Annotated in this window: 52 protein-coding genes and 1 riboswitch (2 of these 53 cut by a window edge); of the genes, 29 read left to right on the top strand and 23 right to left on the bottom strand. The window is 70.7% G+C overall.

The genetic code is table 11. The features are described 5' to 3' along the window. A protein-coding gene (locus tag Q9R33_RS13420; RefSeq protein ID WP_056372012.1) for a D-alanyl-D-alanine carboxypeptidase family protein crosses the window boundary here: on the bottom strand, positions 1-1,381 show its 5' portion. 269 nt of this gene lie to the left of the window's left edge; the window shows 1,381 of its 1,650 coding nt (coding positions 1-1,381); it begins with the start codon at positions 1,379-1,381; the stop codon falls past the left edge of the window. A 37-nt stretch (positions 1,382-1,418) separates the two neighbouring features. After that, positions 1,419-1,528: riboswitch (TPP riboswitch) on the top strand. Between Q9R33_RS13420 and Q9R33_RS13415 the strand changes: the two genes are divergently transcribed. The 3 genes from Q9R33_RS13415 to Q9R33_RS13405 all read left to right on the top strand — a co-directional run bounded on the left by Q9R33_RS13415 (position 1,521) and on the right by Q9R33_RS13405 (position 4,439). Then, positions 1,521-2,165, top strand: coding sequence for an ECF transporter S component (locus Q9R33_RS13415; protein ID WP_310249368.1), 645 nt, complete (start codon positions 1,521-1,523; stop codon positions 2,163-2,165). It overlaps the preceding riboswitch by 8 nt. A gap of 1 nt (position 2,166) precedes the next feature. After that, positions 2,167-3,642 carry an ABC transporter ATP-binding protein gene (locus Q9R33_RS13410; RefSeq protein WP_311294091.1) on the top strand — a complete coding sequence of 492 codons (1,476 nt, stop codon included), beginning with the start codon at positions 2,167-2,169 and terminating at the stop codon, positions 3,640-3,642. Then, positions 3,639-4,439, top strand: a complete 801-nt coding sequence (locus tag Q9R33_RS13405) for an energy-coupling factor transporter transmembrane component T (protein ID WP_311294090.1) — start codon at positions 3,639-3,641, stop codon at positions 4,437-4,439. Before Q9R33_RS13410 ends, Q9R33_RS13405 begins: the two co-directional genes overlap by 4 nt. A gap of 79 nt (positions 4,440-4,518) precedes the next feature. On the opposite strand, the gene Q9R33_RS13400 is transcribed toward Q9R33_RS13405, so the two are convergent. The 3 genes from Q9R33_RS13400 to Q9R33_RS13390 form a co-directional block, all read right to left on the bottom strand. Then, positions 4,519-5,025, bottom strand: a complete 507-nt coding sequence (locus tag Q9R33_RS13400; protein ID WP_311294089.1) for an SRPBCC domain-containing protein — start codon at positions 5,023-5,025, stop codon at positions 4,519-4,521. Continuing rightward, positions 5,022-5,747 carry an aminoglycoside 3'-phosphotransferase gene (locus tag Q9R33_RS13395; RefSeq protein ID WP_311294088.1) on the bottom strand — a complete coding sequence of 242 codons (726 nt, stop codon included), beginning with the start codon at positions 5,745-5,747 and terminating at the stop codon, positions 5,022-5,024. Before Q9R33_RS13395 ends, Q9R33_RS13400 begins: the two co-directional genes overlap by 4 nt. Before the next feature lie 196 nt (positions 5,748-5,943). Beyond that, a complete protein-coding gene (locus tag Q9R33_RS13390) occupies positions 5,944-6,333 on the bottom strand; it encodes a DUF488 family protein (protein WP_311294087.1) in 390 nt (129 codons plus the stop codon). Between the two features lie 14 nt (positions 6,334-6,347). On the opposite strand from Q9R33_RS13390, the gene Q9R33_RS13385 reads away from it, so the two are divergent. The 10 genes from Q9R33_RS13385 to Q9R33_RS13340 all read left to right on the top strand — a co-directional run bounded on the left by Q9R33_RS13385 (position 6,348) and on the right by Q9R33_RS13340 (position 17,517). Further along, the gene (locus Q9R33_RS13385; RefSeq protein WP_311294086.1) at positions 6,348-6,863 is read left to right on the top strand and encodes a hypothetical protein; all 516 of its coding nucleotides are present in this window, start codon (positions 6,348-6,350) and stop codon (positions 6,861-6,863) included. Between the two features lie 120 nt (positions 6,864-6,983). Further along, positions 6,984-7,745, top strand: coding sequence for an SDR family NAD(P)-dependent oxidoreductase (locus tag Q9R33_RS13380; protein ID WP_311294085.1), 762 nt, complete (start codon positions 6,984-6,986; stop codon positions 7,743-7,745). Positions 7,746-7,754: 9 nt separating this feature from the next. Further along, complete coding sequence (locus Q9R33_RS13375; protein ID WP_311294084.1) at positions 7,755-8,531, top strand: enoyl-CoA hydratase-related protein; 777 nt, start codon at positions 7,755-7,757, stop codon at positions 8,529-8,531. A gap of 24 nt (positions 8,532-8,555) precedes the next feature. Then, positions 8,556-9,395, top strand: coding sequence for an NAD(P)-dependent oxidoreductase (locus tag Q9R33_RS13370; RefSeq protein WP_056371996.1), 840 nt, complete (start codon positions 8,556-8,558; stop codon positions 9,393-9,395). A gap of 119 nt (positions 9,396-9,514) precedes the next feature. Further along, the gene (locus Q9R33_RS13365) at positions 9,515-9,901 is read left to right on the top strand and encodes a VOC family protein (RefSeq protein WP_310249346.1); all 387 of its coding nucleotides are present in this window, start codon (positions 9,515-9,517) and stop codon (positions 9,899-9,901) included. A 393-nt stretch (positions 9,902-10,294) separates the two neighbouring features. Continuing rightward, positions 10,295-11,596: an extracellular solute-binding protein gene (locus Q9R33_RS13360; RefSeq protein ID WP_310249343.1), complete on the top strand. Its 1,302-nt coding sequence runs from the start codon at positions 10,295-10,297 to the stop codon at positions 11,594-11,596. 87 nt (positions 11,597-11,683) lie between these two features. Further along, positions 11,684-12,655, top strand: a complete 972-nt coding sequence (locus tag Q9R33_RS13355; protein ID WP_235560288.1) for a carbohydrate ABC transporter permease — start codon at positions 11,684-11,686, stop codon at positions 12,653-12,655. Then, positions 12,648-13,457 (top strand): carbohydrate ABC transporter permease, encoded by an 810-nt coding sequence (locus Q9R33_RS13350; protein WP_235560287.1) that lies wholly within the window; start codon positions 12,648-12,650, stop codon positions 13,455-13,457. The genes Q9R33_RS13355 and Q9R33_RS13350 overlap by 8 nt, the downstream gene beginning before the upstream one ends. Continuing rightward, positions 13,454-16,513, top strand: a complete 3,060-nt coding sequence (locus Q9R33_RS13345) for a glycoside hydrolase family 2 TIM barrel-domain containing protein (protein ID WP_311294083.1) — start codon at positions 13,454-13,456, stop codon at positions 16,511-16,513. The genes Q9R33_RS13350 and Q9R33_RS13345 overlap by 4 nt, the downstream gene beginning before the upstream one ends. Before the next feature lie 2 nt (positions 16,514-16,515). Further along, the gene (locus Q9R33_RS13340; protein ID WP_311294082.1) at positions 16,516-17,517 is read left to right on the top strand and encodes a LacI family DNA-binding transcriptional regulator; all 1,002 of its coding nucleotides are present in this window, start codon (positions 16,516-16,518) and stop codon (positions 17,515-17,517) included. A 12-nt stretch (positions 17,518-17,529) separates the two neighbouring features. On the opposite strand, the gene Q9R33_RS13335 is transcribed toward Q9R33_RS13340, so the two are convergent. Next, on the bottom strand, positions 17,530-18,405 hold the full coding sequence (locus Q9R33_RS13335; protein WP_311294081.1) for an HAD family hydrolase: 876 nt from the start codon (positions 18,403-18,405) through the stop codon (positions 17,530-17,532). Position 18,406: 1 nt separating this feature from the next. After that, the gene (locus Q9R33_RS13330) at positions 18,407-19,045 is read right to left on the bottom strand and encodes a LysE family translocator (protein ID WP_311294080.1); all 639 of its coding nucleotides are present in this window, start codon (positions 19,043-19,045) and stop codon (positions 18,407-18,409) included. Between the two features lie 65 nt (positions 19,046-19,110). Between Q9R33_RS13330 and rlmN the strand changes: the two genes are divergently transcribed. The 7 genes from rlmN (at position 19,111) to Q9R33_RS13295 (ending at position 28,580) form a co-directional block, all read left to right on the top strand. Further along, a complete protein-coding gene (rlmN, locus tag Q9R33_RS13325) occupies positions 19,111-20,352 on the top strand; it encodes a 23S rRNA (adenine(2503)-C(2))-methyltransferase RlmN (RefSeq protein WP_311294079.1) in 1,242 nt (413 codons plus the stop codon). Positions 20,353-20,843: 491 nt separating this feature from the next. Then, positions 20,844-22,460: a DUF4407 domain-containing protein gene (locus tag Q9R33_RS13320; RefSeq protein ID WP_311294078.1), complete on the top strand. Its 1,617-nt coding sequence runs from the start codon at positions 20,844-20,846 to the stop codon at positions 22,458-22,460. A 243-nt stretch (positions 22,461-22,703) separates the two neighbouring features. Next, on the top strand, positions 22,704-24,437 hold the full coding sequence (locus Q9R33_RS13315) for an ABC transporter ATP-binding protein (protein WP_056371981.1): 1,734 nt from the start codon (positions 22,704-22,706) through the stop codon (positions 24,435-24,437). Then, positions 24,434-26,557, top strand: a complete 2,124-nt coding sequence (locus Q9R33_RS13310) for an ABC transporter ATP-binding protein (RefSeq protein WP_311294077.1) — start codon at positions 24,434-24,436, stop codon at positions 26,555-26,557. The genes Q9R33_RS13315 and Q9R33_RS13310 overlap by 4 nt, the downstream gene beginning before the upstream one ends. Before the next feature lie 54 nt (positions 26,558-26,611). Continuing rightward, a complete protein-coding gene (locus Q9R33_RS13305; protein WP_311294076.1) occupies positions 26,612-27,625 on the top strand; it encodes an aldo/keto reductase family protein in 1,014 nt (337 codons plus the stop codon). A gap of 3 nt (positions 27,626-27,628) precedes the next feature. Then, complete coding sequence (locus Q9R33_RS13300) at positions 27,629-28,108, top strand: NUDIX domain-containing protein (protein ID WP_311294075.1); 480 nt, start codon at positions 27,629-27,631, stop codon at positions 28,106-28,108. A gap of 109 nt (positions 28,109-28,217) precedes the next feature. Then, complete coding sequence (locus Q9R33_RS13295) at positions 28,218-28,580, top strand: VOC family protein (RefSeq protein ID WP_311294074.1); 363 nt, start codon at positions 28,218-28,220, stop codon at positions 28,578-28,580. 246 nt (positions 28,581-28,826) lie between these two features. Here Q9R33_RS13295 and Q9R33_RS13290 read toward each other — a convergent pair whose 3' ends face one another. The 5 genes from Q9R33_RS13290 to Q9R33_RS13270 form a co-directional block, all read right to left on the bottom strand. Next, the gene (locus Q9R33_RS13290; RefSeq protein ID WP_056371972.1) at positions 28,827-29,357 is read right to left on the bottom strand and encodes a ribonuclease H; all 531 of its coding nucleotides are present in this window, start codon (positions 29,355-29,357) and stop codon (positions 28,827-28,829) included. Positions 29,358-29,367: 10 nt separating this feature from the next. Further along, a complete protein-coding gene (locus Q9R33_RS13285; protein ID WP_311294073.1) occupies positions 29,368-29,853 on the bottom strand; it encodes a helix-turn-helix domain-containing protein in 486 nt (161 codons plus the stop codon). Positions 29,854-29,862: 9 nt separating this feature from the next. Beyond that, complete coding sequence (locus Q9R33_RS13280; protein WP_311294072.1) at positions 29,863-31,482, bottom strand: polyketide antibiotic transporter; 1,620 nt, start codon at positions 31,480-31,482, stop codon at positions 29,863-29,865. Then, positions 31,479-32,402 (bottom strand): ABC transporter ATP-binding protein, encoded by a 924-nt coding sequence (locus Q9R33_RS13275; protein ID WP_311294070.1) that lies wholly within the window; start codon positions 32,400-32,402, stop codon positions 31,479-31,481. Before Q9R33_RS13275 ends, Q9R33_RS13280 begins: the two co-directional genes overlap by 4 nt. Positions 32,403-32,479: 77 nt before the next feature. Beyond that, the gene (locus Q9R33_RS13270; RefSeq protein WP_311294068.1) at positions 32,480-33,058 is read right to left on the bottom strand and encodes a hypothetical protein; all 579 of its coding nucleotides are present in this window, start codon (positions 33,056-33,058) and stop codon (positions 32,480-32,482) included. A 183-nt stretch (positions 33,059-33,241) separates the two neighbouring features. Here Q9R33_RS13270 and Q9R33_RS13265 point away from each other — a divergent pair, with 183 nt between their 5' ends. The 5 genes from Q9R33_RS13265 (at position 33,242) to Q9R33_RS13245 (ending at position 38,228) form a co-directional block, all read left to right on the top strand. Then, positions 33,242-33,952: a GntR family transcriptional regulator gene (locus Q9R33_RS13265; protein WP_056372071.1), complete on the top strand. Its 711-nt coding sequence runs from the start codon at positions 33,242-33,244 to the stop codon at positions 33,950-33,952. A 10-nt stretch (positions 33,953-33,962) separates the two neighbouring features. Beyond that, positions 33,963-35,489 (top strand): MmgE/PrpD family protein, encoded by a 1,527-nt coding sequence (locus Q9R33_RS13260; RefSeq protein ID WP_311294067.1) that lies wholly within the window; start codon positions 33,963-33,965, stop codon positions 35,487-35,489. Between the two features lie 97 nt (positions 35,490-35,586). Further along, positions 35,587-36,495 carry a methylisocitrate lyase gene (gene prpB, locus Q9R33_RS13255; protein WP_310249300.1) on the top strand — a complete coding sequence of 303 codons (909 nt, stop codon included), beginning with the start codon at positions 35,587-35,589 and terminating at the stop codon, positions 36,493-36,495. A gap of 82 nt (positions 36,496-36,577) precedes the next feature. Continuing rightward, positions 36,578-37,768 (top strand): bifunctional 2-methylcitrate synthase/citrate synthase, encoded by a 1,191-nt coding sequence (locus Q9R33_RS13250; protein WP_311294066.1) that lies wholly within the window; start codon positions 36,578-36,580, stop codon positions 37,766-37,768. Positions 37,769-37,772: 4 nt separating this feature from the next. Continuing rightward, entirely contained in the window at positions 37,773-38,228 is a 456-nt protein-coding gene (locus Q9R33_RS13245; RefSeq protein ID WP_082497210.1) for a hotdog fold thioesterase, read from the top strand. A gap of 44 nt (positions 38,229-38,272) precedes the next feature. Here Q9R33_RS13245 and Q9R33_RS13240 read toward each other — a convergent pair whose 3' ends face one another. Genes Q9R33_RS13240 through fadD5 form a run of 7 tightly spaced genes read right to left on the bottom strand, consistent with a single transcriptional unit; the run spans position 38,273 to position 46,194 of the window. Continuing rightward, entirely contained in the window at positions 38,273-39,343 is a 1,071-nt protein-coding gene (locus Q9R33_RS13240) for a branched-chain amino acid ABC transporter permease (RefSeq protein WP_311294065.1), read from the bottom strand. Continuing rightward, positions 39,340-40,218: a branched-chain amino acid ABC transporter permease gene (locus tag Q9R33_RS13235; RefSeq protein ID WP_311294064.1), complete on the bottom strand. Its 879-nt coding sequence runs from the start codon at positions 40,216-40,218 to the stop codon at positions 39,340-39,342. The genes Q9R33_RS13240 and Q9R33_RS13235 overlap by 4 nt, the downstream gene beginning before the upstream one ends. Positions 40,219-40,230: 12 nt before the next feature. Continuing rightward, entirely contained in the window at positions 40,231-40,938 is a 708-nt protein-coding gene (locus Q9R33_RS13230) for an ABC transporter ATP-binding protein (RefSeq protein ID WP_311294063.1), read from the bottom strand. Next, positions 40,935-41,705: an ABC transporter ATP-binding protein gene (locus Q9R33_RS13225; RefSeq protein WP_311294062.1), complete on the bottom strand. Its 771-nt coding sequence runs from the start codon at positions 41,703-41,705 to the stop codon at positions 40,935-40,937. The genes Q9R33_RS13230 and Q9R33_RS13225 overlap by 4 nt, the downstream gene beginning before the upstream one ends. Positions 41,706-41,709: 4 nt before the next feature. Further along, positions 41,710-42,990 carry an ABC transporter substrate-binding protein gene (locus tag Q9R33_RS13220; protein WP_311294061.1) on the bottom strand — a complete coding sequence of 427 codons (1,281 nt, stop codon included), beginning with the start codon at positions 42,988-42,990 and terminating at the stop codon, positions 41,710-41,712. Between the two features lie 18 nt (positions 42,991-43,008). Beyond that, complete coding sequence (locus Q9R33_RS13215) at positions 43,009-44,613, bottom strand: alcohol dehydrogenase catalytic domain-containing protein (protein WP_311294060.1); 1,605 nt, start codon at positions 44,611-44,613, stop codon at positions 43,009-43,011. 3 nt (positions 44,614-44,616) lie between these two features. Next, on the bottom strand, positions 44,617-46,194 hold the full coding sequence (fadD5, locus tag Q9R33_RS13210) for a fatty-acid--CoA ligase FadD5 (protein ID WP_311294059.1): 1,578 nt from the start codon (positions 46,192-46,194) through the stop codon (positions 44,617-44,619). A 196-nt stretch (positions 46,195-46,390) separates the two neighbouring features. On the opposite strand from fadD5, the gene Q9R33_RS13205 reads away from it, so the two are divergent. Further along, entirely contained in the window at positions 46,391-47,620 is a 1,230-nt protein-coding gene (locus Q9R33_RS13205; protein ID WP_310249286.1) for a TetR/AcrR family transcriptional regulator, read from the top strand. Positions 47,621-47,635: 15 nt separating this feature from the next. Here Q9R33_RS13205 and Q9R33_RS13200 read toward each other — a convergent pair whose 3' ends face one another. Beyond that, on the bottom strand, positions 47,636-49,126 hold the full coding sequence (locus tag Q9R33_RS13200; protein ID WP_311294058.1) for an aldehyde dehydrogenase family protein: 1,491 nt from the start codon (positions 49,124-49,126) through the stop codon (positions 47,636-47,638). A gap of 150 nt (positions 49,127-49,276) precedes the next feature. Between Q9R33_RS13200 and Q9R33_RS13195 the strand changes: the two genes are divergently transcribed. Further along, on the top strand, positions 49,277-49,888 hold the full coding sequence (locus Q9R33_RS13195) for a TetR/AcrR family transcriptional regulator (protein ID WP_045298384.1): 612 nt from the start codon (positions 49,277-49,279) through the stop codon (positions 49,886-49,888). A gap of 235 nt (positions 49,889-50,123) precedes the next feature. Here Q9R33_RS13195 and Q9R33_RS13190 read toward each other — a convergent pair whose 3' ends face one another. The 4 genes from Q9R33_RS13190 to Q9R33_RS13175 are packed head-to-tail and all read right to left on the bottom strand — an operon-like array spanning position 50,124 to position 55,701. Next, the gene (locus tag Q9R33_RS13190) at positions 50,124-51,119 is read right to left on the bottom strand and encodes a nitronate monooxygenase family protein (protein WP_311294057.1); all 996 of its coding nucleotides are present in this window, start codon (positions 51,117-51,119) and stop codon (positions 50,124-50,126) included. Next, complete coding sequence (locus tag Q9R33_RS13185) at positions 51,112-53,301, bottom strand: 3-hydroxyacyl-CoA dehydrogenase NAD-binding domain-containing protein (RefSeq protein ID WP_311294056.1); 2,190 nt, start codon at positions 53,299-53,301, stop codon at positions 51,112-51,114. Before Q9R33_RS13185 ends, Q9R33_RS13190 begins: the two co-directional genes overlap by 8 nt. Before the next feature lie 40 nt (positions 53,302-53,341). After that, entirely contained in the window at positions 53,342-54,544 is a 1,203-nt protein-coding gene (locus Q9R33_RS13180; protein ID WP_310249275.1) for an acetyl-CoA C-acetyltransferase, read from the bottom strand. A gap of 11 nt (positions 54,545-54,555) precedes the next feature. Next, positions 54,556-55,701: an acyl-CoA dehydrogenase family protein gene (locus Q9R33_RS13175; RefSeq protein WP_311294141.1), complete on the bottom strand. Its 1,146-nt coding sequence runs from the start codon at positions 55,699-55,701 to the stop codon at positions 54,556-54,558. 199 nt (positions 55,702-55,900) lie between these two features. Here Q9R33_RS13175 and Q9R33_RS13170 point away from each other — a divergent pair, with 199 nt between their 5' ends. Both Q9R33_RS13170 and Q9R33_RS13165 read left to right on the top strand, forming a co-directional pair. Then, positions 55,901-56,662: an SDR family oxidoreductase gene (locus Q9R33_RS13170; RefSeq protein ID WP_056371932.1), complete on the top strand. Its 762-nt coding sequence runs from the start codon at positions 55,901-55,903 to the stop codon at positions 56,660-56,662. Beyond that, positions 56,659-56,848: the beginning of an acyl-CoA dehydrogenase family protein gene (locus Q9R33_RS13165; RefSeq protein ID WP_311294055.1), read on the top strand. Its footprint extends 1,019 nt past the window's final position; only the first 190 of its 1,209 coding nucleotides appear in the window; its start codon is at positions 56,659-56,661; the stop codon falls past the right edge of the window. The genes Q9R33_RS13170 and Q9R33_RS13165 overlap by 4 nt, the downstream gene beginning before the upstream one ends.

Genomic DNA, 56,848 nt, shown 5'->3' with positions numbered 1-56,848 from the left:
CGGCCACGGTGCTCGCCGTCACCGAGGGCTTGGGCTGCAGCTCCGCCTCCATCTGCGCATACAGCGCGCGCGATGCGGCGAGGCGGGCCTCGTCGTTCGGCTGACCCAGCACCGACGCATAGAGGCGCACGGTCTTGTCGCCGATCGTGACGTCTTTCGCCGAGAGCAGGTTCCAGGCGTCCAGCGTGCCGGTTTTGAGGCCGACGACGCCCGGATCGGCGAGGAGGCCGTTGGTGTTCTCGACGTGCCCGGCGCCGGGGAGGTCGACGGACTGCTTCGCGACGATCTCGGCGATGACCGGGTTGGCGAGCGCCTTCTGCGCGAGCGTCACGAGTGCCTCGGGGCTCGCGGCGTTGCGCGAGTCCATGCCGGTGGGTTCGCGGACGGTGACCCCGGGAACGCCGTGGGCGGTGAGCCAGGCGTTGGCGGCGGACGCGAAGACGGCGTCGGAGGGCCAGATGCCCTGCGCGAGCCGGTCCGCGTAGTTGTTCGCCGAGCCGATGAGCATGCCCTCGAGCATCTGGTACTGGGTGAGCGAGCCGCCGACGGGGACGTCGAGCGCCGACTCGCCGCCGGCGCGGTACTGCCAGTAGCGCGAGCGGTCGGCGGACGTGAAGCGGTACTCCGGTCCCTGCTCGCCCACGGCGAGCGGCATCTCCTCGAGCACGACCAGCGCGGTCACGATCTTGGTGATGCTGGCGATCGCGTCGGGATCGGCCGTGGAGGCGAGCGTTCCCGGGACGCCGGCGACCGCTTCGGCCGCGCTGCCCTGAGCAGGCCACGCGGGCGCGGCGGCGGGCGCCGCGATCGGCTGCACCTCCATCGCGGTGACGGTGGGGGCGACAGCGTGCAGCGGCCACAGCAGAGTCGTCGCCGCGTAGGCGCCGACGACCGCCGCGATCGCGAGCGTGGGCACCACGACGGCGGCGCGGAACGGGGAGCGGCGCGGGGCATCGGAGAGGAGGTCGGCCTCGACTGCCACGTACGGGGTCGCGGCCGCGGTCAGGTCGGCGGGGGCTGCGCCGTGCTCGACGACGGACTCGTCGACCCAGGCGAGTGCGGTGTGCCCGCCCGTGACCGCGGTGACGGTCGGGGTGCCGAGGTCGGTCGGGAGCGCGAAGCCGGACGGCTCGACGGGCTCCGCGGGGTTCCACGTCGCGACCGACGGCACCTCGGCGACGGGCACCGTGGCGATCGTCGGAGCGGCCGCGGTCACGTCCACCGCAGCGGTGGTCGACGGCGGGTAGACAGTATCCGTCTCACCCGTCTGGATCGTGAGGATGCCGCCGTCGGGCGCGTCTTCGGAACCCGAAACCGGGACGGCACCGGTCTGCACGCGTCGCGCGCGACGCGTGGGTGCAGGGGTGTCGTCCGAAGTCACCCCCCCAAAATACCTGCTGAACCGGCGGTATACTCGTCGCCAACACCACGGGAGTCCGGTGAGCCGGGCTGAGAGGAAGCGATCCACGCTTCGACCGTCGAACCTGATCCGGATCATGCCGGCGCAGGGAGGAGCTCATATGCACGCGTCCACGTCCGCATCCACCCCCGTTGCGGCTCACTCGAAGGCCCCGCGGAGCCTGCGCTGGCGGGTCGTCGACATCGTCGTCGCCGCGGTGCTCGGCGTCGCGATCGGCCTGGTCTTCTGGGCCTGGAACACCATCGGCGGTACCTGGTTCGTCGCCATGGATGGCCTCACCCCCGGTCTCGGCGGCATCGCCGTCGGCATCTGGCTCATCGGCGGCGTCATCGGCGGCCTGGTCATCCGCAAGCCCGGTGCCGCACTCCTCGTCGAGGTGATCGCCGCGCTCGTGTCGATGCTCATCGGCAACGTGTGGGGAGTCTCGACGCTCTTCTCGGGCATCGTGCAGGGCCTCGGCGCCGAGCTCGTGTTCGCGATCTTCCTCTACCGCCGCTTCACGCTGCCCGTCGCAATGCTCGCCGGCGTCGGCGCCGCGGTCGGCGCCTGGGTGTTCGAGCTGTTCTACGGCAGCTCGCCCAACATCCTGAAGACCCTCGAGTTCAACGTGATCTACCTGGTGTCGCTGGCGGTCTCGGGCGCGCTGCTCGCGGGCCTCGTCGGATGGTTCGCCGTGCGCGGGCTCGCCGCGACCGGTGCCCTCAACCGCTTCGCCGTCGGACGCGAAGCGCGCCGCGAGGTCTGACGTGACGGCGACCCGCCCCGCCCGCATCACGGCGGCGGGCTGGGGGTGGCGCTACGGCGGACGCCGGGCCGCTGCCGTCCACGACGTCTCGTTCACGATCGAGCCCGGGGAGCGCGTGCTCCTGCTCGGCGCATCCGGCGCGGGCAAATCGACGCTCCTCGCCGGCATGGCAGGTCTCCTCGGCGGCGCCGACGAGGGTGACGAGACCGGCACGCTCCTCATCGACGGTGGACGCGCCGAGGCTCACCGCGGTCGCGTCGGGCTCGTGCTGCAGGACCCCGACGCCGGGGTCGTGCTGTCGAAGGTGGGCGACGACGTGGCCTTCGGGTGCGAGAACCTCGGTGTTCCGGCCGCACAGATCCCGGCTCGGGTCGCAGAGGCGCTCGACGCCGTCGGGCTCGACGTGCCGCTGACCCGGCCCACTAAGGCGCTCTCCGGGGGACAGAAGCAGCGCCTCGCCCTCGCCGGGGTGCTGGCGATGCGGCCCGGGGTGCTCCTGCTCGACGAGCCCACCGCCAACCTCGACCCGGACGGAGTCCGCGAGGTGCGCGACGCCGTCGAGCGTGCGGTGCGCGAGACGGGCGCGACGCTCGTCGTGATCGAGCACCGCACCGCGGTGTGGGCCGATCTCATGGACCGCGTCATCGTGGTCGGGGCCGACGGCGGACTCCTCGCCGACGGGACGCCCGCCGAGGTGTTCGCGCGTCACGGCGCCACGCTCGCCGCGGCCGGCGTGTGGGTGCCGGGCCACCCGGTCGACCTGCCCGTCCTCGCTTCCGCCCGGCCCGACGCGCCGACGGCTGTGGCGGCATCCGCTCTCTCGATCTCCCGTGACGGCCGCACGATCGTGCGCGCGGGGCTCGACCTCGCCGTGCCGCGCGCGGCCGCGACCGTGATCACGGGGCCGAACGGCGCCGGCAAGTCCACGCTCGCACTGACGCTCGCGGGCCTGCTGCCCGAGGCGGCGGGTCGCGTCGAGTCCGCGCCGGAACTCGCGGGCCGCTCCGGCCGGCGCCCGTCGAAGTGGACGTCGCGCGAGCTGCTCACGCGCATCGGCACGGTGTTCCAGGAGCCCGAGCACCAGTTCCTCGCCGCGACCGTGCGCGACGAGCTCGCCATCGGGCCGGGTTCGCGCGGCGTCGACCCGGCCGCCGTCGACCAGATCGTCGACGAACTGCTCGAACGGCTGCACCTGGCACCGCTCGCCGCCGCGAACCCCTTCACCCTGTCGGGCGGGCAGAAGCGCCGGCTCTCGGTCGCGACCGTGCTCGCCGACGCGCCCCCGGTGATCGTGCTCGACGAGCCGACCTTCGGTCAGGACCGCCGCGGCTGGATCGAGCTCGTGCAGCTGCTGCAGTCCGAGATCGACGCCGGCACGACGGTCGTCGCCGTCACCCACGACGAGGACGTGCTGCGCCATCTCGGCGGCCACCGCATCGAGCTCGGCCTCCCCGTGCACGCGGGGGTGGGATCGTGACCGCCGTCGACGCGCGCACCGCCGAGGCCGAGGCGGCGCCCCGCGCCTGGCTCGACGGGGTGAACCCGGTCACGAAGATCGCGCTCGCGCTGCTGCTGTCGGTGCCCCTCTTCGCGTCCATCGACGCCACGAGCGCCCTCGTGGCGATCGTGCTCCAGATCGCCTGCATCCCGCTGACCGGCCTCGCCGCCCTGACGGTGCTGAAACGGATGCTGCCCATCCTCGTCTTCGCGCCGGTCGCGGGCCTCAGCATGCTGCTGTACGCGGAGCCGGGCGGCACCGTCTACTGGTCGTTCTGGTACGCGACGATCAGCGACGACTCGATCGCCCTCGCGATCGCGGTGTGCCTGCGCGTGCTCGCCCTCGCCCTGCCGACCATCCTGCTGTTCGGCCGCACCGACCCGACCGAGCTCGCCGACGCGCTCGCCCAGGTCGCGAAGCTGCCGTCGCGCTTCGTGCTCGGCGTGCTCGCCGGCACCCGCACGCTCGGGCTCTTCCTCGACGACTGGCGCAGCATGGGCCTCGCACGCCGGGCGCGGGGCGTCGGCGACAGCGGCGCCGTCCGCCGCTTCTTCTCGATGGCCTTCGTGCTGCTCGTCTTCGCGGTGCGCCGCGGCACGAAGCTCGCGATGGCGATGGAGGCGCGCGGCTTCGGTTCGGGCATCCGCCGCACGTGGGCGCGTCCGTCGCGCCTGCACCCCCGTGACGCCGTGGCGCTGCTGGGCGGCACCGTGATCATGGCGCTCGCGATCGGCGTGGCGGTCGCGGCGGGCACGTTCCGGTTCGTCTGGTCCTGAGCTCGTCGTCGGTTCGACGACGTTTCGTCTGCGGGCGCCAGAGCGCCCTTCGCTCAACGGCCGGTGCTTCGGCCCCGGTTCAGCCGCCGGCGACCAGCCGCTCGTAGCCGGGCTGCAGCGCGGGGAAGTAGTCGTCCCAGTTCACGGTGTCGACGGCGACGCCTGCCTGCGCCGCGACCAGGCGGTCGAGGTAGTACTCCCAACCCGGGCCGATCGAGCCCACCTCGTCCTCGGGGCCCAGACGTTGACCGAATGTGAGCACGGTGTCGCCGTGCTCGTCCGGGGCGAGTTCGAACCACAGGTGCCACGCACCCGAGGCGGCCGAGGTGTCGCCGGCGAAGCGCCGCGGGCGGTCGCACTCGAGGATCGTGTACTCCTCACCCGAGGCATCCGGATCCTCCGCCGTCATGAAGAACGTGACGTGCCCGGTCGCGGGATCGCCCTCCCAGCGGCCGATCCACCGCTCGAGCCGCGCGGACTCGGTGAGCTCGCGCCACACCTCGTCGGCGGTCGCCCGGAAGCGCCGGAGGATCACGAGGTTCGGCTTGCCGTCGATGTCACACACGTTCCCGGTGATCTCGGTCATGTCGCGTTCCACAGCTCCCGGTAGTACGACAGGCGCTCGCGATCGGGCTCGATCCCGTACGCCTCGATGAGGGCGTCCTCCCATCCCTCGCCATAGTTCCACGCCGTCGACATCGACGCCACGGCGATGTCGGCCCAGCGGTCCGCGACGCCCAGCGCGCCCAGGTCGACGTGCCCGCTCCACCGGCCGTCGTCGCCGATCAGCGTGTTCGGGCAGCACGCGTCGCCGTGGCACACGACGAGCCGGTCGATCGGCGGGGCGTCCCGCCACTCATCGGGAACACGGATGCCGCGCCCCTGGGCGTTCGCGATGCGCCCGGGCACGCCCCAGCCGAACGGGCAGTCGTCGACCGGCAGCGACTCGTGGAGCGCGCGCAGACCCTCGCCGACCGCGCGGACGGCGGTGCCGGCATCCCGGATCCATCGCGGATCCACCGCCGACACGCCGGGGAGGGCCGCCGTCACCAGCCATTCGTGGGTGTCGTCGCCTCCGGACTCGAGCACCCGCGGGACGGGGGTGTACCGCGCCGCCCACCGCAGCCGCTCCGCCTCGCCTGCGAACGACGTCTCGGCGTTGCGCGGGCCGTACTTGAGGTACCTGCCGTCGTCGGTGCGGAACGTCGTGCCGCCCAGCTCGTTGAGCCAGACGGGGGTGAGTCCGGCGCCGCGCGCGAGCACCCTGACCCGCTCGGGGACGGCGACGTCTGCGACGGGGATCGACACGAGTTCCATCCTCCCGCGCGCGGGGCCCCCTGCGAAGTCCGGACTTCGCGGGTTCTGGACTCCGGAGTGATGCGTTTCCTGGACGGTCTCCTCCGGATCAGGGGCGCGCCGACGCTCGAAGTCCGGACTTCGCAGGTCCTGGACACCGAATCGATGCTTTTCCCGGACGGCACCGCGGGAGGAGGACCGGCACGGCTCAGGCCTCGAGCGCCTCGCGGAGGATCACGGCGTGGTGGTGGGTGTCGTCGTGCACCGCATGAAGGAGCGTCACGGCGAGGTGGGGCGCGTGCTTTGCGCGCAGCGCACCCACCGCGCCCGCCGTGGGTCCGGCGAGCTCGGCCCGGTATGCCGCCTCGAAGTCCGACCACGACAGGTCGTCGTGGGGGAAGGCCTTGCGCAGCTCGGTCGAGGGCGCGACCTCCTCCGCCCACAGGTCGAGCGCCGCGCGCTCCTTCGAGGGGCCACGCGGCCAGAGAGGTCGACCAGCACGCGGAAGCCGTCGCCCGGGGTCGGGTCGTCGCAGACGCGCTTCAGCCGGATCTCCATGCGCATCCAACTCGCCTGCCTGGCGGTGCGCCACCGGCATGGTGGGATGGAGGCATGCCCGCCACGCGCGCGACCCGCCGCCGAGGACCCCTCACGGCGCTCGAGGGCGCGGAGCCCGCGGTCGCGATCGGCGACACGACCGCGCGGCACGTGCGGCTGTCGCCGGACGGGCTCTCGCGCCACATCGGCGATCCGCGGTCGCAGTTCGTGCTGTGGTCCCAGGTGCACACGGTCACGGTGGATCCGCCGGCGACCTGGTGGCCGTACCCCGCGATGTCCGACATGGCGGCGGCGCTGCTCGGCGGCGTGGCCGGCGGGCTCGAGGCCGGCGAGGCGGCCGAGACCCCCACCTTCCTCGTCGTGATCACCACGCTCGACGGGGAGCGGCTCGAATGGCGCGCCACTCAGCACTACCTCTCGGGCTACCGCCGCGGGGACGCGCAGGCGACGACGCGGCTCGTGGAGTACCTGACCGCGCGTGGCGAGGCGCGGATGCTGCTGGCACGGCCCGCCGAGCTGATCGATCGCATCTCGGCCCTCACGCGCATCGGCCCGCAGATCGGGCCGTGACGGTCTCCGCGACCGCCCGTTAGCCTGGTCCCGTCGCGTCGCCGGCTGGTGAGCGATGGGACTGAGTCCCGCGTATGCTGATACGCGGTTCCGCAGAATCCGGACTTCGAAGGAGAATCCATGGACCTCACGGGCACCGCCGCACTCGTCACCGGTGGCGCGAGCGGACTCGGCCTCGCCACGGCCCGGCGTCTCACCGCCGCGGGCGCGACCGTCACGATCGTCGACCTGCCGACCTCGGCGGGCGCCGACCTCGCCGTGGAGCTCGGAGGATCGTTCGCGCCGGCCGACGTCACGAGCCCGGATCAGGTGGCAGCCGCCGTCGCCACGGCCGCAGCATCCGGCCCCCTCCGCGTCGTCGTGAACTGCGCCGGGATCGCGCCGCCCGCCAAGGTGCTCGATCGCGAGGGCAACCCGTCGCCGCTGGAGGGCTTCGAGCGGATCATCCGCGTGAACCTCATCGGCACGTACAACGTCATCTCGCAGGCCTCCGCCGCCATGGCGAAGACCGAGCCCACGGCCGACGGCGACCGCGGCGTGGTTGTGAACACGGCCAGCGTCGCCGCGTTCGACGGCCAGATCGGCCAGCCCGCGTACTCGGCGTCGAAGGGCGGCGTGCACGCCATGACCCTGCCGATCGCCCGCGAGCTCGCGCGCTACGGCATCCGCGTCGTGACGATCGCGCCCGGCATCATGGAGACCCCCATGCTGATGGGCCTGCCGCAGGCGGCGCAGGACTCCCTCGGCGAGCAGGTGCCGTACCCGCAGCGCCTCGGCAAGCCCGACGAATACGCGCGCCTGGTGATGTCGATCGTCGACAACGGCTACCTCAACGGCGAGACCATCCGCTTGGACGGCGCCATTCGCATGGCCCCGAAGTAAGGAGACCGCATGGGCGACTCGATCCTCGTCACGCGCGACGGCGCCCTCGCGCGCGTGACCCTCAACCGGCCGGCGTTCCTCAACGCCATGGGCTTCGAGATGGGTGCCCGCTGGCGCGACGTCGCGCACGAGCTCACCTCCGACGCGTCGGTGGGGGCCATCATCCTGGATGCTGCGGGCCCGGCCTTCTGCGCCGGCGGCGACGTCATCGAGATGGCGACGTCGGGGGCCTCCGGCGCTGACGTGACCGGCGCGGCCCACACGATCCACGACGGCATCCGCACGTTCGTCGAATCCGACACGCCCGTCGTCGCCGCCGTGCAGGGCGCCGTCGCGGGCGGGGGACTGGGCCTGATGCTCACCGCCGACTACATCGTCGCGTCGGAGCACTCGAAGTTCGTCAGCAAGTACGCGAACATCGGGCTCACCCCCGACCTCGGCGTCTCGACGCTGCTGCCCGCCGCGGTCGGGCAGCGGCGAGCGCTGCAGCTCCTGCTGCAGGACCTCACCATCGACGCCCCGACCGCCCTCGACTGGGGCCTCGTCACCGAGGTCGTCCCGGCCGACGACGTCGCTTCGCGCGCCGAAGCGGTGGCGCGGTTCTGGCTCGCAGGCGCCACCGGTGCCTTCGGGCAGGCCAAGCGCCTCGTCCGCACCGGAGCCGGGCGCTCGTTCGGCGAGAACCTCGACGACGAAGCCCGATCCATCGGCGCCCGCTTCGACACCGCCGAGGCCAAGGCGCGCGTCGCGGCCTTCGCTGCAGCATCCGCCAAATCCCGTTCCTGACTTCCTGACCGAGGAGATCCTGAGATGAGCGACAAGCCCCTCGCCGGCAAGACGATCCTGATGTCGGGCGGCAGCCGCGGCATCGGCCTCGCGATCGCGCTGCGCGCGGCGCGCGACGGTGCCAACATCGCCCTGCTGGCCAAGACCGACACGCCCCACCCCAAGCTCGAGGGCACCGTGCACTCGGCAGCGGAAGAGATCCGCGCGGCCGGCGGCAACGCACTGCCGATCGTCGGCGACGTGCGCAACGACGACGACGTGACCGAGGCCGTGCTCAAGACGCAGGGCGAGTTCGGCGGCATCGACATCGTCGTGAACAACGCCTCGGTCATCGACCTGTCGCGCTCGCTCGACCTCGACGCCAAGAAGTACGACCTCATGCAGGACGTCAACGTGCGCGGCACGTTCATGCTCTCGCGGGCAGCGGTGCCGATTCTGAAGGATGCCGCGAACCCGCACATCCTCTCGCTCTCGCCGCCGCTCAACCTGTCGCCGAAGTGGCTCGGCGGGCACACCGGATACACGCTGGCGAAGTACGGCATGACGATGGTCACGCTGGGGATGGCCGCGGAGTTCGCCGAGGCGGGGATCGCCGCGAACACGCTGTGGCCGCGCACGACGATCGCGACCGCCGCGGTGCAGTTCGCCCTGGGCGGCGACCGCATGATGAAGGTCAGCCGCACGCCCGAGATCTACGCCGACGCGGCGTACGAGGTGTTCACCCGGCCCTCGCGCGAGTACACCGGGCAGACGCTCATCGTCGAGGACGTGCTCGAGGCCTCCGGCGTCACCGACTTCTCCGGGTACGCCGCGGTTCCCGGCACGCCCGACGAGGCGCTGTTCCCCGACATCTTCCTGGACTGATGTCGCCGGCGAATCCGAGGTCTCGCCGAGACCGAGGATTCGCCCGCGAGATCGGGGTCGTCGTCGGTCTCGGTGAGGATCCCCTGTCTCGCACGGGTGCGGCGGCGTAGCGTGGGGCCATGGCGGTGCGGAGCCTGTTCCCGATCCTGCTGGCACGCGAGCTGCCCGAGCTCGTGAGCTTCTACGAGCGCGCGCTCGGCGGGGTCGTCGACTACCGGTTCGCCGACGCGAACGGCGCCGACGCGTACGTGTCGCTGAAGATCGACGGGGTCCCGCTCGGGATCGGCCGCGACGAGGACGCTCTGCCGCCCGGCGGCGGCGAGCGGGTCGCACTGTGGTTCTACGTCGACGACGTCGATCGCGCATTCAGGGCGTGGGTGCGCGCGGGCGGTCACCCGATCCAGCCACCGGAGGACATGCCGTGGGGCGAGCGGGTCGCGCAGGTGCGCGACCCCGCCGGCAACCTCGTGAACCTCGGCGCAGAGGCCCCCACGGCCGAGGGCTGAGGTCCGCCGCGCGCGGCCGCGACGCCGGCGCGGCAGCATCCGTCCGCCCTCCGCGCCTTCCGCCTGCACGCCGAAGGCGCCGTCGGCGACCTTGCGCGACGGCGTTGGCGAGGATGATTCTCAAAAAAGGAAAATCCGCTCAAACACTGGCGTGGTGACGTTACCAGTGTTAGCTTTCCATCGGAATCAGAGGACGGCGTGCTCACCGGAGAGCGCAACGATGCGACGCCGCATCGCCGCGGTACTTCCGGATGTGTCTCTGTTCGTTCCGACGCGCGTTCGACGCGCCGAAGACTGATCCGCCCCACGCTCTGCACGGCACCACGTGCAGCGCGTCTCGCCGCCGGGGCACCGCTTCGGCGTCACGGAATCCATGGAAGGATCTGCAATCCCATGAAGCGCTTCACCAAGCTGACCGCGGGAGCCCTCGTGCTCGCCGTTCCCCTCGCGCTGACCCTGACCTCCTGCAGCGGGTCGGGCGGCGGCTCCGGCGAGGGAGACGGGGACGAGACGCTCACCGTCTGGACCTGGGACCCCGCCTTCAACATCTACGCGATGGAGGAGGCCGAGAAGGTGTACCAGAAGGATCACCCCGACTTCGAACTCGACATCGTCGAGGTGCCGTGGGACGACCTCCAGACCAAGCTCACGACGATCGCGCAGTCGCAGGCGTTCGACGAGCTGCCCGACATCTTCCTGATGCAGAACAACGCGTTCCAGAAGAACGGGATCAACTACCCCGACCTGTTCTCGGACTTCAGCGACTCCGACATCGATTTCTCGGAGTTCCCGCAGTCGGTCGTCGACTACTCCACGATCGACGACGTCAACTACGGCGTGCCCTTCGACGCCGGCACCGCGATCACAGCGCTGCGCACCGACGTGCTCGAGGAGGCGGGCTACACCGTCGACGACTTCACCGACATCACGTGGGACGAGTACCTCACGATCGGCAAGGACGTGCTCGCCAAGACGGGGCAGCCGCTGCTGTCGGGCCAGGCCGGCTCCGCCGACATCCCGATGATGATGCTGCAGTCCGCCGGCGCCAGCCTGTTCGACGACGAGGGCAACCCCACCATCGTCGACAACGCCGCGCTCGAGGCGGCCATCGACACCTACACGCAGCTCGTCGAGGCGGGCGTGCTCGTCGAGGTCAACTCGTGGGACGAGTACATCGGCACGCTCGTGAACGGCACGGTCGGCGGCACGATCAACGGCGTGTGGATCGTCGGCTCGATCCAGACCGCGGAAGACCAGGACGGCAAGTGGGCCGTCACGAACCTCCCCAAGCTCGACACGGTCTCGGGCGCGACGAACTACTCCGCGAACGGCGGATCGTCCTGGGCGATCTCGTCGACGGCCGACGTCGACCTCGCGTCGGACTTCCTCGGCGCGACCTTCGCCGGCTCGACCGAGCTGTACGACACGATCCTGCCGAAGGCCGGCGCGGTCGCGAACTGGATCCCGGCCGGTGACAGCGACGTCTACAACGAGCCGATCGCGTTCTTCGGCGGTCAGCCGATCTTCGCCGACGTCGTGAAGTTCGGCCCGGAGGTCCCGTCGAACAACACGGGTGCGTACTACTACGAGGCACGTGACGCGGTGAGCACGGCCATGACGCAGATCATGGGCGGCACCGACATGACGACGGCGCTCGAAGAGGCGCAGGCCAACGTCGAGTTCGCGATGGAGTAACCACGCGAGACGGTCCGGCGGGGCGGCGAACCCGCCCCGCCGGACCGGAACCGTGGCCCTGACCGCCCAAGGAAAAGAGACGACGCCGTGGCCTCCGACGTGAAGACGCGCACCAAGACTGCGAGCAGGCGCAATCAGCCGCCGCCGCTGAACAACTACATCGGCGACCGCAAGCCGTGGCTCAGCAACACCCGCCGCCGCAGCCTCACCGGGTGGGGGTTCCTGCTCCCCGCCGCACTGCTCATCCTGTTCATGAGCTTCATCCCGATGGCGCAGGCCTTCGTCCTGTCGCTGCAGACCGGACGCGGCACGCGCCTCGAGTTCGCCGACCCGCTCTGGTACAACTACGAGCGCCTGCTGAACGACGACGTCTTCCGCCTCACGCTGACGAACACGTTCATCTACCTGATCATCCAGGTGCCCATCATGCTGGCGCTGGCACTGGTGCTGGCGAACCTGCTCAACAACCCGAAGCTCCGGTTCAAGGCGGTGTGGCGGACCGCGATCTTCCTGCCCTGCGCCGTGTCGCTGGTGTCGTACTCGCTGGTGTTCCGGACGCTCTTCGCCAATGACGGCTTCGTCAACGACATGCTCATGTCGATCGGTGCCATCGGCGGCCCGATCAACTGGCTCGGCCAGCCCGAGACCGCGCGCTTCGTGATCATCCTGGGCCTGCTCTGGCGCTGGACCGGCTACAACATGGTCTTCTACCTCGCAGCCCTGCAGAACATCGACCAGTCCAGCATCGAGGCGGCCCGCATGGACGGGGCGAATGCCTTCCAGACGTTCTGGTACGTCACCGTGCCGCAGCTGAAGCCCATGATCGTGCTCACCGCGATCCTGTCGATCAACGGCACCCTGCAGATGTTCGACGAGTCGTGGGCGCTGACCCAGGGCGGCCCCGCCCACCAGACCATGTCGATGGCGCACTACCTCTACGAGGTGTCGTTCCAGAAGAACCCCAACTTCGGCTATGCCGCGGCGATCTCGTACGTGATCCTCATGCTCGTCGCCATCCTCTCGTTCATCCAGATGAAGGTCGGTGACAAGCGTGATTAACAAGCTCCGCAGTCTTCCCGGGTACGCCCTGCTGGCGATCTGGGCCCTGTTCTCGGTCTTCCCGCTCTACTTCATGGCCGTCTCGGCCACGAACACCAGCAAGGACGTGCTGTCGTCACGGATGCTGCCGGGCACCGCCCTCTTCGAGAACATCGCGGCCCTCTTCTCGACGCAGGACGTCGTGGGCGCGATGACGAACTCGTTCCTCATCGCGGTGGGGACGACGATCCTCGCGCTGACGGTGTGCTCCATCGCCGGCTACGGCTTCGAGGTCTATCACTCCAAGGGCAAGGACGCCGTCATGGCGATCCTGCTGCTCGCGATGATGATCCCGTTCGCCGCCACGATGATCCCGCTGTTCCAGCTGTTCGCGCGCGTCGGGATGGTGAACTCGCTGTGGGCGGTGGTCATCCCCATGATCTCGACGCCGTTCCTCATCCTGCTGTTCCGGCAGGCGTCCCGGTCGTTCCCGCACGAGATCATCGAGGCGGCTCGCATCGACGGGCTGAGCGAGCTGTCGATCTTCGCGCGGATCTACGTCCCCACGATGAAGTCGACCTTCGCGGCCGCCGCCGTCATCACGTTCATGATGGCGTGGAACAACTTCCTGTGGCCGAAGGTGATCCTCGTCAACAACAGCGTGCTGACGATGCCGATGCTCACCGCGAACATCAGCGCCGGGTACGTCACCGACTACGGCGTGCTGATGCTCGCCGTGCTGCTGTCGTCGCTGCCGACGATGATCGTGTTCCTCCTCCTGCAGCGGCAGTTCGCGCAGGGCATCACGGGGGCGGTCAAGTGACCCTCGACACCATCGACATCGAGACCGAGAGCTTCGGAGAGGAGGGCGTGATGTTCGACGCCACGCGGATCGCGGATCCCCGGTTCGTCCAGGAGAACCGCCGGCCCGCCCACTCGGACCACCGCTGGTTCCGGACGGCGGCCGAGGCGGCGGAAGGCGACAGCGGCTGCGAGCAGTCGCTCAGCGGCCGTTGGAAGATCCACTACGCGAAGAACCCCGCGGCGGCCCCGGCCGGTTTCTTCCACCCGGAGTACGACTGCGAGAGCTGGGACGACATCCCGGTCCCCGCGCACATCCAGCTGCACGGCTACGACCGCCCGCAGTACGTCAACGTCCAGTACCCCTGGGACGGCGTCGAGCAGATCGACCCGGGCGAGGTGCCCGAGCGCTACAACCCCGTCGCCTCGTACGTGAAGAGCTTCGTCCTCGACCGGCCGGTCGAGGACGGCGAGTCGGTGAGCATCAGCTTCCTGGGCGCCGAGAGCGCGATCGCGGTCTGGCTCAACGGGCGCTACCTCGGGTACGCCACCGACAGCTTCACGCCGTCGGAGTTCGACGTGACCGACGCGCTGGTCGAGGGGGAGAACAAGCTCGCCGCGCAGGTGTTCAAGTTCTCCAGCGGCTCATGGCTCGAGGACCAGGACTTCTTCCGGTTCTCAGGGCTGTTCCGCGACGTCGTCCTGTACCGCCGTCCCCGTGCGCACGTCGAAGACCTCCGGGTCGACGTCGACCTCGCCCACGACGCCGGGTCCGCCGATATCGCCCTGCGCGTCGACCTGCGCGGCGAGGGGAGGGTCGCAGCCCGCCTCGCCGGGGTGGGACCGCTCGAGCCCCACGGCGACGGCGGCTTCGGCATCCGTCTCGAGAGTCCGCGGCTGTGGAGCCCCGAGGACCCGTGGCTGTACGAGGTCGAGATCGAGGTGCGAGACGCCGCGGGCGAGGTGACCGAAGTCATCGTGCAGCGCGTCGGCGTGCGGCGCTTCGCGATCGAGGACGGGCTGATGAAGCTCAACGGGCGGCGTGTGGTCTTCTTCGGGGTGAACCGGCACGAGTTCGGTCTCGCCGGGCGCGTGCAGACCGCGGCCGAGATCGAGGCCGACCTCCTCGCCCTGAAGGCCGTCGGCGTGAACGCCGTGCGCACCAGCCACTACCCGAACAGCACGGTGTTCTACGAGCTCACGGACCGGCACGGGCTCATGGTCATCGACGAGATGAACCTCGAGAGCCACGGCGTCTGGGATCGCATCCGCAAGCTCGGCGCGCCCATCGAGGACGCCGTCCCCGGCGATCGCCCCGAGTGGCGGCCGGCGCTGATGGACCGCGCGGCGAGCATGTTCGAGCGCGACAAGAACCACCCGAGCGTCGTGATGTGGTCGTGCGGGAACGAGTCGTTCGGCGGCACCAACCTGCGCGACGTCGCCGCGTGGTTCCGCGAGGTCGACAGCCGCCCGGTGCACTACGAGGGCGTGTTCTGGGACCCGCGCTACGAGGAGACGACCGACGTCGCGAGCCAGATGTACACCCCCGCCGCGGAGGTGGAGGAGTACCTGCGTCACCGCCGCGACAAGCCGTTCATCCTGTGCGAGTACGCCCACGCCATGGGCAACTCGTTCGGTGCCGTCGACGAGTACATCGAGCTGGCCTACCGCGAGCCGCTGTTCCAGGGCGGGTTCATCTGGGACTTCGCCGACCAGGCGATCGCCCTGACCGACCGGTACGGCAAGGAGTACTACGGCTACGGCGGCGACTTCGGCGACTCCCCGAACGATGCCGAGTTCTGCGGCAACGGCATCTTCTTCACCGACCACTCGCCGACGCCGAAGCTCCAGGAGGTCGCGTACCTCTACCAGGGCTTCAAGATCCGCATCGACGACGACGGCTTCACCGTGCACAACCGTCTGCTCTCGACGTCCAGCGCCGCGTACCGCTGCGTCGTCACGCTCTCGCGCGAGGGACGGATGCTGCGCAGCGAAGACGTCGAGACCGACATCGCCGCCGGCGACACCGGTCGCGTCGCCCTCCCCATCGCGGTCCCCGCCGCGCCCGGGGAGTACGCGATCGACGTGTCGTTCCGCCTGCGGGCGGCGACGGCGTGGGCCCCGGAAGGACACGAGGTCGCGTACGAGCAGCGGGTCGTCCAGGTCGGGGCGCCGCCCGCGCGGGTCGCGGCACCGGCGCCCGAGCTCATCCGCGGCGCGCACAACATCGGGGTGCGCGGTGCCGGCTTCAGCACCCTGTTCTCGACGCTGTACGGCGGGCTCACCTCCTATCGGTTCGGCATGACGTCGGACGGCGGGCGGGAGCTGCTCAAGGGGATGCCGCGGCCGCACTTCTGGCACGCGCCGACGTCGAACGAGCGCGGGTGGGAGGCGCCCTTCGAGGATGGCCAGTGGCTGCTCGCCGGCCGCTACGGGCGCGTGCGCGAGCCGCTGACCCGCACGCGGGTCGAACAGGACGCCACCGCGGTGACGGTGACGTACGAGTACGAGCTGCCGACGCGGCCGGCCACGACGTGCGACGTGGCTTACCGCGTCGACGGTTCTGGCCGCGTCGAGGTGACGCAGACGCTGCACCTGGTCGAGGGTCTGCCGAGCCTGCCCGAGTTCGGGATGCTGCTCACCACGCTGCCGGAGTTCCGCCGGCTGCGCTGGTACGGCGACGGACCCGAGGAGTGCTACGTCGACCGCCGCGGCGGGGCACGCCTGGGCGTGTACGATCGCGACGTGACGACGGAGCTCACCCCCTATCTGCGTCCGCAGGAGGCGGGAAGCCGCACCGGCGTGCGGTGGGCCGAGGTCACCGACGGCAGGGGAGCGGGTCTGCGCGTCGAGTCCGCCGGGGGCATGGAGTTCTCGGCGCTGCCGTGGACGCCGGACGAAGTGGAGAACGCCCTGCACCAGACCGAGCTGCCGCCGATCCACCGCACCGTGCTGCGGCCGGCGCTCATGCGGCGCGGCGTGGGCGGCGACGACGCGTGGGGTGCGCGCACGCTCGCGCAGTACCACCTGCCGACCAGCGGGGACCTCGTGTTCGACTTCGCCTTCCGAGGAGTCTGAGAGTGCAGGAGCGCCGCACCTCGCTGCGTGACGTGGCGCAGGCCGTCGGCGTATCGGTGCAGACGGTCTCCCGCGTCGCGAACGGCGAGCCGAACGTGGCGCCCGAGAAGCGCGAGCTCGTCCTCGCCAAGATGCGTGAGCTGGGCTACCGCCCCAATGCGGCGGCCCGCGCCATCCGGCGCGGGTCGTTCCGCACGGTCGGTGTCGTGTACCACAGCCTGCATTCCGTGGGCACCCACCGCTCGCTCGAGGAGATCTCCGAGCGGGCCGCCGAGAGCGGCTACGCGACGACGCTCATGCCGTTGGCCGCCTCCTCCGGGCAGGCGGCCAACGGGGCCTTCACGCGACTGGGGGAGATGGCGGTCGACGTGCTGATCGTCATCCTCCCCGCCCCGTTCGGCATCGACGAGGCGCTGCAGCTGCCCGAGGGGGTGCCGGCGGTGATCCTCGGCCCGCCGCTCGTCGACGGCGTCGCCACCGTCGACTTCGATCAGGACGTCGGTGCGCGCCAGGCGGTGGAGTACCTGCTCGACCTCGGCCACCAGACGGTGCACCACATCACCGGACCGCCCGGCTCGTTCTCCGCGGCGTCGCGGCTCGACGCCTGGCGCGCCGTGCTCGCCGAGCGCGGACGCGTGCTTCCCGCGGCTCGACCCGGGGACTGGAGCCCCGGCTCGGGCTACCGCGCGATGCGGCAGCTGCTCGCCGAGGAGCGCCCCACCGCCGTCTTCGCGGCCAACGACCAGATGGCGCTGGGCGCCTACCGTGCGATCATCGAGGCCGGCCTGCGGATTCCGCAGGACCTGTCGGTCCTCGGATTCGACGACATCGACGAGGCCGAGATGTTCGCCCCGCCACTCACGACCGTGCGTCAGGACTGGGGTCTGCTCGGCCGCGAGTCACTGCGCGTCGCGCTCGAGATGGAGCGCGGCGCCCCGCCTGAGCAGGTCCGGCTGGCGACGCAGCTGGTGCTCCGCGCATCGACCGCCGCACCCGCGGGCTGAGCGGCCCGGGGCTCAGATCAGGCCGAGGCGGCGGAACGCGTTCGCGATCCCGTCGTCGAGCACGTCGGTCGTGACGAAGTCGGCGAGCTCCTTGAGCTCGGGCTGGGCGTTGCCCATCGCCACCGAGACGCCGCACACCTGGAACATCTCGATGTCGTTCCAGCTGTCGCCCACCGCGACCGCGTCGGCGGCGTCCATGCCCAGGTGCGCCAGCAGCAGCTCGATCGCCGACCCCTTCGTCGTCTCGCGCTCGCTGATCTCGCCGTTCGAGCCGCCCGGCAGCGGCATGCTCCCCGGCACGATCAGGAACTCGTCGCCGAGGTCTTCCCGCAGCTCGTCGAGGCCTTCGGGGTGGTCGCTGACAAAGACGGCCTTGTCGATGCGGGTGAGGTCCGCTTCCTCGACGCCGGGGAACGTGCGCTGCGCGAGACCGACCAGCGAGTCCTCCGGCCGCACCTGCCGGCCCGCCGCCTCCCGCGCCTCGAGCGCCGCCGCGTAGTCGCGCATCAGCTCGGCCATGTCGTCGCTTGCGTAGACCGCATCGCGGGTCTGCAGGAAGTAGCGGATGCCTCGGCTCCGCAGCGCCGTGAGCATGCGGTCCGTCGCGGCGGGCGACAGCGGGCGGTCGACGACCACTTCTTCGCCCGACACGACCAGCGCGCCCGAGTTGGTGACCGCGCCGTCGAAGCCGATCTCGGCGACGTCCGGATGGATGTCGGAGGCCGACCGGCCGGTGCTCAGGTACACCAGGTGCCCGGCCTCGCGCACCGCGCGGATGGCCGGGCCGGTCGAGGGCGACACGTGCGAGCCGTGCTCGAGGAGTGTTCCGTCGACATCGAGGAAGATGATCCGCCGGCGGCCGGCAGGGGGCGGGGGGACCGTCGTCATGTCAGTGCTTGTTCCCGGTGAAGAGGAGGATGCCGCCGAGGCCGATCATGAGGCCGCCTCCGGTGGCCGACAGGGTGGAGATGCGCTTCGGTGAGCGCCCGAACCAGTCGCGAGCGCCGGCCGCGATGAGCGCCCAGATGCCGTCGGAGATGAGGGCGATGACGAAGAACACGAGTCCGAGCTCGATCATCTGGAGCGGAACCATGCCGGCGTTCAGATCGACGAACTGGGGGAGCACCGCGACGAAGAACGCGATCGTCTTGGGGTTCGTGATGCCGACGACGAACCCTTCGCCGAGCTGGCGCCACGCCGAGCGCGGCGCCGCGCCGCCGTTCGCCTCCGCGGCGGCGCGATGACGGTGGCGGATCGCCTGCACGCCGAGGTACATGAGGTACAGCGCGCCGCCGACCTTGACGATCGTGAAGAGCACGACCGACTGCGCGACGATGCCGCCGACGCCGATCGCGACGAGGCCGATGATCGGCAGCAGGCCGAGCGCGTTGCCGAGCACGCTGAGCAGCCCGCCGATGCGGCCGAGCGCGAGCGCGCGCCCGATCGTGAAGAGCACGCTCGGGCCCGGGATCACGATCAGGACGAGGGCGGCGAGCGTGAAGGCGAGAAGGTTCGGGGCGGGCACCACAGGCCGAGCCTAGTCCGGGCGCGGGGATCGGCCTCCGTCCAGGCGTGTCCGCGTACCCTGGACGCATGACCGATTCCCCTGTGCGCACGACGAAACCGAGGCAGGTGCGTCCGGCGACCGAGGGATGGACGCAGCAGAAGGATGCCGAGGGCCGGCCCCTCCTGCAGTTCGCGAGTCCGAAGCGCGGCAAGCCGCCCGTGCACATGGCGGACTTCACCCCCGAGCAGCGCGTCGAGAAGGTCAAGGAGCTCGGGCTCCCCGGCTTCCGGGCGAAGCAGCTGGAGAAGCACTACTTCCAGCACTGGACCCACAATCCCGCCGACATGACGGACCTCCCCGCCGAGGGCCGCGAGGAGTTCGTGCACGGCATGCTGCCGGCGCTCCTCACCGAGGTGCGCCGCCTGGAGACCGACCGCGGTGACACGATCAAGTTCCTGTGGAAGCTGCACGACGGCGCGCTCGTCGAGTCGGTGCTCATGCGCTACCCCGGCCGCATCACGCTGTGCGTCTCTTCGCAGGCCGGCTGCGGCATGAACTGCCCGTTCTGCGCGACCGGCCAGGCCGGCCTCACGCGCAACATGTCGGCGGCCGAGATCGTCGAGCAGGTCGTGCGCGCCAACCGGCTCATCGCCGACGGGGGCCTCGGCGGAAAGAAGAAGGACGACCACTCCGCCGACCGGGTGTCGAACATCGTCTTCATGGGCATGGGCGAGCCGCTCGCCAACTACGCCCGCGTGATGCAGGCCGTGCGCGTCATGACCGACAAGCAGCACGGCCTCGGCATGAGCGCTCGCGGCATCACCGTCTCGACGGTCGGCCTCGTGCCCGCGATCACGAAGCTCGCCGCCGAGGACATCCCCGTGACGTTCGCCCTCTCACTGCACGCGCCTGACGACAAGCTGCGCGACGAGCTCATCCCGGTGAACTCGCGCTGGAAGGTCGACGAGGCGCTCGACGCCGCGCGCGCCTATTTCGACAAGACGGGCCGCCGCGTCTCGATCGAGTACGCCCTCATCAAGGACATGAACGACCACGGCTGGCGCGCCGACCTGCTGGCGAAGAAGCTCAACGACCGTGGCCGCGGCTGGGTGCACGTGAACCCCATCCCGCTGAACCCGACTCCCGGCTCGATCTGGACCGCGTCCGAGGTCGACGTGCAGAACGAGTTCGTCCGCCGCCTCAACGACGCCGGCATCCCGACGACCCTCCGCGACACCCGCGGCAAGGAGATCGACGGCGCGTGCGGCCAGCTCGTCGCCACCGAAGAGGACGAGGCGGTCGCCGCGGCGACCCCGCTCGAGGACTGACGCGTCCGGAAAACGCACCCGCCCGGCCTTCGGAGCGTGCGAACTCCGGACTTCGCGCGCCGGGGCACGGTGCCCATCCGGGGGCGGTCCGGGAAACGCTCCCGCCCGGCCTTCGGAGCTTGCGAAGTCCGGACTTCGCGCGCCGGGGCACGGTGCCCATCCGGGGGCGGTCCGGGAAACGCACCCGACGGGCCTTCGGAGCTTGCGAAGTCCGGACTTCGCGCGCCGGGGCACGGTGCCCATCCGGGGGCGGTCCGGGAAACGCACCCGCCCGGTCTTCGGAGCTCGCGAAGTCCGGACTTCGCGCGCCGGGGCACGGTGCCCATCCGGGGCGGTCCGGGAAACGCTGCGTTCCGACCTCCAGATCGTGCGAAGTCCGGACTTCGCACGCGGCGAGGACGGGATGACGGATGCCGCGACCCGGGGGGATCCGGGATCTCACGCTTCTCTAATACACCTGCCGCACAGGTTGCCCGCTCTATGGTGTGCGGATGTCTTCTTACTCCGCACACCGGCCGGGCCGGTTCGGCTCCGACGGCCGGATCGAGTTCGAGACGGACGGCGAGCAGGCCGAGGATCTGTACCTCGACGACGTGCGCGCCCAGCAGGCGGCCGGTGAGCCCGGGGCCGACCATCGCCCCGGCGACGACGGCCCCGAAGACCCGTTCCCGGTGACGAAGGACCTCCTCGAGGACGCCCTCGCGATGAACCCGACGCAGCCGATCGCCGTGGCCGAGCCGGTCGTGGCGGAGCAGACGACGACCATCGGCGAGTGGGGCGCCGTCGACGAGCCGCGTGAGGATGAGCCCGTCGCCGAGCAAGCCTCGCGCGATGAGGAGCCGGAGGCGGCAGCATCCGTTCCTCCCGTCCGTGCGAAGCGTGCGAAGCGCCCGCGTCGAGAGCGGACGTCGGGCTGGCGCAAACTCGCGATCCTCGGCGGGGCCGACGGATCGGTGCTCGACGAAGTGCCGACCGAGACGCCGCGCTTCGTGCAGATGTTCTTCGTGATCGCGGGCACCGCCCTGATCTCAGCGATCTCGATGTACTTCGCGCTCACCACGGGAGTGCGGATCGTCGCGTGGGGCGCGCTGCCCCTCGCGATCGTGTGGGCGCTCATCATCTTCAACCTCGACCGCTTCCTCACCTCGACGATGCGCTCGTCGCAGAGCATCGGGCGGCTGATCGCGCTCGCGATCCCCCGCGTCATCATGGCCGCCGTCATCGGCATCGTCGTGGCCGAGCCGCTCGTGCTGCAGATCTTCCACAACGACATCGCGCGCGAGGTGAACGCGACGAACATCACCCAGGCGCAGTCGGATCAGGACGCCGTCACCGCCGGGCCCGAGAAGCAGGCGCTGGATGCCGCGAGCGAACGTGTCGCGGCGCTCGAGAGCCAGGCGGCCAGCGGTGTGGTGGCGGGCGCCGACACCACGTCGGCTTCCACGGCGTCGGCGCAGCAGACCGTGGACGACCTCACCGCGAAGCTCGCCGCACAGCAGCAGGTCATTGACCAGGCGCGCGCGATCTACCAGTGCGAGCTGACCGGACAGGGTGCCGGCGAGGTGCAGGGATGCAGCGGCGTCGCCGGCGAAGGCGCGAGCTCGGATGCCGCCGAGGCGCAGCTCGCCGCCGCCCAGGCGGCATACGACGACCTGAACTCCCAGCTGACGGCGGCCCAGGCGGATCTCGCCACCGCGCAGGCCGCGGGCACGGCGGACGCCGGCGCATCGGAGGCGACGAACAAGCAGCAGGCCAAGGACGAGCTGCCCGGCGCGCGCGAGCAGTACCAGGCCGCGCTCGCCGCGTACGACGCCCGTGCCGCCGAGATCGCGAGCGGCAACTCCGGCGCGGTGGGCCTGCTGAGCCAGATCGGCGGGCTGGAGCGACTGTCGGCCCGTGAGCCGATCCTCGCGTGGGCGCACTGGCTCATCGCCGGGCTGTTCTTCATGATCGAGCTGCTCCCGGTGCTCGTGAAGGTGCTCACGAGCTGGGGCGAGCCCTCGCTCTACGAGAAGGCCGACGCGCTGCGCCGCCAGGTGGCACTCGACCGCGTCACGGCGCGCAGCTGGCGCGAGCGCGCAGACATCGCGCAGGGCGCGGAGGCGTAGCCGCAGCATCCACCGTCCCTTCCCGGCACTGCGGGGCCGCGGGATGGGAGCGGTCTCGTGTGTCGCGATATATCGTGTTAGAGTGACCGGCGGGTCGCCGATGGGAGGCGGCCACGCCCCCCGTTCCGCCCTCAGTGAACGGGACTGCCGCGATGTCGGCGGCCCGTGCGAAGGTGGGTCGGCACCCTCAGATCCGCAGAGGCGGAGCCCTGCCATGGCTTCGCCGCGTCCGGGAGAACTCTCGTGCTGGCAAAGCTCCTCGTCCGATATCTCAAACCGTATGGCTGGCTGCTGCTCGGCGTGCTGCTGTTCCAGTCGGCCTCCGCCATCGCCTCGCTGTACCTGCCCAGCCTGAACGCCGACATCATCGACAACGGTGTCTCCAAGGGCGACACCGACTACATCTGGCGCACCGGCATCGTCATGCTGACCGTGTCTCTGGGCCAGATCGTCGCGTCGATCATCGCGACCTACTTCGCGGCGCGCGCCGCGATGAGGCTCGGTCGCGACATCCGCGACGACATCTTCGAGCGCGTCTCGGGCTTCTCCGAGCGCGAGGTCACCGGCTTCGGCGCCGGCTCGCTCATCACCCGCAACACGAACGACGTGCAGCAGGTGCAGATGCTCGCGATGATGGGCGCGACGTTCCTCGTCACGGCGCCGCTGCTCGCGATCGGCGGCATCGTGCTCGCGATCGAGCAGGCCGCCAGCCTCGCATGGATCATCGCGGTCGCGGTGCCGGTGCTCCTCGTCGTCGCGGGCATCGTGATCGCCCGCATGGTGCCGCTGTTCCGCAGCTACCAGGGCAAGCTCGACGGCGTGAACCGCGTGATGCGCGAGCAGCTCACCGGCATCCGCGTCATCCGCGCCTTCGTCCGCGAACCCATCGAAGAGGAGCGCTTCCGCGAGGCCAACACCGACATCATGGTCGTCGGCCGCAAGGTCGGGTCGCTCTTCGTTGTGCTCTTCCCGGCGGTCATGCTGATCCTGAACGTCACCGTCATCGGCGTGATCTGGTTCGGCGGCATGCAGGTCGACAGCGGCGAGATCCAGATCGGCACGCTCTTCGCCTTCATGCAGTACGCCATGATCATCCTCTCCGGCGTCATGATGGCGAGCTTCATGACCCTGATGATCCCGCGCGCCGCGGTGTCGGCCGAGCGCGTCGGCGAGGTGCTCGACACGCACTCGTCGCTCGAGCGCCCGTCCGACGCCGTCGGCCGGTTCCCGGCTCCCGGCACCGTCGAGTTCCGCGACGTCGCCTTCACGTACCCGGGCGCCGAGCACCCGATCCTGTCGGGCATCAGCTTCCGCGCCGACGCGGGCGAGACCGTCGCCATCGTCGGCTCGACGGGCGCAGGCAAGACCACCCTGATCTCGCTCATCCCACGGCTCTTCGACGCCACCGACGGCGTCGTCGAGGTCGGCGGGGTCGACGTGCGGCGGGCAGACCTCGACGCCCTGTGGAGCACGATCGGACTCGTTCCCCAGCGCCCGTTCCTGTTCTCGGGCACCATCGCGTCGAACCTGCGGTTCGGCCGCGAGGACGCGACCGACGCCGAGCTCTGGCGCGCGCTCGAGATCGCCCAGGCGAGCGATTTCGTGAGCCAGATGGAGGCCGGGCTCGACTCCCCGATCTCGCAGGGCGGCACGAACGTCTCGGGCGGGCAGCGGCAGCGGCTCGCGATCGCGCGGGCGATCGTCCACCAGCCGCGCGTCCTCGTGTTCGACGACTCGTTCTCGGCGCTCGACCTCACCACCGATGCGCGGCTGAGGCAGGCGCTGTGGCGCGAGCTTCCCGATGTCACCAAGATCGTCGTCGCCCAGCGCGTCTCGACGATCACCGACGCCGATCGCATCGTCGTGCTCGACGACGGCGGCATCGTGGGCATCGGCACGCACGAGCAGCTGCTCGAGACCAGCCAGACGTACCGCGAGATCGTGGAATCCCAGCTCGGAGCGGAGGTCGCGCGATGAGCGACGAGAACAACACCGAGAAGACCCGTCGGCGCGTGCGCCAGGCCGTGGCCGAGCTGAGCGCCGAGGAGAAGGCCGAGATCGAGCTCGGCGAGCAGGCGCGCATCGCGGCCGACGACTGGAGCGGCGCGGTCGCCCCGGGCAAGGCAGCGCACTTCTGGCCCGCCTTCCGCCGGCTGATCGGGCTGCTGCGCCCGAACGCCTGGTCGTTCGTGTTCGTGTCGATCCTCGGCTCGATCGGCGTCGTGCTCGCGGTGCTCTCGCCGAAGGTGCTCGGCGAGGCGACCAACATCCTCTTCGAAGGCGTCGTCTCGTCGATGGCGCCCGCAGGGATGACCAAGGAGCAGGTCGTCGCGGGGCTGGAGGCCTCGGGGCAGCAGGACCTCGCCAACATCGTCTCGGCCATGGAGCACTTCGTGCCCGGCGCCGGCGTCGACTTCATGGCGCTCAGCCGCGTGCTGCTCATCGTGCTGGGGCTGTACTTCGCGTCGTCGCTGCTGATGTGGCTGCAGGGCTACGTCATCAACGTGATCATGGTGCGCGTCATGTGGCGCCTGCGCGAAGAGGTCGAGGCGAAGATCAACCGCCTGCCGCTGCGCTACTTCGACCGTGTCCAGCGCGGCGAGCTGATCTCGCGCGTCACCAACGACATCGACAACATCACGCAGATGATGCAGCAGTCGCTGTCGCAGGCCCTCACGAGCGTGCTGACCGTGATCGGCGTGCTCATCATGATGCTGACGATCTCGTGGCAGCTGACCCTCGTGGTGCTGGTGAGCTTCCCGCTCATGGGCATCCTGTTCGGCGTCATCGGGCCGCGCTCGCAGAAGGCGTTCGGCATCCAGTGGCGCAAGGTCGGCCGACTCAACGCGCGTGTCGAGGAGTCGTTCTCGGGCCACGCCCTGGTCAAGGTGTTCGGCCGCGAGCAGGCGTCGCGCGAGGCGTTCCGCGAGGAGAACGAGGAGCTGTACCAGGCCTCGTTCAAGGCGCAGTTCCTGTCGAACATCATGATGCCGGCCATGATGTTCATCGGGAATCTCACCTACGTGGGCATCGCGGTCTTCGGCGCGCTCATGGTGGCCGGCGGCCAGCTGCGCCTCGGCGACGTGCAGGCGTTCATCCAGTACTCGCAGCAGTTCACGCAGCCGCTGGCGGAGCTCGGCGGCATGGCGGCGGTCGTGCAGTCGGGCACGGCCTCGGCCGAGCGCGTGTTCGAACTGCTCGACGAGCCCGAGCAGGAGCCCGACGCCGAGGACGCCCCGGCGCTCGTCGAGGGCGACGGCACGATCGAGTTCCAGGACGTCGCCTTCTCGTACTCGCCTGACCGGCCGCTCATCCACGACCTGTCGTTCCGGGTGGAGCCGGGCCAGACGGTCGCGATCGTGGGTCCGACCGGCGCAGGCAAGACGACGCTCGTGAACCTGCTGATGCGCTTCTACGAGCTCGACGGCGGTCGCATCCTCCTCAACGGGCAGAACATCGCCGACCTCACGCGCCGCGACATCCGCGCCGAGACCGGCATGGTGCTGCAGGACCCGTGGCTGTTCGCCGGCACGATCCGCGAGAACATCCGCTACGGCCGGGCCGACGCCACCGACGACGAGATCCTCGCCGCTGCGCGGGCGACCTACGTCGACCGGTTCGTGCACTCGCTGCCCGACGGGTACGACACGCTCCTCGACGAGGATGCGTCGAACATCTCGGCGGGCGAGAAGCAGCTCATCACGATCGCGCGAGCGTTCGTGGCGCGGCCCTCGGTGCTCATCCTCGACGAGGCGACGAGCTCCGTCGACACCCGCACCGAGCTGCTGCTGCAGCACGCGATGGCGGCGCTCCGTGAAGGACGCACGTCGTTCGTGATCGCGCACCGCCTGTCGACGATCCGCGACGCCGACCTCATCCTCGTGATGGAGAACGGCGGGATCGTCGAGAAGGGCACGCACGACGAGCTCATCGTGGCGAAGGGTGCGTACTTCCGCCTCTACAACTCGCAGTTCGAGCAGGCCGCGGCCGATCTCGACGAGGAGGCCCGCGCCCTGTCCATCGACGCGGAGTCCGGCGAGCGCACCGCGCCCGCTGAGGACGACGCCATCGAGGACGAGACCGCACCGGTCGTCTGATCCCAGCGAGGCTGCCCGTCCCGATGCACCCATCGGGACGGGTAGCGTTTTCTCATGGTCAATTACCGGTACCTCGGAAACAGCGGTCTCAAGGTCAGCGAGATCACCTACGGCAACTGGGTCACTCACGGCTCGCAGGTCGACGACTCGGCCGCCATCGCGACGGTCCACGCGGCGCTCGACGCCGGCATCACCACGTTCGACACGGCAGACGTCTACGCCAACACGGCCGCCGAGGAGGTCCTCGGCAAGGCGCTCTCGGGGCAGCGCCGCGAATCCCTCGAGATCTTCACGAAGGTCTATTTCCCGACCGGCCCGCAGGGCCCGAACGACACCGGCCTCAGCCGCAAGCACATCTTCGAGTCCATCAACGGGTCGCTGAAGCGCCTCGGCACCGACTACGTCGACCTCTACCAGGCGCACCGCTTCGACTACGAGACGCCGCTCGAAGAGACCTTCCAGGCCTTCGCCGACGTCGTCCGTCAGGGCAAGGCGCTCTACATCGGCGTCTCGGAGTGGACGGCCGAGCAGCTGCGTGAGGGCCATGCCCTCGCCAAGAGCTACGGTGTGCAGCTCATCTCGAACCAGCCGCAGTACTCGGCGCTGTGGCGCGTCATCGAGGGCAAGGTCGTGCCGGCCTCGCAAGAGCTCGGCATCTCGCAGATCGTGTGGTCGCCGATGGCCCAGGGTGTGCTCTCGGGCAAGTACCTGCCGGGTCAGCCGGTGCCCGAGGGCTCGCGCGCGACCGACGACAAGAGCGGCGCCCGCTTCATCCAGGGCTTCCTCCGCGACGAGGTGCTCGAAGCGGTCCAGCGCCTCAAGCCCGTCGCCGAGCAGGCGGGCCTGTCGATGCCGCAGCTCGCGATCGCGTGGGTGCTGCAGAACAAGAACGTCGCGTCCGCGCTGGTCGGGGCATCCCGTCCCGAGCAGCTCGCCGAGACCGTCAAGGCTTCGGGCATCGTGCTCGACGCCGACACGCTCGCGGCGATCGACACCGCCCTCGGCGACGTCGTGTTCAGCGACCCCGAAGACACCTACACGGTCTCGCCCAAGACCCGTATCGTCTGAGCCGTGATCACCAGCGCCGGCATCCTGCTCTACCGGATCGCGCCCGAACCCGAGGTGCTCATCGCGCACATGGGCGGGCCCTTCTGGGCCAGCAAGGATGCCGGGGCCTGGTCCGTCCCCAAGGGCGAGTTCGCCGAGGGGGAGGAGACCGCGCTGGATGCTGCGCGCCGTGAGTTCCGCGAAGAGCTCGGCATCGACCCGCCTGAGCCGCCCTACGCCGAGCTCGGAACGTTCGCGTACTCGTCGGGCAAGCGCGTGACGGTGTTCGTCGCCGACGGCACCGGGTTCTCGCTCGACGACCTCGAGTTCGGCGAGTTCGAGCTGGAGTGGCCGCCGCGCTCCGGCAAGAAGGCACGGTTCCCCGAGGTCGACCGCGTGGAGTGGACGCATCTGCCTGCCGCCCGCGACCGCCTGGTGAAGGGCCAGCGTCCGGCGATCGACGCGCTCGAGCGCCACCTCGCCGACGCCGCGTCCGCCGGCTGACGCGTCCCCCGCTTCCCGTCCCGAGGCCCCTGTCCTCTCGCGGTCTCTTGCGAGGCGGGGGAGTGCGGCGGAGACTGGCCGGGTTCGACCCGAACGAGAGAGGAACCTCATGGCTCACGGCGACATCACGCACATCGACATCCCGGTCAGCGACTTCGGCAAGGCGACCGCGTTCTACTCCGACCTCTTCGGGTGGCAGATCGCCGAGGTCCCCGGGTTCGAGGGGTACCCGATGTGGCAGGCGCCCAACAAGATCTCGGGCGGCGGCCTCGCCCCGCGCGAGGACGGCTTCACCCAGCCCCGCTCCTACGTCGAGGTGGACTCGATCGACGATGCCATCGCGAAGGCCAAGGCCGCCGGTGGCGAACTGCTGCGCGAGAAGAGCCAGATCACGCCGACCAGCTGGTGGGCCGTGATCAGCGACCCTGACGGCAATGTGGTCGGCCTGTTCGAAGGCTCGACGGAGGGCTGAGCCCGCCCCGATCGAGATCCTCATTCGAGGACGAGAGCCCAGATGAGGGGCCGCGAGCCGCAACCACTCCGCATCCCGGCCCGCGTCCTCAGTTGAGGACCGCGGCTGCGCGCGGCGACGGTCCCGGACTGCCGCCCGGCCCGCGTCCTCAGTTGAGGACCGTGGCTGCGCGCAGCGACCGTCCCGGACTGCCGCCCCGCCCGCGTCCTCAGTTGAGGACCGCGGCTGCGCGCAGCGACCGCCCGGTCAGCGCCCGTTCTTCGGGCGGGACGAGACGTCGATGCGGTCCTGTGCGCCGAGCGACGACCACGCGCTCGCCGTGCCCTTCGCCGCGTGCTCGGAGGCGCGCACCGCGCGCTCGTCGGCCCAGGCGTTGAGCACGTGACCGGAGTGGCCGCGCACGTGCTCGAGCTCGACATCGGGGAGGCCGGCCGCCCGGCGGGCGTCGCGCGCGGCGATCAGCTGCTCGAGGATGTCGACGTTCTTCGTGGGCGCCCCCGTCGAGGTCTTCCAGCCGCGGCGGCGGTGGCCGTCCATCCACTTCGTGTACGTGTCGATCGCGTATTTGGAGTCGGCCTGGATCACGAGGTTCGCGACGTCGCCGTGGTCCTCGATGGCCTTCAGCAGGCCCATCAGCTCGCCGACGTTGTTGGTGCCCGAGGGGATCGCGCCGGCTGCCCAGTGCCCGTCCTCGCCGACCCATGCCCACCCCGTCGGTCCGGGGTTGCCCTTGCAGGCTCCGTCGGTGGCAACGATGTAGCGGGTCGCGTCGGTCACTCGGGCAAGGCTACCCGGCCGCGGTCGCTTCCCCGGCCGCGTCGCGGCCTGCACGCCACTCGGCCGAGAGCTGCGGCATCCGTTCCGCGAGATACCGGAGGAAGTCCGCGATCTCGTGCGCCCGTGCGGCCGACGCGGGAGCCCCGGGGTTCTCGTCGGCGATGCGGTCGAGCGACGCCGCCAAGGTGCCGTACAGCGGTGCGTTCGCCGTGATCATGCCCGACCAGGAGTCCTCGGCGAGGTCGTACCGGTCGCGGCGGTCGCCGGGGCGCGAGAGCCGGTGGATGAGCCGCATCGAGACGAGGTAGCGCACTGCGCCCGACACAGCCGCCGCCGACACGCCGAGGCGGTCGGCGAGGTCGGCGGCGGTGTACCCCTCGTCGGGCGAGCCGGCGAGGGCCATCATGACCCGCGCCGGCATGCGCGGCATGCCCACCGCGGTGAGCATCGCCGCGGCCTGCTCCGCCGCCTCGGCGCCGGGGTGCTCGTTCGTCATCGCGCTCGCCTACCCGGCCGAGGCCAGCTCGCGCCGTCGCATGAGGGTGAGGGATGCTGCCGCCCCGACTCCGACGGCGAGCACGAGCCACCACATCCCACGCAGATCCACCTCGCTGCCGCTCGGCACCGGGGCGACCGAGAACGGCGACAGGTTCGTCACCCACTCCGGAAGGCCGAGGAGGGGTCCGAAGAGGCCGAACACGATCGCGGCGGTGACAAGGGTCCAGCCGAGCGGGATCGTCCAGCGCGGGGCGATCGTGAAGACGAGAGCGGTGAGGACGAGGAACACGGATGCGGCGATGACCTGCCCCCATGCGGCGACGAACGCGTCACCGGTCAGAGCGGCGCCGTTGTCGAGGCTCGCGGCGCCGGCCCACGCCCCGACGAACGCCGCCGCGCAGGTCAGCACGATGGCGATGAACCCCACGATGACGTAGTCGGCGAGCCACCGCACGCGCTGCACCGGGGTGGCGAGGACCGGCTCGGCGGTGCCGTGCGCCTCTTCCTGCCTGGCGCGAGCGACGGTCTGCACGCCCGCGCACGCGGCGAGCAGTCCCACCATGGTGAAGAACACGACGATGACCGCCTGCTCGAGGTCGGCCTCGGCCGAGAGCGCCTTGAGCATGTCGGCGACGGCAGGGTTGTCCGACCCCACCTCGTTCACGACCGCGCCGAGCGAGGTCGAGAGCGCCCCGGCGAAGAAGGCGCCCGCCATCCAGCCGATCGTCGATCCGGTGGCGAGGCGCGTGACCAGCGCCGTCGGCGTCGACAGGGTCGCGCTCGCGGCGGCGCGCCCCCGGCGTTCGGGCACGATGCTCGCGCCGAGGTCCCGCACGGTCTGGAGCGCCAGCGCAACCGCCGCCAGCACGACGAACGCGGCGAGGCAGAGGAACGCGGGCCACCACAGGTTCTCGTCGAACGCGCGGGTGTTCTCGGCCCATCCGAAGGGCGAGAGCCACGTCAGCCACGAGCTCCGCATGTGGGTCAGGTCGTCGCTCGGCGTGCCGAGGGCGTTCCCGATCCCGGCGATGAAGTAGGTCACGACGAGCACCCACACCGCGAGGGAGTTCGCTCCCCGCGAGGTCCGCATGAGCTGTGCCGCCAGGAGCGCGACGCCGAGATACGTCAGCCCGCCGCACGCCGCGGTGAACCCGGCGAGCCAGGACCCCTCGGCGGGCGAGCCGGCGGCGAGGAAGGCGGCGGCTACGAGGACGCCCAGAATGACGTTGGCGAGCACGCCGTGGACGATCGTCGCGACCGTCGGCACGGTCCTGCCCGCCGTCGTCGCCGCGACGGGTTCGAGACGCCCCGCCTCCTCGTCGCCGCGCGTGTGGCGCACCGCGAGGAAGGTGCTCATGAACGCGGGCATCATCACGAGGAAGGGCATCAGCAGGAAGACGATGAACGCCTGCTCGCCCGGTCCCGACGGCAGCCCGCGGAACAACAGGATCACCGGGTTGGCCATGACGGTGGCGAGCAGCGCCGTGCGCTCCTGCTCTGTGCCGTAGGTCTGAGCGGCGCCGGAGAGGCCGGCCAGCGCGAGCGCCACGGTGCCGGCGATCCACAGCGTCAGCTGCAGCCAGTCCCGCCGCAGCCGCTGCCCGAGCAGCGTCGACAGTCGGCTCATCGTCCGTTCCTCTCCAGCACGGCGAGGTCGTCGCCGTAGTGGCGCAGGAACAGCTCCTCGAGCGACGGCGGCGCCACGCGCAGTCCCGCCACCCCGAGGCGCGAGAGCTCGGGCAGCACGCCCGAGACCTGATCGCTGTCGACGGTGAAGCGCACGCGGCCGTCTTCGACCAGCGTGTCATGGGCCGCCGCGAGCGCGGCTACGGGCGCAGCATCCGTCCCCTCGAACGAGACCTCCGTGCGCGTGAGGTGACGCATGTCGGCGAGGGTGCCCGATTCGACCACGCGCCCGGCACGGATGATCGAGACGCGATCGCACAGCTGCTCGACCTCGGAGAGGATGTGGCTCGACAGCAGCACGGTCGCCCCCGCGGCGTGCACGCGCGAGACCTCGCGGCGGAACATCACGTCCATGAGCGGGTCCAGGCCGCTGGTCGGCTCGTCGAGGATGTACAGGTCGGCGGGCACGGCGAAGGCGGCGATGAGCGCCACCTTCTGCCGGTTGCCCTTCGAATAGGCGCGCCCTTTCTTTCGCGGGTCGAAATCGAAGGCGTCCATCAGCCGCGCCTTCTCGTCGGCGTACGCCTTGTCGTGGCGCGCGGCGCCGCGCAGGCGCGCGAGGAGGTCGATGGCCTCGCCGCCCGACAGGTTCGGCCACACGCTCACGTCGCCGGGGATGTAGGCGACGCGCCGGTGGATCTTGACGGCGTCACGCCACGGCTGGAGACCGAAGACGGATGCCTCGCCGCCGGTCTTGCGCGCGAGTCCCAGCAGGATCCGGATCGTGGTGGACTTGCCCGCCCCGTTGGGTCCGAGGAACCCGTGCACCTGTCCCTCGTCGACCGCGAGGTCGAGTCCGTCGAGGGCGTGGACGCGGCCGTAGTGCTTGGTGAGGCCGCTCGTGCGGATGACTGTGGTCATGGCGCTGACGGTACGCCGGATTCACAAATTCCTGAATATTCCTCACGCTTTCCTCACGGCGCCCGTGGGAGGAGGGTTCAGGGCGCCGGCGGCGTCGTGAACTCGATGAGGTCGTCGCAGAAGTCGCGGCCCTCGGTGTCGCTGCGTCCGCGGATGTGGTCATCGATGAACTCGACGAAGTCGCCGTTCTCGTCCAACTCCACGGTGGCGGTGTTCGCGCCCGCATCGTGGAAGGCGACCCGACCCAGGTCGTCCGTCCAGAAGACGTTGAAACGGTCGATGAAGGTGACGGTCAGTCCGCCGATGCCGTTCGGCACGAGCCTCTGGTCCTTGCTGTTGACGCGCTGGTCGTAGTGGTACGCGAGGCCGGTATCGACGTTCGTGTAGGAGCCGACGAGCGTCGCGTTGTATCCGCCGTACTCCTGTCCTTGACGCTCGGTGATCCGGAACGACCCGACCTCGTGCTCCTCCCACTCGACCGGGAAGTCGAGCAGGCCGTCGCAGAGGTCGGGATCGTGTGCGGTGAAGCTCTCGTGATGGAGCTCATCGAAATGGTCGACGTGACCGGGTGCCGCCGAGGCGGCGGCGGTCGCTCCGATGCCGAGAACGACTCCCGATACGGCGGCGAGGGTGGCGGCCGCCCGCATGTGCTTCATGGCAACTCCTTCGTTCAGCGCCCCGGTGATGCGGACGGTATACCCACGGCACGCGCACCGACATCGGGTGAAGTACCTACGGAACGATTTTGTATACGCATGCTGCGCAATTTCGTCCTGCAGTGCGCGATTGGGACGTTTTTGTATACACTGGCCGAGGTGTCGAACGAGGAGGTGATGCGGATGCGGGCCAGTGACCGCGCATACGCGACCCTCCTCGACGAGATCCAGTCCGGCATCCTGCGGCCCGGGGCCGTGCTCGGCGAGGTCGAGCAGGCCGCTCGTCTCGGCGTCAGCCGCACGCCGCTGCGCGAAGCGCTGGGCCGGCTCGCGGCCGACGGGCTCGTCGCGCAGCAGTCGCCGCGCGTCACCGTGGTCACCGCGATCGACGCCGACGACATCCGCGAGATCTTCGAGGTGCGCCGAGCCCTCGAGGAGTCCGCCGCGCGGCTCGCCGCAGAGCGCGGGGATGCCGCGGCCTTCGCGGAGCTCGCCCACGAGTTCGCCCGGGTCGATCTCGACGGCCACGACGCGGGCGCGGACGGACGCGACGCCTACTACTCCCTCATCGCAGACTTCGACCTGGCCCTCGACGCCGCCGTCGCGAACGACTACCTCACCGCTGCCCTGCGCACGGTGCGCACGCATCTCGTCCGGGTGCGACGGCTCGCACGCGACAATCCCGCCCGGCTCGCAGCATCCGTCGCCGAGCACCGCCTGATCGCCGCCGCGATCTCCGCGCGGGACGCGGATCTCGCCGCCCACGCGACGCACGTGCACCTGCACAACGCGCTGCACAGCATCCTCGAATCCCTCATCGCTTCGACAGGGTCAGCGACCGGAGCAGCAGCTGCTGCTCCCGCTGAGCCTGTCGAAGCGCGCCCCCGACTCTGAAAGGCCGGTCATGACCGTCATCCACCACCTCCGCGTCCACCGCAGCGACGAGCACCTCGCGCGCGAGGGGCAGCTCGCGTGGCACATCGCCGAAGTCGCCGCCGATCCCGTCGAGGTCGACCAGGACGTCGTCGACATGATCATCAACCGCGTCATCGACAACGCGGCGGTGGCCGCAGCATCCCTCACCCGTGCGCCGGTGAGCGCCGCCCGCCAGCAGGCTCTCGACCACGCGGTGTCGGTCGGCGGCTCGGGAGCCACGGTGTTCGGCTGCGCGCTCGACCGCAAGACGAGCCCGGAGTGGGCGGCGTGGGCGAACGGCGTCGCCGTGCGTGAGCTCGACTACCACGACACGTTCCTCGCGGCCGACTATTCGCACCCGGGCGACAACATCCCGCCGATCGTCGCGGTCGCGCAGCACGTCGGCGCCGACGGGGCGGCGCTGGTGCGCGGCCTCGCGACCGGATACGAGATCCAGATCGACCTCGTGCGCGCCATCAGCCTGCACAAGCACAAGATCGACCATGTCGCGCACCTCGGCCCGTCGGCCGCGGCCGGCATCGGCACGCTGCTCGGCCTCGATGTCGAGACGATCTACCAGGCCGTCGGCCAGGCGCTGCACACCACGACCGCCACGCGCCAGTCCCGCAAGGGCGAGATCTCGACGTGGAAGGCGCACGCCCCCGCGTTCGCGGGCAAGATGGCGGTCGAGGCCGTCGATCGTGCGATGCGCGGCGAGACCTCGCCGAGCCCGATCTACGAGGGCGAGGACGGCGTCATCGCGTGGCTGCTGGACGGACCGGATGCCTCGTACGAGGTGCCGCTGCCGGGTCAGGGGGAGCCGAAGCGCGCCATCCTCGACTCGTACACGAAGGAGCACTCGGCCGAGTACCAGGCGCAGGCGTGGATCGACCTGGCGCGCAAGCTCCACGGCGAGCACCCCGAGCTCCTGGACCCCGCGAACGTCGAGGCGATCGTGCTGCACACGTCGCACCACACGCACTACGTGATCGGCTCGGGCGCGAACGACCCGCAGAAGTACGACCCCACGGCATCCCGCGAGACGCTCGATCACTCGATCCCGTACATCTTCGCGGTCGCGCTGCAGGACGGCGGCTGGCACCACGTCGACTCGTACCTGCCGGCGCGGGCGGGCCGGGAGGACACGGTCGCGCTGTGGCACAAGATCACGACGGCCGAGGATGCGGAGTGGACCCGCCGGTACCACTCGGAGGACCCGGACGAGAAGGCGTTCGGCGGCCGCGTCGAGATCCGCCTGACGGGCGGCGAGACCATCGAGGACGAGATCGCCGTCGCCGACGCGCACCCGCTCGGCGCCCGGCCGTTCGTGCGCGAGGACTACGTGCGCAAGTTCCGGCTGCTCGCCGAGCCCGTGCTCTCGGCCGGCGAGATCGAGCGCTTCCTCGACCTCGCCCAGCGCCTGCCCGAGCTCACCGCCGAAGAGGTGCAGCAGCTCACGATCGTCGCCGAGTTCGGCGTGCTCGCGGCGGCCCCGGCCCCGAAGGGCCTCTTCTGATGCTGCGGCTCGTCACGCTCAGCGACCGGTCCCCCCGGTCGTTGAGCGAGCGAGGAACGAGCGAGACGAAACGCCCCGAGCCGACGAGGAGCCGCTGATGCTGTACTCCACCGTCCCCGCGCACGAGAAGCGGCGGCTGTTCCGCGAGCGGCTCGCATCGGGCGAGCTGCTGCGGTTCCCCGGGGCGTTCAATCCGCTGAGCGCTCGGCTCATCGAGCGCAAGGGGTTCGAGGGCGTCTACATCTCGGGCGCCGTCCTGAGCGCCGACCTGGGTCTTCCCGACATCGGCCTGACGACGCTCACCGAGGTGGCGGCACGCGGCCAGCAGATCGCGCGGATGACCGACCTGCCGGCGATCATCGACGCCGACACCGGCTTCGGCGAGCCGATGAACGTGGCCCGCACGATCCAGACCCTCGAGGACGCCGGCCTTGCCGGCACGCACATCGAGGACCAGATCAACCCGAAGCGGTGCGGTCACCTCGACGGCAAGGCTGTGGTCGACGAGGACACCGCGATCAAGCGCATCCGGGCGGCGGCCGATGCGCGCCGCGACCCGAACTTCCTGATCATGGCGCGCACCGACATCCGCGCCGTGGAGGGGATGGATGCCGCGACCCGGCGTGCGAAAGCGCTCGTGGACGCGGGGGCCGATGCGATCTTCCCCGAGGCGATGCGCACGCTCGACGAGTTCGCCGCGATCCGCGCCGCCGTGGACGTGCCGATCCTCGCCAACATGACCGAGTTCGGGAAGTCGGAGCTCTTCTCGGTCGACCAGCTGCAGAGCGTGGGCGTCAACATCGTGATCTGGCCGGTCTCACTCCTGCGGATCGCGATGGGCGCGGCATCCCGCGCTCTCGATACGCTCATCGACGACGGACATCTGACCTCCAAGCTCGGCGAGATGCAGCACCGTGCCGATCTCTACGACCTCATCGATTACGAGCACTACAACCACTTCGACCAGGACGTCTTCAACTTCCAGATCGACGCTCCCGGTCGTTGAGCGAGGAGCGCAGCGACGAGACGTAACGCGTTTCGACTCGCTACGCTCACTCAACGACCGGGCCAAGCAAAGGAGCAAGGCTATGACCGACCCCGACATCAAGAAGGGCCTCGCGGGCGTCGTCGTGGACTACACGGCGGTCTCGAAGGTCAACCCCGAGACGAACTCCCTGCTGTACCGGGGCTACCCGGTGCAGGAGCTCGCCGCGACGCAGCCGTTCGAGGCGGTCGCCTACCTGCTGTGGCACGGCGACCTTCCGACCGATGTGCAGCTCGCGCAGCTGCGCGCGACCGAGCGGGCGTACCGGCACCTGCCCGCCGACGTGCGTGCGGCGATCGACCTCGTGCCGATCGACGCGCACCCCATGGATGAGGTGCGCACGGCCGTGAGCCTCATCGGTGCGAAGGATCTCGCCGGCACCGGATCGGTGCTCGACGCGAGCGGGAGCGTCGAGGAGAACCTGGCGCGCAGCGTGCGTCTGTTCGCCGTGCTCCCCGCCATCGTCGCCTACGGTCAGCGCCGCCGCCGCGGCCTGCAGCCCGTCGCGCCGCGCGACGACCTCGACTACGCCGCCAACTTCCTCTGGATGACGTTCGACGAGACCGCCGACGACGTCGTGGTCGACGCGTTCAACCGGTCGATGATCCTCTACGCCGAGCACTCGTTCAACGCCTCGACGTTCACCGCTCGCGTCGTGACGTCGACGCTCAGCGACCTCTACTCCGCCGTCGTCGCGGCCATCGGGGCGTTGAAGGGCCCGCTGCACGGCGGCGCGAACGAGGCCGTGCTCCACATCTTCGACGAGATCGGTACCGCTGAGAACGTCGGCCCGTGGCTCGATGAGGCTCTCGCCTCCAAGCGCAAGATCATGGGCTTCGGTCACCGCGTGTACAAGAAGGGCGACTCGCGCGTGCCCACCATGAAGGCGGCGCTCGACACCCTGGTCGAGCACTACGACCGGCCCGACCTGGCCGCGCTCTACGACACCCTCGAGAGCGAGTTCGTGAGCCGCAAGGGGATCTACCCGAACCTCGACTACCCGTCGGGTCCGGCGTACAACCTGATGGGTTTCGACACCGAGACGTTCACACCGCTGTTCGTGGCGGCCCGCGTCACCGGCTGGACCGCCCACATCATGGAGCAGCTGGCTTCGAACGCGCTCATCCGCCCGCTGTCGGAGTACAACGGCCCTGACGAGCGCCACATCGAGGGCTATGTCGCGGATGCTGCGCACCTGGCCGCCGCCGACCGTGAAGAGGAAGCCGCGGGGTGAGGCCGTGAGCCTCTGGTTCGGCGACATCGCCGCGGTCGACCTGTCGGCGATGGCGCCGGGCACGCTCATCGAGAACCTCGGCATCGAGATCGTCGAGATCCGCGACGACGCGCTGGTCGGACGGATGCCGGTGGACCACCGCTCCGTGCAGCCCGCGGGTGTGCTCCACGGCGGGGCATCGGTCGCGCTCGCCGAGACGCTCGCGTCGTGGGCCGGCTACCTCGCCGTGGACCGTGAGCGGTTCCACGTCGTGGGCATGGAGATCAACGCCAACCACCTGCGCCCGATCTCGTCCGGCTGGGTCATCGGCACGGTCACGGCGATCAATGTGGGGCGTCGCGTGCACGTGTGGGAGATCCGCATCGCCGACGAAGCCGGTCGCCTCGTGTGCGTCTCGCGCTGCACACTCGCGGTCATCGAGCAGCGCAGCACCTACGCGACTCCCGACGCGCGCGCCTGAACCGGATGCCTCGACCCGGCGAATCGGCCGGATCGCAGCATCCGTCATCGTGTGCCGCTCGGGTGCGATCCCGGGATGCGGCGCACGACCGGTGCGAGCGCCGCGCGCAGGAGACCCACGAGTCCGTACGGCAGGAAGAAGGCGAACACGATGAGCACCGCACCGTAGACGGCGCCGGTCGCGGCGGGGCTGATGCTCGACGTGAACGTCGGCACGTACTGCACGAACAGTGCGCCGAGCACTGCGCCGGGCACCGTTGCGAGGCCGCCGACGACGATGAGCGTCACGAACGAGATCGACAGCGTGAGCCCGAAGTTCTCGGGGCCGATGAACTCGAGGAGCATCGCGTACAGACCGCCCGCCACGCCCGCGTAGACCGCCGACGCCGCGAACAGCCGGGTCTTGGTCTGCCAGACGTCGACGCCCAGCGTCTCGGCGACGAGCTCGGCGTCGCGCACGGCGACGAACGAGCGGCCGAGCCGGCCGCGCGCGAGCCGGCGCGTCACGAGATACGCGAGGGCGGCGGCGATGAGTGCGAGGTAGTAGACCCACTGATCGTGGGCCAGGGGCACCCACGCGGGGGGATCGCCCTCGATCGCGATGCCGCGGCTGCCGTGGGTCCACGGCTCGAGCGCGCGGATGACAGCGGGCGTGGCCATCGCCATCGCCAGCGTCACGAGGCCCAGCTGCAAGCCCTTCAGCCGCAGGGTGGGCAGGCCGATGAGGTAGCCGACGACGAAGGGGAGCACTCCAGCGGCGACGAGCGTGAACGGATGCGGGAGCCCGCTCTCGCCGGCGACCGCCACCGTGTATGCGCCGATCGCGAAGAACGCGGAGTGGCCGAGCGAGACCTGCCCGCCGAAGCCGATGAGGAGATTGAGGCCCAGGCCGACGATCGTCCAGATCATCACGAGCGTGACGGTGAGGTTGATGTAGCTCGGGTTGAGGAGCGGGACCGCGATGAGGGCGACCGCGGCGACGACGGACAGTACGATCGTGAGCCACCGCGGCGGCGCGAGAGGCGGGCGCGGGCGGCGCAGCCACTCGGCGACGGACGAGCCCGGCCGCCGAGAGGCGAGGAGGGTGCGGAGGGGGGAGCTGGTCGTGACGGTCATGCGCGCACCAGCTCCCGGCGTCCGAAGATCCCCTGCGGTCTGATCAGCAGCACCCCGACGATGATGAGCAGGGCCACGACCTGCTTGAGCTCGGAGCCGACGGCGGGGAGGTAGCTGCCGGCGAGGTTCTCGATGATCCCGACGGCGACGCCGCCGACGAGCGCACCGACGGGGGAATCGAGTCCGCCGAGGGTCGCCGCCGCGAAGGCGTAGATGAGGACGGGCCCCATCATGCCGGGGTGCAGGAACAGCTCGGGCGCAATCATCGTGCCGGCGAGCGCGCCCACGGCGCCGGCGAGCGCCCAGCCGATCGACATCGTACGACCCGTCGATATGCCCGACAGCTCCGCCGACTCGGGGGACGACACCGCGGCACGCATGCGCAGGCCCACGCGCGTGAAGCCGAAGAGGGCGGCGAGTCCGGCCGCGACGACGAGCACCGAGAAGACGATGCCGACGTCCTGTCGCGAAACCGAGACGCCCGCGATGACGAAGGAGCCCGCACCGAAGAGCGCCGGCACCTCCTTCGTCTGATACGTCCAGACCCACCCGATCGTGGCGTTCAGGGCAATCATGAGCCCGAGGCTCACGATGATGAGCGGGAGGTGCTGATGACGGCGCACGAGCGGCCGCACGAGCACCCGCTCGATGCCGGCCGACAGCAGCGCGAGGGCCGCCATCGACGCCACGAGTGCGCCCCAGATCGGCACGCCCCACGCCGTGAGCTGCCACGACACGTAGGCACCCAGCAGGGCCAGCTCGCCCTGCGCGAAGTTCAGCGTGCGCGACGCGCGGTAGACCAGCACGATCGCGAGCGCCAGTGCGCCGTAGACGGCGCCCGTGGCCACGCCGTCGACCACCTGCTGCAGGAACATCGATCCTCCTCGTCACACCCCGAGGTACGCGCGGCGCACCTCGTCCTGGTCACGGAGCTCCGCCGCCGAACCTCGCACGGTGATCGTGCCGCTCTCAATGACGACCGCCTCATCGGCGATGCCGAGCGCGAGCTCGGCGTTCTGCTCCACGAGGAGCACCGCGGTGCCGGTCTCGTGCCCGATCTCGTCGAGCGTCGCGAACAGCTCCTGCGTGATCTTGGGCGCGAGCCCCAGCGACGGCTCGTCGAGCAGCACCAGCTGGGGCGCGGCCATGTACGCGCGGGCGATCGCGAGCAGCTGCTGCTCGCCGCCGCTCAGCCCGGAGGCGGGGCGGCCGCTGCGCTCGGCGAGACGGGGGAAGCGGTCGAGCCAGTGCGCGGCGTCGCGCGCGGCCTCGCGTCCGGGCCGGCCGGATCCGCCGACCAGCAGGTTCTCGCGCACGGTGAGGTCGCCGAACGTGCCGCGGCCCTGTGGCACGTGCGCGATGCCGGCGGCGGCGACGCGGTGCGGCGGCATCCCGGTGATGTCCTTCCCCGCGAAGCGGATCGCACCCTCGACGCGGCACATGCCTGAGATCGTGCGCAGGGTCGTTGTCTTGCCGGCGCCGTTCGCGCCGAGCACGACGAGCCGCCCGCCTTCGGGGATCTCGAAGACCACGTCGCGCAGCACGGTCACGGCGCCGTAGCCGGCCGCGGCGATCTCGACGGACAGCAGTGTCATGCGGCGGCGCTCCCGAGGTAGGCGACGACCACCTGCGGGTCGCGGGCGACCTCCGCGGGGGTTCCGGTCGCGATGATGCGCCCGAAGTTCAGCACGACCACCCGGTCGCAGACCGAGCGCACCAGGCCCATGTGGTGCTCGACCAGCAGGATGGCGGTGCCGCGCTCCGCGGCGAGTCGGCGCAGCGTCGCCCCGAGCTCGAGCACCTCGCCGTGGATGAGTCCGTTGGCCGGCTCGTCGACGAGCAGCAGCCGTGGCTCAGCGATGAGCGCGCGTGCCAGTTCGATGCGCTTGAGCGTGCCGAAGGGCAGCGTCCCGACCACGCGGCCGGCCACCTCGCCGAGCCCGAGATCCGCGAGCAGCGTCAGCGCACGGCCGCGCATCGCCGTCTCGGTGCGGGCGACGGCGGGCACGGCGAGCGCGCTCGCCCAGTAGCCGCCTCGCGTGGCATGGTAGGCGCCGGCCAGCACGTTCTCGAGCACGGTCTGCGAGGGGAGCAGACCGAGGTTCTGGAACGTGCGGCCGACGCCGAGGGCCGCGATCCGGTGCCGGGGGAGGCGCGTGACCTCGCTCCCGGCGACCCGGATGCTGCCCTGCTGCGGGCGGTACAGACCGCTCACGCAATTGAACAGACTCGTCTTGCCGGCGCCGTTGGGGCCGATCAACCCGACGACCTCGCCGTCGGCGACGGCCAGGTTCGGCCCGTCGAGGGCCTGCAGTCCGCCGAACGACAGCCGGACGTCCGAGATCTCGAGCAGATCGGCCATGGCGTCAATCGCCGACGGTGTAGCTGCCGTCGGCGAGGTCCCAGTTCTCGCCGTTGAAGACCTGCACCTTGATCTCGCGGAACACGTAGGGGTAGTCCGGCGTGGTCGTGATCGTGACCGGCGCGAGGTCGAGCTCGAGCTCGTCGAACGAGGTCGCGGCTGTCAGCAGCGCCGTGCGCGTGCAGCCCTCCATCTCGCTGAGCGCGGCCTCGAGCAGCTGCGCGGTCTGGTACCCGGCGGCGGCGGGAGCCGACAGGGCGTTCACCTCGTCGGGGTGGGCGGCCGCGAACTCGGTCCACGCGTCGAAGCCCTCATCGCCCGCGAGCGACGGGTCGGTGATGTCCTTCGTATACGCGATCGAGACGACGCCGTCGGCGGCGCCCGGTCCGGCGGGCTTGAGGAAGAACGTCGCGTCGGCGGCTGGAGCGTTGATGACGGTGGTGGCGTCCCACCCGAGCTCGAGCTTCTTCTTGAGCGACTGCGTCGCGAAGGCGCCGACCGCCCAGTCGAGGAACACGTCCGCCCCCGAGGCCGCGAGCGTCGTCACCTGGCTGTCGACCGAGGCGGACGCGACCTCGTACGACTCGGCCGCGACGAGCTCGACATCCGTCCCCTCGAACGCCGCCTCGAAGCCGGCGCGGATGCTCTCGCCGAAGTCGTCGTTCTGGTACAGGATCGCCGCCTTGGCGCCAGGGTGGTTCTCGACCAGATACTCGCTGAGCGCCTGCACCTCGAAGCTGTACTGCGGCATGAACGCGGTGGTCCACGGCTCGGTCTCGTGCAGGGCGAGGATCGCGTCGCTGCCGGTGCCGGTGAAGAGGTTCGGCACGCCGGCCTCTTCGACGTACGGGGCGACGCTGATGGCCGCTCCCGTGCCAAGGACGCCGGCGAGCGCGAACACCTCGTCCTGTTCGACGAGCGTGCGCACGTTCGCCGCCGTCTTGGCCGGGTCGTAGCCGTCGTCGAGCACCGACACGGTGACGTCGCGCGTCACCCCGTCGGCGAACTCCAGCCCGCCGTCGGCGTTGATGTCGTCGAAGTACGCCTTGAGGGTCTGGCCGATCGCGCCGTAGGCGGCGGCGGGGCCTGACAGCGGGATGCTGTTGCCGATCTTCACCTCGGTGTCGGTGAAGCCGGGGTCGCACTGCGCTGCGCCGGGCGCGGTGGCCTCGGGTGCGGCGTCGCGGCCGGCGCAGCCGGCGAGGACCAGGGCAGTGGCGGTCGCGCCGGCCGCGACGAGCGGCAGCAGGCGGCGGGAGGGGCGGGTGGTGCGAAGGGTCGACATCATTCCTCCTCGAATGCGTCAGGTGCTGTGTGTTGTTGCAGGAGTGTTGTCGCGCAGGGCGACGGGGCGGTCCTCCACGTGCTCGAGGACGAAGTAGAAGGCGCGGCCGTGGTCGTCGGAGTCGCGACCGGTCATGACGCCGAACACCGTGTCGGGCCCCAGCCGCACGAAGTGGTCGATGATCGGCTGGCCGTCGTAGACCATCGACGCCGTCGCGATGCCGTCGTGCTGGATGGTGCGCAGCGTCGCGCCGCCGCGGGCGAGGCGCTCGTCGGCGACGAGCGCGCCGTCGCCGTTCTCGCACACGATCGGCGCGACGTCGTCGTCGCAGCGGAAGAGCTTTCCGTACCACCGGCTGCGCGCGAGCAGCAGCCCGGCGCGGTGGTCGCGGGTCGCGGCCCAGCCGTGCCACAGTCCGCGCAGTTCCTCCGTCCGGACCGGCGGGAGCGAGCGCCAGAGCGCCGCGAGGTCGTCGTCGGGCACGCCGTCACGGAGCCGGTCGACCAGGGAGCGGACGGATGCTGCGGCCGCAGCATCCGTCCCCATCCCCATCTCCATCTCGAGAACGGGCTTGACGACGCGTCCCGCGCGGGCGTCGGCGATCGCGGCCTGCGCGTCGGCGAACGCGTACGTGCCGATGAGACGCTCGACCGGGAGCCGGCCGGCGCGCCACAGCGCCGCCAGCAGCGGCACGTCGCGGGCGATGTCGGCGTCGCCTTCGATGACTCCGGCGAGGGTGCGGCCCCACAGCAGGCGCGACTGCGAGACGGTCACGGGATTGGCGCCCGGCTTGAGCGCGACGGTGGCGGCGATGCCGCGTGGCGCGACGACGGCGAGGGCGGCGTCGATCGACGACTGCGTGCCGGCGGTGTCGAGCACGTGGCTGAACGAGGGAGCGGGTCGTCGCGCCGCGAGGGCGTCGGGGGAGAGCGCCTCGGTCGCGCCCACCTCGAGAGCGAGGGCGCGACGCGCCTCCACGGGATCGCTCACGACGATGCGCGCGACGCCCCGGTGCGCCGCAGCCATGACGGCCGCGAGCCCGGTGGTGCCGGCGCCCAGCACGAGAAGCGCGTCGCCGGGGGCCGGGCGCAGCACGTTGAGCACGGTGCCGGCGCCGGTCAGGATGCCGCAGCCCAGCGTCGCGGCCACCGCCCAGGGCACGTCGTCGCCGATCGGCACCACGGTCGACTCGTGCACGACGACGCGGGTCGCCCAGGAGGACTGAGCCATCCACGCGGTGGTGACGCGCTCGCCGTCCTCGGTGGCCGCATCGGAGCGCGGGGCGTAGTTGAGCTCGGCGAAGCGGTCGCAGTACGCGGAGTGCCCGTCGCGGCACGAGTCGCACGCGCCGCACGAGCCGAAGCCGAGCACGACCCGATCGCCGGGTCGCACGCGCGTGACCTCCGCGCCGACGGCTTCGACGATGCCCGCGCCCTCGTGGCCGAAGACCGCGGGGAAGCGATTGCCGGCTCCGCCGTCGATGCCGAACAGGTCGGTCGGGCAGACGCCGGAGGCCATCACCCGGACGACGAGTTCTCGCGGGTCGGGGGAACGCAGGACGACGTCCGTGAGCGCGACGGATCCGCCGCGCTCACGGACGAGCGCGGCCACAGCAGCTGTCATGGCCTACGCGGGGGTGAGCTCGCGGTCGGCCGCGCGCAGCGCGACCTTGTTGACCTTGCCGCCGGCGTTGCGGGGGAGGGCCGGCACGACGACCAGCGCCTTGGGCTGCTTGAAGCGCGCGAGCTTGTCGCTCAGCCACGCCTGCAGCTCGTCGATCGTGAGCTCCTCGCCCGGTGCCGTCGCGACCGCCGCGACCGGGACCTCGCCCCAGCGCTCGTCGGCGCGGCCGTAGATCGCGACGTCGAGGATCTTCGGGTGGGCGAACAGCACGTTCTCGACCTCGGCGCAGTAGATGTTCTCGCCGCCCGAGATGATCATGTCCTTCTTGCGGTCGACGACCCACACGAAGCCCTCGTCGTCCTGGCGGACCAGGTCGCCAGAGTGGAACCAGCCGCCCTCGAAGGCCTCCGCGGTCTCGGCCGGCTTGCGCCAGTACCCCTTCATGAGGGTGGGTCCGCGGTACACGATCTCGCCGACCTCACCGGGCGCGACGTCGTTCATGTCGTCGTCGACGACGCGGTACTGGATGGTGGGGATCGGCCGGCCCACGGACCCGAGCTTGCGGAGGGAGTCCTCGCCACGCAGCACGCACGTGATCGGAGACAGCTCGGTCTGTCCGAACACGGCGACGTTCGTCGCGTGCGGGAACGTGTCGGCCATCGCGTGCAGCAGTGTGTCGGACGCGGGAGCGGCGCCCCAGCTGATGATGCGCAGGTGCAGGTCGCGCTCCGCGATGCTCGGGTCGGCGCAGATCACCTGCCACTGCTGCGGCACGTTGAAGACGATCGTGGCCTTCTCGCGCTCCCACGCGTCGAGCAGCTCGGTGGCATTGAACGCGCCGAGCGGGTGGATCACGGTCGGGATGCCGAGGATGAAGTTCGGCGCGATCGACCCGAGGCCTGCGATGTGGAAGAGCGGCGCCGTCAGGAACGAGATGTCGCTCTCGTCGACGACGTTGTTCGCGCGGATGCAGGTGATCGACTGCGCGTAGAGGTTGATGTGATCGAGCATCGCGCCCTTCGGGCGCCCGGTGGTGCCCGACGTGTACATGATCAGCGCCGTCGTGTCTTCGGGGACGTCGGGCGCCTCGAAGCCTGCGGGGTCTTCGGCGACGAGGTCCGCCCAAGACTGCTGGCCCTGGCCGGCGTCGCCGATCACGATGACCCTCTTGATGCGGTCGGTGATCTGGGCGACGGCGCCCACGAGCGGGGCGAGCGGTCCCTCGACGATGAGCACGTCCGCGTCGGCGTCGTCGACGATGTAGGCGATCTCCGGCGGCGTGAGCCGGATGTTGATCGGCACGGCGATCGCCCCGATCCGGTTGATGCCGAACACCGAGATCACGACCTCGGGGCGATTCAGCGTGAGCAGCAGCACGCGGTCGCCGGCGGCGACGCCGCGGCGCGCGAGGGCGGCCGCGAACGCGTCGGTGCGGTCCCGCGTCTCGCGCCATGTCGTGGTGGCGCCGAGGAAGCGGAATGCCGCGGCATCCGGCTTCATCTCGGCGTGCGTGGCGACCTGGTTCATCCAGTGGTTGCGCCGCGCGGATGCGGGGATCGCGGTGGGGGCGGAATCGTTCATCGGGTGGCCTCTCGTCACGTCATCGTCAACGGATGCCGCGACCCTGCGGCACCGGTGGCTCGTGTCGAGTATGCCAGGCGTGGCGCCGGATGTCACGACCTTTTGTTAATGGAAATTCACATCGGGCGACGCGCCGGAAGTGAACACGGCCTCGCATTCGGGGCAGCCCACCGAAGCCCGCGAGTAGGCTGTCCGCATGCCCGCTGTCGTGCCCCCCGCCTCACGCACGAGGCCGCGGGACCGCAAGCGCCGCATCGAGGAAGCCGCCGCCCTCGCCTTCGCGCAGAACGGCTATCACGCCGTCGCCATGCAGGACATCGCGGCGGCCGTCGGCATCTCGGCGCCCGCCCTGTACCGGCACTTCCCGAACAAGTACGCGCTGTTCGTGCAGACGGCGTTCACCATCGCGCACCGCCTCATCGAAGACACCGACGCGGCCGCCGCGCTTCCGCTCGACTCACCCGATGACGCCCACGCTGCCCTCGACGCGCTCGTCGACGCGGTCATCGCGACCACCGTCGAACTCCGCGCGACCGGCGGGATCTACCGGTGGGAGGGGCGCTACCTCGAGCACGACGACCGCGAGCTGCTCACCTCCGAGTTCCGTCTGCTCCGTCAGCGGTTCGAGGCGGCGCACGTCGTCTACCGCCCCGAGGTCGACGAGACCGATCGCAGGCTCCTCGTCCTCGGCGCATTGAGCGCAGTCGCGAGCATCACGGCGCATCGCACGGTGGTCGGTGCCAGGGCCTTGCGCAGCCTCCTGGCGGGGGCCGCGTGGCGCGCGCTCGACGGCTCGCTTCCGGCTCCCCACACGGTGGCGGCGACGGATGCTGCGCCCTCGCCTCCGCCCGACGATGAAACCGCTTCCGAGCAGGGGCGTCGGGCGCGCCTCATCGACGCCGCGATCCGGCAGTTCGCCGCGCGCGGCTACAACGAGGTCACCATCGAGGACGTCGCGGTCGAGGTCGACCTCACGCCGTCGGGCGTCTACCGCCACTTCGACGGCAAGTCCGCGCTGCTGCTGGCCGCGTGCGAGCGGGCCGCGGTGGAGCTCGAGCGCGCCGCACTGCACGCGCGGGAGTCGGCGTCCTCGCCCGAGGATGCGCTGCGCCGCCTCTGCCGTGCGTACGTCGACCACACGTTCTCGCACCTCGCGCTGACGCGCATCTACTTCTCCGAGATCGGCAACCTCGCGCCCGAGGAGCAGCGGCGCCTGCGCGCGATGCAGCGGGCGCACATCGCCGACTGGGCGGCGCTGCTGCAGGCCGTGCGTCCCGAACTCGGCGGGCGCGAGGCATCCGTCCTCGTCCATGCCGGGCTGGGCGTGGTCGCCGACCAGGCGCCGCTGCTCACGGTGCGCGACGACGCCGCTGCTGCGCGGCTGACGCGCCTGGTCGAGATCGTGCTGGGCATCGACGCCCGCTGACGCCCCGGGGCCGGGTCAGCGCGCCTTGCCGTGGAGCATCGGGATCATGCGCTCGACCATGTGCATGTCCTTCGGTGAGCGCTCGAGCGTCAGCAGGTTGAGCGCCGCCTTGCGGGTCTGGCGCGCGATCGACTTCGGCACGCTGAACTCGCGCAGGCCGTCGGCGCCGTGGATGCGGCCGAAGCCCGACCCCTTGACGCCGCCGAACGGGAGTGCGCCGATGGCCGCGAAGCCGAGCACGGAGTTGATCGTGACGACGCCGGCGCGCAGCTGCGCGGCGATGCGCTCGCCCTTCTTCGCGTCCTTCGTGAAGACGGCGGCTCCGAGTCCGTACTCGGTCGCGTTGGCGCGGGCGACGGCTTCGTCGAGGTCGGCGACGGTGTTGATGACCACGGTCGGTCCGAAGGTCTCGCGCTGCACGGCGTCGGAGTCCTCGGGGACGTCGACGGGCACGATCGGCGACACCGTCCGGTCGGCGACCGACTCGGGGCCACCGAAGACCGCCCGGCCACCGCGGGCGAGCGCGTCTTGGACGTGGGCGGAGACGACATCCGCCTGAGTGGCGAGGGTCATCGGCCCGTACGTCGGCGCGTCGCCGGTCACGACGATGCGCTTCGCACGCTCGACGACCTTGTCGACGAGGGCATCGCGCACGCGCTGCTCGACGTAGACGCGTTCGACGCCCACGCACGTCTGACCCGCGTTGCCGAGAGCGCCGAACGCGATGAAGTCGGCCGCGGCGTCGAGGTCGGCATCCGTCGCGACGATCAGCGCGTCCTTGCCGCCGCACTCGGCGACCAGCGGGGTGAGGGTCTCGGAGCACGCGGCCATGACCTTCTTCGCGCTGGCGGTCGAGCCGGTGAACGCGACCTTGTCGACGCCCGCACGCACCAGATCCGCCCCGGTCGCCCGGCCACCGGTCACGACCTGGAGCACCGGCCGGTCGCATACCTCGCGCCACCTGTCGGCGACCCACACGGCGGTGCCGGGTGTCAGCTCGCTCGGCTTGAAGACGACGGCGTTGCCGGCCGCGAGCGCGTACGAGATCGAGCCCATCGGCGTGTAGAACGGGTAGTTCCACGGGCCGATGACGCCGACGACGCCGTAGGGCACGTACCCGAGCGTCGCGTGCTGGTTGTAGTTCACGAGCCCCGCCTTGACCTTGCGCCGCTTGAGCACCGGCTCCGCGTTCTTCGCCGCCCAGTCGAGGTGACCGAGCGTGAGCATCACCTCGAGGAGGGCATCGCCGTCGGGCTTGCCGGTCTCGCGCGCGATCGTCGCGGCCAGCGCCTTCGCGTCGCGCGCGATGGCGGCCTTGAACGCGATCAGCACGCGCCGGCGCTCGGAGTACGAGAGACCCGCCCACCACGTCCCTGCTTCGCGGGCGCGATCGACGGTGCGCCGCACGTCGTCGGCCGACGCCACGGGGTACGAGGCGATCGGGGTGCCGGCGCGGGGGTCGGTGGTGGTGAGGACGGACGTGCTGTCGTCGTGCAGGAGGGTCATGTCGGGTCGTTTCCATCTCGTCGCCGAGACTCGTCGTTGAGGGCGGGAAGTGAATGGCGATTCACAGTATCGCCGCCGTGTTCGCGCCGCAAGGGTCCGCACGAAGATTTTCGAATCCTGGTTAGAATGTGGGGAACGAGAGGGGCCCGGGTGTCGCAGAGCAGCGAGGACGGAGCGACGGCGAAATCGCAGCGCACGCGTCAGCGCATCCTGGACGCCGCCGCCCAGGTGCTCAGCCGCAAGGGCTATGCCGGCACGCGGCTCACCGACGTCGCCGACGTCGCAGGGGTGCAGGCCCCCGCGATCTACTACTACTTCGGCTCGCGCGACGACCTCGTCGAAGAGGTGATGTGGGCGGGCGCACACCGCGTGCGCGTGCACGTCGAAGAGGTGATCGCGGCGTTGCCCGACGACGCCACGCCCCTCGACCGCATCCTCGCGGCGGTCGACGCGCACCTGCGCTACGAGCTGCAGATCTCGGACTACACGACGGCGTCCGTCCGCAACGCGGGGCAGGTGCCCGAGCACCTGCGCGTGCGCCCCGCCGCCGAAGAGGCGTCCTACAGCCGCATCTGGCGCGACCTCTTCCACGCCGCCCAGGATGCCGGCCAGCTCCGGCCCGACCTCGACATCAACATCTTCCGCCTGCTGCTCCTGGGGTCCATGAACTGGGCCGTGGAGTGGTGGAACCCCCGCACCCGCAGCCTCGACGACCTCGTCCGCCAGACGCAGGACCTCGTCCGTCACGGCGCCGGCGCCTGACCCCGCCCCGTCGACCCCGCAGCCTCCGCTGTTCCGCAGTCACTTTGTGAGGGTCGCGCGGCGTCCGGCCCGCACAAGGTGACTGCGGAACAGTTCCGTCCTCTGTTCCGCAGTCGCTTTGTGAGGGTCGCGACGCCGTGTGGGCCGCACTTTGTGACTGCGGAGCGGGGCTCGGGACAGCGAAGGGGACGGATGCCTCGGGACGAGGCATCCGTCCCGCGGGGGGATTCCGCCGTCAGGCGAACAGCGACAGGCGCTGCGACAGCACCGCGTGCGCCTGCGACACCGTGCGGCGGACGACCTCGCCGGCGGGCGGGATGTCGTGGATCAGGCCCTGCACCTGGCCCACGGTCCAGATGCCGGCGTCGAGGTCACCGTTCTCGAAGACCTTGCGTCCGCGGGCGCCGGCGACGAGGTCGCGCACGTCGGGGAACTGCCCGCCCTCGGCGAGGATGCGCACCACTTCGTCCGACACGGCGTTCTTCGCGACGCGCGCGGTGTTGCGCAGCGACCGGAAGATGAGGTTCGTGTCGAGCTCGCTCGCCTGGACGATGCGCTCCTTCACCGCCTGTGACACGGGCGACTCCTCGGTGCACATGAACCGCGAGCCCATGTTCACGCCGTCCGCACCGAGCACGAGGGCCGCCGCGAGACCGCGGCCGTCGGCGAACCCTCCGGAGGCGATGAACGGGATGCTGAGGGCATCGGCCGCGGCCGGGATCAGGACGAGCCCCGGCACGTCGTCCTCGCCCGGGTGCCCGGCGCACTCGAACCCGTCGATCGACACCGCCGTGACGCCGACCTTCTCCGCCTTGACGGCGTGCCGCACCGACGTGCACTTGTGGATGACCCGCACGCCATGCTCGCGGAACATCTCCATGTGCGGCTCGGGGTTGGCACCGGCCGTCTCGACGATCGTCACGCCCGCGTCGATGATGGCGCGGCGGTACTCGTCGTACGGCGGTGGGCTGATCGACGGCAGGATCGTGAGGTTCACGCCGAACGGCTTGTCGGTCAGCGTCCGCGCGCGCTCGATCTCGTTCACGAGATCGGCCGGTGTCGGCTGGGTCAGGGCGGTGATCATGCCGAGGCCGCCGGCCTCCGAGACGGCTGCGGCGAGCTCGGCCCGGCCGACCCACATCATGCCGCCCTGCACCACGGGGTGCTCGATGCCGAGCGCCTCGGTGAAGCGGGTCTTCAGTCGCGGCTCGGCGAGCGTCGTGTCACTCATAGGTCTCACCCGCCTCGGCCTTGGCGATCAGCGAGGCCGGCGGAAGGAACCGGTCGCCGTAGCGCTCGGCGAGCTCGCGAGACCGGGCGATGAAGCCGTCCAGCCCGCCCTCGTACTGGTTGATGTACTGGAGCACCCCGCCGGTCCACGCCGGGAAGCCGATGCCGTAGATCGACCCGATGTTGGCGTCCGGCACCGAGGTGAGCACGCCGGCGTCGATGCACGCGACGGTGTCGAGGGCCTCGGCGAACAGCATCCGTTCCTGCAGGTCCTCGAAGGGGAGCACCGTGCGCCCCGAGCGGTACTTCTCGCGCAGGCCCGGCCAGATGCCGACGCGCCGGCCCGACTGGTCGTACTCGTAGAAGCCGCCGCCGGCGCGCCGCCCGGGGCGCTCGGCGTCGAGGACCATCCAGTCCATCACCGCCTCCGACGGATGCTCCACCCACACCGCTCCGGAGGCCTCTTCGGCGGCGCGCGTCTCGAGGCGGATCTTGCGTGAGAGCGAGATGGTCAGCTCGTCGAGGAGCTGCAGCGCGCCCGCCGGGTACCCGGCCTGCAGTGCCGCCTGCTCGACCGACGCGGGCTCGACGCCCTCGCCGACCGCGGCGACCGCCTCGGCGATGAACCGCCCGATGACGCGAGAGGTGAAGAAGCCGCGGGCGTCGTTGACGACGATCGGCGTCTTGCGGATCTGCTGGACGTAGTCGAACGTCTTCGCGAGCACCTCGTCGCTGGTGCGCTGGCCGCGGACGATCTCGACGAGCGGCATCTTGTCGACAGGGGAGAAGAAGTGGATGCCGATGACGTCGTCGGTGCGCTCCACGCCCTCGGCGAGCAGCGTGATCGGCAGCGTCGAGGTGTTCGAGCCGAGCACCGCGTCGGGCTCGACGAGGTGCTGGATCTCCTGGAACACGCCCTGCTTGACGGGCACCGATTCGAACACGGCCTCGATCACGAAGTCCACGCCGGCGAAGTCGGCGGGGTCGGCAGTCGGCGTGATGCGCGCCAGCAGCGCCTCGGAGGTCGAGGCCGTCGTGCGCCCCCGCGCGAGCGCCTTGTCCTCCAACGCCCGCGAGTAGTCCTTGCCCTTCTCGGCCGCCTCGAGGGTGACGTCCTTCAGCACCACTTCGATGCCCGCCTTCGCCGACACATACGCGATCGCAGCGCCCATCATGCCCGCGCCGATCACGCCGACCTTCCTCGCCCGGTACTTCGGGAAGCCGCCCGGGCGCGAACCCCCGGCGTTGATGTGCCCGAGATCGAAGAAGAACGCCTTGATCATGTTCTTCGCGACCTGACCGTGGGTGAGTTCGACGAGGTAGCGGGTCTCGACCTTCGACGCCGTCTCGAAATCGACGTAGGCGCCCTCGACCGCCGCGGCCATCGCGGCGCGGGGTGCGGGAAGCGGCGCGCCCTTCAGCTGCTTGCGCAGCGAGGCCGGGAACGCCGGCAGTGCACCCGCGAGCGACGGCGAGTTCGGCGCGCCGCCCGGGATGCGGAAGCCCTTCGCATCCCACGGCTTCACGGGCGCCGGGTTCGCGGCGATCCACGCCTTGGCGGCCGGCACGAGCTCGTCCGCCGACGGCACGAGCTCGTCGACGATGCCCACCGCGAGGGCGTCCGACGGCGAGAACTTCGTCGCCGGCAGGATGACGTCGGTCAGCGCCTTCTGCAGCCCGAGCATGCGCACGAGGCGCGTGATGCCGCCGCCGCCGGGCAGGAGGCCGAGCGACACCTCGGGCACTCCGAACTGCGCGCCGCGCACGTCGGCGGCGATGCGATGGTGCGCCGCGAGGGCGACCTCGAGGCCGCCGCCGAGCGCCGTGCCGTTCATCGCCGCGACGACGGGGTTTCCGAGCACCTCGAGCCGGCGCAGGTCGGCCTTGACGGCGTCGATGTGGGCCGTCTCCTCAGCGGCCCGCGAAGGGTCCGCGGCGCGCAGCAGGTTCAAGTCGCCGCCGGCGAACCAGCTCTTCTTCGCCGACACCAGGATGACACCGCGGATGTCGTCGCGCTCCGCTTCGAGCCGGTCGGCTGTCGCCTTCAGCGCCGTGGCGAAGTGCGGGTTCATGGTGTTGACGCTGCTGTCGGGGTCGTCGAGGGTGATGACGACGTCGCCATCGGCATCCTGCTCCCACGCGTATCCCTGGTACACGGTCGTGTCGTCGATCGTGGTGCTCATAGGTGTTCTCTTTCCGTGAATCGGTCCAGGCGGATGCGGCTCAGACCCGCTCGATGACGGTGGCGATGCCCATGCCGGCGCCGACGCACAGCGTCGCGAGGCCGCGCTTCTGGTCGCGGCGCTCGAGCTCGTCGAGCAGCGTGCCGAGGATCATGGCGCCGGTGGCGCCCAGGGGGTGGCCGAGCGCGATCGCGCCGCCGTTGACATTGACCTTGTCGTGCGGGATGTCGAGATCCTTCATCCACTTCATGACGACGGCGGCGAACGCCTCGTTGAGCTCGAAGAGATCGATATCGGATGCTGCGAGCCCCGCCCGCTCGAGCGCCTTGAGCGTCGCGGGGGTCGGGCCGGTGAGCATGATCGTCGGCTCGGAGCCCGTGACGGCGGTCGACACGATGCGGGCGCGGGGAGTGAGCCCGAGCCGCTCGCCGGCCTCCTTGCTGCCGATCAGCATGAGTGCGGCGCCGTCGACGATGCCCGACGAGTTGCCCGCGGTGTGGACGTGATCGATGCGCTCGACGGCGTGGTACTTCTGCGTCGCCACGGCGTCGAAGCCCGCGTTCTCGCCCAGCGCCGCGAAGGCCGCGGGGAGGTTTCCGAGGCCCGAGGTGTCGGGGCGGCGGTGCTCGTCGGTGTCGAGCAGCGTCACGCCGTTCTGGTCGCGCACCGGCACGACGGATCCCTCGAACCGCCCCTCGCGCCACGCGGTGTCGGCACGGCGCTGCGACTCGGCGGCGTACGCGTCGACGTCGTCGCGCGAGAAGCCCTCGAGGGTGGCGATGAGGTCGGCGCCGATGCCCTGCGGCACGAAGTACAGGTCGTAGTTGGTGGTCGGGTCCTGCGCGTAGGCGCCGCCGTCCGAGCCGATCGGCACGCGCGACATCGACTCGACGCCGCCGGCGAGCACGAGGTCCTCGAAGCCGGAGGCGACCTTCTGCGCCGCCACGTTGACGGCCTCGAGCCCCGACGCGCAGAAGCGGTTGAGCTGCACGCCGGCCACCGTCTCGGGCAGGCCTGCGACGAGCGCCGCGGTGCGCGCGATGTCGCCGCCCTGCTCGCCGATCGGCGACACCACGCCGAGCACGATGTCGTCGATGAGCGCGGGGTCGACCCCCGGGTTGCGCTCGAGGACGGCGTGGATGAGCCCCACGACGAGGTCGACGGGCTTGGTGCCGTGCAGCGCGCCCCCGCGGTTCTTGCCGCGGGGCGTGCGCACGGCGTCGTAGATGTAGGCGTCAGCCATGTGGTCTCTCCTCACAGTCCGAGGCCCCGGCCGACGATCTCTTTCATGATCTCGGTCGTGCCGCCGTAGATGGTCGTGATGCGCGCGTCCTCGTAGTCGCGCGCGATGCGGTACTCGCGCATGTAGCCGTAGCCGCCGTGCAGCTGCAGGCAGCGGTTCACCACCTGCACGAGCTGCTCCGTGGTCCAGAACTTCGCAGCCGCGGCGTCCTCGGCCGACAGCTCGCCGGCCGAGTGCAGGCGGATGCACCGGTCGATGTACGCGCGGCTGACATCGGTCGCCGTCACCATGTCGGCCAGCTCGAACCGGGTGTTCTGGAAAGACCCGATCGGCTTGCCGAAGGCCTTGCGGTCCGTGACGTAGGTGAGCGTGCGCTCGAGCACGCCCTCGCTGGCGGCGACCGCCGCGGCCGCGATCGACAGGCGCTCCTGGGGAAGATTGCGCATCAGCCCGATGAAACCGGCGCCCTCGGGTCCGAGCAGGTTCGCGGCCGGCACCCGCACGTCTTCGAAGACGAGCTCGCTGGTGTCCTGCGCGTGCAGCCCCACCTTCTCGAGGTTGCGCCCGCGCGAGAAGCCGGGGGTGTCGGTCTCGATCACCAGCAGGCTGAGCCCGCGGTGCGGGTCGTCGCTCGTGCGCACGGCGGTCACGACGAGGTCGGCGTTCTGTCCGTTCGAGATGAAGATCTTCGTGCCGTTGACGATGTAGTCGTCGCCGTCACGCACGGCGGAGGTGCGGATGCCCGCCAGGTCGCTGCCCGTGCCCGGCTCGGTCATCGCCACCGCGACGATGAGCTCGCCCGCAGCGATGCCGGGGAGCCACCGCTGCTTCTGCTCGTCGTTCGTGAGATCGGTGAAGTACGGGATCACGATGTCGTTCGACAGCGCGATGCCCGCCATGCCGTCCGACACGGGGTTGTGGGCGAGCTCCTCGCCCATGATCGCGTGGAACCGGAAGTCGTCGGCCCCACCGCCGCCGTACTCCTCCGGGATCGCGAAGCCGAGGATGCCGGCCTCCGCCGCCTTCGTGAACAGCCATCGGTCGACCTTGCCCTCGGCGCTCCAACGGTCGGCGTTCGGCCTGGCGTACTGCTCGACGAACGCTCGCACCACCTCTCGGAACTGCTCGTGGTCCTCGTCGTAGATGTCTCTCTTCAGCGTCATCGCCGAACCTCCGTGTCGCGGATGCGGCGTCATCGCCGCGAAGCATGTTTTTATTATGCATTAGAAACTGGATGCTGCAACCCGGTGCTTCCCGCCGGATCACAGGGTTGTGCCGGTGGGATTTCTTACGCACGATTAAACGCAGGCGCCGTAGCCGCATCGGCGACGACGCCGCTGGAAAGCGAGGACGACGATGACCACAGCGCTCTACGGACGCACCGCGATCGTGACGGGGGCGAGCCGCGGCATCGGCCTCGCGATCGCCTCGCGTCTGGCCGCCGAGGGGGCGCGCGTGTGCCTCACAGCCCGCCACCCCGAGGAGCTCGAAGAGGCGGTCGCGTCGCTGCCGGACGGCTCCGCGATCGGCGTCGCGGGCGGCGCCGACGACCCCGATCACCGGGCCGAGGCGCTCGACCGCGTCGTCCGGGAGTTCGGCGGCATCGACATCCTCGTGAACAACGCGGGCATCAATCCGGTCTACGGCCGGCTCGCCGAGCTCGACCTCGGTGCCGCGCGCAAGATCCTCGAGGTCAACGTCGTCTCGACGCTCGCGTGGACCCAGGAGGCGTTGCGCCGCGGCCTCGGCGAGGGCGCGCACGGCGGCAGCGTGGTGAACCTCTCGTCGGTGACCGGTGCCATGCCGTCGCCGGGCATCGGCTGGTACGGCGTCACGAAGGCCGCGGTCGCGCACCTCACCACGACCCTGTCGGTCGAACTCGCCCCGCGGGTGCGGGTGAACGCGGTGGCCCCGGCGGTGGTCAAGACCCGGTTCGCCCGCGCGCTGTACGAGGGGCGGGAGGAGGAGGTCGCGTCCGGCTACCCGCTCGGCCGGCTCGGTGTTCCCGAGGATGTCGCCGGCGCCGTGGCGTTCCTCGTGGGCGACGACGCCTCGTGGATCACCGGCCAGGTGCTCACCCTCGACGGCGGCCTGCTCGGCGCGGGGGGCACCGCATGAGCCCGACGGCGGTCGACGACCTGCGCGGCCGAACACGGGCGTTCATCCGTGAGATCGTCCTCCCGGCGGAGCCGGCGCCCGGCGCGCCGCTCGACGATGCGACCCGCGACAGCCTGCGCGCCGCGGCCCGCGAGGCCGGGGTGTTCGCACCTCACGCCCCCGTCGAGTACGGCGGTGGCGGCATCC

The organism is Microbacterium sp. PRC9, assembly GCF_031844125.1.
Taxonomy (GTDB): Bacteria; Actinomycetota; Actinomycetes; order Actinomycetales; family Microbacteriaceae; genus Microbacterium.
Note: the sequence above shows the minus strand (reverse complement) of the source record. Positions and strands in the feature narration are given on the sequence as shown.

Bases quoted from the DNA above. Each gene is read 5' to 3' on its own strand.
- Q9R33_RS13415 (WP_310249368.1), top strand. From the start codon at position 1,521: ATGCACGCGTCCACGTCCGCATCCACCCCCGTTGCGGCTCACTCGAAG.
- Q9R33_RS13400 (WP_311294089.1), bottom strand. From the start codon at position 5,025: ATGACCGAGATCACCGGGAACGTGTGTGACATCGACGGCAAGCCGAAC.
- Q9R33_RS13390 (WP_311294087.1), bottom strand. From the start codon at position 6,333: ATGCCGGTGGCGCACCGCCAGGCAGGCGAGTTGGATGCGCATGGAGAT.
- Q9R33_RS13385 (WP_311294086.1), top strand. From the start codon at position 6,348: ATGCCCGCCACGCGCGCGACCCGCCGCCGAGGACCCCTCACGGCGCTC.
- Q9R33_RS13380 (WP_311294085.1), top strand. From the start codon at position 6,984: ATGGACCTCACGGGCACCGCCGCACTCGTCACCGGTGGCGCGAGCGGA.
- Q9R33_RS13375 (WP_311294084.1), top strand. From the start codon at position 7,755: ATGGGCGACTCGATCCTCGTCACGCGCGACGGCGCCCTCGCGCGCGTG.
- Q9R33_RS13370 (WP_056371996.1), top strand. From the start codon at position 8,556: ATGAGCGACAAGCCCCTCGCCGGCAAGACGATCCTGATGTCGGGCGGC.
- Q9R33_RS13365 (WP_310249346.1), top strand. From the start codon at position 9,515: ATGGCGGTGCGGAGCCTGTTCCCGATCCTGCTGGCACGCGAGCTGCCC.
- Q9R33_RS13360 (WP_310249343.1), top strand. From the start codon at position 10,295: ATGAAGCGCTTCACCAAGCTGACCGCGGGAGCCCTCGTGCTCGCCGTT.
- Q9R33_RS13335 (WP_311294081.1), bottom strand. From the start codon at position 18,405: ATGACGACGGTCCCCCCGCCCCCTGCCGGCCGCCGGCGGATCATCTTC.
- rlmN (WP_311294079.1), top strand. From the start codon at position 19,111: ATGACCGATTCCCCTGTGCGCACGACGAAACCGAGGCAGGTGCGTCCG.
- Q9R33_RS13320 (WP_311294078.1), top strand. From the start codon at position 20,844: ATGTCTTCTTACTCCGCACACCGGCCGGGCCGGTTCGGCTCCGACGGC.
- Q9R33_RS13310 (WP_311294077.1), top strand. From the start codon at position 24,434: ATGAGCGACGAGAACAACACCGAGAAGACCCGTCGGCGCGTGCGCCAG.
- Q9R33_RS13305 (WP_311294076.1), top strand. From the start codon at position 26,612: ATGGTCAATTACCGGTACCTCGGAAACAGCGGTCTCAAGGTCAGCGAG.
- Q9R33_RS13295 (WP_311294074.1), top strand. From the start codon at position 28,218: ATGGCTCACGGCGACATCACGCACATCGACATCCCGGTCAGCGACTTC.
- Q9R33_RS13285 (WP_311294073.1), bottom strand. From the start codon at position 29,853: ATGACGAACGAGCACCCCGGCGCCGAGGCGGCGGAGCAGGCCGCGGCG.
- Q9R33_RS13280 (WP_311294072.1), bottom strand. From the start codon at position 31,482: ATGAGCCGACTGTCGACGCTGCTCGGGCAGCGGCTGCGGCGGGACTGG.
- Q9R33_RS13275 (WP_311294070.1), bottom strand. From the start codon at position 32,402: ATGACCACAGTCATCCGCACGAGCGGCCTCACCAAGCACTACGGCCGC.
- Q9R33_RS13270 (WP_311294068.1), bottom strand. From the start codon at position 33,058: ATGAAGCACATGCGGGCGGCCGCCACCCTCGCCGCCGTATCGGGAGTC.
- Q9R33_RS13265 (WP_056372071.1), top strand. From the start codon at position 33,242: ATGCGGGCCAGTGACCGCGCATACGCGACCCTCCTCGACGAGATCCAG.
- Q9R33_RS13260 (WP_311294067.1), top strand. From the start codon at position 33,963: ATGACCGTCATCCACCACCTCCGCGTCCACCGCAGCGACGAGCACCTC.
- prpB (WP_310249300.1), top strand. From the start codon at position 35,587: ATGCTGTACTCCACCGTCCCCGCGCACGAGAAGCGGCGGCTGTTCCGC.
- Q9R33_RS13250 (WP_311294066.1), top strand. From the start codon at position 36,578: ATGACCGACCCCGACATCAAGAAGGGCCTCGCGGGCGTCGTCGTGGAC.
- Q9R33_RS13240 (WP_311294065.1), bottom strand. From the start codon at position 39,343: ATGACCGTCACGACCAGCTCCCCCCTCCGCACCCTCCTCGCCTCTCGG.
- Q9R33_RS13235 (WP_311294064.1), bottom strand. From the start codon at position 40,218: ATGTTCCTGCAGCAGGTGGTCGACGGCGTGGCCACGGGCGCCGTCTAC.
- Q9R33_RS13230 (WP_311294063.1), bottom strand. From the start codon at position 40,938: ATGACACTGCTGTCCGTCGAGATCGCCGCGGCCGGCTACGGCGCCGTG.
- Q9R33_RS13225 (WP_311294062.1), bottom strand. From the start codon at position 41,705: ATGGCCGATCTGCTCGAGATCTCGGACGTCCGGCTGTCGTTCGGCGGA.
- Q9R33_RS13220 (WP_311294061.1), bottom strand. From the start codon at position 42,990: ATGTCGACCCTTCGCACCACCCGCCCCTCCCGCCGCCTGCTGCCGCTC.
- Q9R33_RS13215 (WP_311294060.1), bottom strand. From the start codon at position 44,613: ATGACAGCTGCTGTGGCCGCGCTCGTCCGTGAGCGCGGCGGATCCGTC.
- fadD5 (WP_311294059.1), bottom strand. From the start codon at position 46,194: ATGAACGATTCCGCCCCCACCGCGATCCCCGCATCCGCGCGGCGCAAC.
- Q9R33_RS13205 (WP_310249286.1), top strand. From the start codon at position 46,391: ATGCCCGCTGTCGTGCCCCCCGCCTCACGCACGAGGCCGCGGGACCGC.
- Q9R33_RS13200 (WP_311294058.1), bottom strand. From the start codon at position 49,126: ATGACCCTCCTGCACGACGACAGCACGTCCGTCCTCACCACCACCGAC.
- Q9R33_RS13190 (WP_311294057.1), bottom strand. From the start codon at position 51,119: ATGAGTGACACGACGCTCGCCGAGCCGCGACTGAAGACCCGCTTCACC.
- Q9R33_RS13185 (WP_311294056.1), bottom strand. From the start codon at position 53,301: ATGAGCACCACGATCGACGACACGACCGTGTACCAGGGATACGCGTGG.
- Q9R33_RS13180 (WP_310249275.1), bottom strand. From the start codon at position 54,544: ATGGCTGACGCCTACATCTACGACGCCGTGCGCACGCCCCGCGGCAAG.
- Q9R33_RS13170 (WP_056371932.1), top strand. From the start codon at position 55,901: ATGACCACAGCGCTCTACGGACGCACCGCGATCGTGACGGGGGCGAGC.